This is a genomic window from Pseudomonas sp. 21LCFQ010 (genome assembly GCF_024129905.1).
In the GTDB taxonomy this organism is placed as follows: Bacteria; Pseudomonadota; Gammaproteobacteria; order Pseudomonadales; family Pseudomonadaceae; genus Aquipseudomonas.
The window spans coordinates 1-54,333 of the sequence record NZ_JAMYDZ010000023.1; the positions used below are offsets into that span (position 1 = coordinate 1).

62 protein-coding genes (1 of these 62 only partly in view) are annotated in these 54,333 nt (G+C 58.3%); 47 read left to right on the forward strand and 15 right to left on the reverse strand.

Annotated features, from left to right (window positions below):
• Nucleotides 1–319 precede the first annotated feature (319 nt).
• Both NJC38_RS21890 and NJC38_RS21895 read left to right on the forward strand, forming a co-directional pair.
• The gene (locus NJC38_RS21890; protein ID WP_253117066.1) at nt 320–823 is read left to right on the forward strand and encodes a KilA-N domain-containing protein; all 504 of its coding nucleotides are present in this window, start codon (nt 320–322) and stop codon (nt 821–823) included.
• Nucleotides 824–1,223: 400 nt separating this feature from the next.
• Nucleotides 1,224–1,373, forward strand: a complete 150-nt coding sequence (locus tag NJC38_RS21895; RefSeq protein WP_253117067.1) for a hypothetical protein — start codon at nt 1,224–1,226, stop codon at nt 1,371–1,373.
• 85 nt (nt 1,374–1,458) lie between these two features.
• On the opposite strand, the gene NJC38_RS21900 is transcribed toward NJC38_RS21895, so the two are convergent.
• From NJC38_RS21900 to NJC38_RS21910, 3 genes are all read right to left on the reverse strand, one after another.
• Nucleotides 1,459–1,728, reverse strand: a complete 270-nt coding sequence (locus NJC38_RS21900; RefSeq protein ID WP_253117068.1) for a hypothetical protein — start codon at nt 1,726–1,728, stop codon at nt 1,459–1,461.
• A 184-nt stretch (nt 1,729–1,912) separates the two neighbouring features.
• Nucleotides 1,913–2,128, reverse strand: a complete 216-nt coding sequence (locus NJC38_RS21905; protein ID WP_253117069.1) for a hypothetical protein — start codon at nt 2,126–2,128, stop codon at nt 1,913–1,915.
• 63 nt (nt 2,129–2,191) lie between these two features.
• On the reverse strand, nt 2,192–3,229 hold the full coding sequence (locus NJC38_RS21910) for a P63C domain-containing protein (protein WP_253117070.1): 1,038 nt from the start codon (nt 3,227–3,229) through the stop codon (nt 2,192–2,194).
• Nucleotides 3,230–3,579: 350 nt separating this feature from the next.
• Between NJC38_RS21910 and NJC38_RS21915 the strand changes: the two genes are divergently transcribed.
• Nucleotides 3,580–3,966, forward strand: a complete 387-nt coding sequence (locus tag NJC38_RS21915; protein WP_253117071.1) for a hypothetical protein — start codon at nt 3,580–3,582, stop codon at nt 3,964–3,966.
• 116 nt (nt 3,967–4,082) lie between these two features.
• Complete coding sequence (locus NJC38_RS29065; protein WP_290447353.1) at nt 4,083–4,208, forward strand: hypothetical protein; 126 nt, start codon at nt 4,083–4,085, stop codon at nt 4,206–4,208.
• Between the two features lie 153 nt (nt 4,209–4,361).
• Here the strand turns inward: NJC38_RS29065 and NJC38_RS21920 are convergent, their stop codons facing one another.
• The gene (locus NJC38_RS21920; protein ID WP_253117072.1) at nt 4,362–5,450 is read right to left on the reverse strand and encodes a type I restriction endonuclease; all 1,089 of its coding nucleotides are present in this window, start codon (nt 5,448–5,450) and stop codon (nt 4,362–4,364) included.
• Between the two features lie 182 nt (nt 5,451–5,632).
• Between NJC38_RS21920 and NJC38_RS21925 the strand changes: the two genes are divergently transcribed.
• The 11 genes from NJC38_RS21925 to NJC38_RS21975 all read left to right on the forward strand — a co-directional run bounded on the left by NJC38_RS21925 (nt 5,633) and on the right by NJC38_RS21975 (nt 18,417).
• The gene (locus NJC38_RS21925) at nt 5,633–6,259 is read left to right on the forward strand and encodes a hypothetical protein (RefSeq protein WP_253117073.1); all 627 of its coding nucleotides are present in this window, start codon (nt 5,633–5,635) and stop codon (nt 6,257–6,259) included.
• Between the two features lie 77 nt (nt 6,260–6,336).
• Nucleotides 6,337–12,756 carry a tape measure protein gene (locus NJC38_RS21930; RefSeq protein WP_253117074.1) on the forward strand — a complete coding sequence of 2,140 codons (6,420 nt, stop codon included), beginning with the start codon at nt 6,337–6,339 and terminating at the stop codon, nt 12,754–12,756.
• Nucleotides 12,753–13,673 (forward strand): carbohydrate-binding protein, encoded by a 921-nt coding sequence (locus NJC38_RS21935; RefSeq protein ID WP_253117075.1) that lies wholly within the window; start codon nt 12,753–12,755, stop codon nt 13,671–13,673. The genes NJC38_RS21930 and NJC38_RS21935 overlap by 4 nt, the downstream gene beginning before the upstream one ends.
• A complete protein-coding gene (locus NJC38_RS21940; protein WP_253117076.1) occupies nt 13,673–15,355 on the forward strand; it encodes a hypothetical protein in 1,683 nt (560 codons plus the stop codon). Before NJC38_RS21935 ends, NJC38_RS21940 begins: the two co-directional genes overlap by 1 nt.
• 170 nt (nt 15,356–15,525) lie before the next feature.
• Complete coding sequence (locus tag NJC38_RS21945) at nt 15,526–15,867, forward strand: DUF4376 domain-containing protein (RefSeq protein ID WP_253117077.1); 342 nt, start codon at nt 15,526–15,528, stop codon at nt 15,865–15,867.
• Between the two features lie 113 nt (nt 15,868–15,980).
• On the forward strand, nt 15,981–16,229 hold the full coding sequence (locus NJC38_RS21950) for a hypothetical protein (RefSeq protein ID WP_253117078.1): 249 nt from the start codon (nt 15,981–15,983) through the stop codon (nt 16,227–16,229).
• Nucleotides 16,230–16,354: 125 nt separating this feature from the next.
• Nucleotides 16,355–16,891: a glycoside hydrolase family protein gene (locus tag NJC38_RS21955; RefSeq protein ID WP_253117079.1), complete on the forward strand. Its 537-nt coding sequence runs from the start codon at nt 16,355–16,357 to the stop codon at nt 16,889–16,891.
• Nucleotides 16,888–17,073 (forward strand): hypothetical protein, encoded by a 186-nt coding sequence (locus tag NJC38_RS21960; protein WP_253117080.1) that lies wholly within the window; start codon nt 16,888–16,890, stop codon nt 17,071–17,073. Before NJC38_RS21955 ends, NJC38_RS21960 begins: the two co-directional genes overlap by 4 nt.
• Nucleotides 17,070–17,531 carry a DUF1353 domain-containing protein gene (locus tag NJC38_RS21965; protein WP_253117081.1) on the forward strand — a complete coding sequence of 154 codons (462 nt, stop codon included), beginning with the start codon at nt 17,070–17,072 and terminating at the stop codon, nt 17,529–17,531. Before NJC38_RS21960 ends, NJC38_RS21965 begins: the two co-directional genes overlap by 4 nt.
• Before the next feature lie 152 nt (nt 17,532–17,683).
• Entirely contained in the window at nt 17,684–17,932 is a 249-nt protein-coding gene (locus NJC38_RS21970) for a hypothetical protein (protein WP_253117082.1), read from the forward strand.
• An 83-nt stretch (nt 17,933–18,015) separates the two neighbouring features.
• On the forward strand, nt 18,016–18,417 hold the full coding sequence (locus NJC38_RS21975; protein WP_253117083.1) for a helix-turn-helix domain-containing protein: 402 nt from the start codon (nt 18,016–18,018) through the stop codon (nt 18,415–18,417).
• A 485-nt stretch (nt 18,418–18,902) separates the two neighbouring features.
• On the opposite strand, the gene NJC38_RS21980 is transcribed toward NJC38_RS21975, so the two are convergent.
• The 10 genes from NJC38_RS21980 to NJC38_RS22025 form a co-directional block, all read right to left on the reverse strand.
• Nucleotides 18,903–20,858: an AAA family ATPase gene (locus NJC38_RS21980; RefSeq protein WP_253117084.1), complete on the reverse strand. Its 1,956-nt coding sequence runs from the start codon at nt 20,856–20,858 to the stop codon at nt 18,903–18,905.
• Nucleotides 20,859–21,051: 193 nt separating this feature from the next.
• A complete protein-coding gene (locus NJC38_RS21985; RefSeq protein ID WP_253117085.1) occupies nt 21,052–22,101 on the reverse strand; it encodes a tyrosine-type recombinase/integrase in 1,050 nt (349 codons plus the stop codon).
• Nucleotide 22,102: 1 nt separating this feature from the next.
• Nucleotides 22,103–22,342: a DUF4224 domain-containing protein gene (locus tag NJC38_RS21990; protein ID WP_253117086.1), complete on the reverse strand. Its 240-nt coding sequence runs from the start codon at nt 22,340–22,342 to the stop codon at nt 22,103–22,105.
• A gap of 81 nt (nt 22,343–22,423) precedes the next feature.
• A complete protein-coding gene (locus NJC38_RS21995) occupies nt 22,424–22,999 on the reverse strand; it encodes a phosphohydrolase (protein WP_253117087.1) in 576 nt (191 codons plus the stop codon).
• The gene (locus NJC38_RS22000) at nt 22,996–23,286 is read right to left on the reverse strand and encodes a hypothetical protein (protein ID WP_253117088.1); all 291 of its coding nucleotides are present in this window, start codon (nt 23,284–23,286) and stop codon (nt 22,996–22,998) included. Before NJC38_RS22000 ends, NJC38_RS21995 begins: the two co-directional genes overlap by 4 nt.
• A gap of 50 nt (nt 23,287–23,336) precedes the next feature.
• Nucleotides 23,337–23,663 (reverse strand): pyocin activator PrtN family protein, encoded by a 327-nt coding sequence (locus NJC38_RS22005; RefSeq protein ID WP_253117089.1) that lies wholly within the window; start codon nt 23,661–23,663, stop codon nt 23,337–23,339.
• Entirely contained in the window at nt 23,660–23,797 is a 138-nt protein-coding gene (locus NJC38_RS22010; RefSeq protein WP_173426694.1) for a hypothetical protein, read from the reverse strand. Before NJC38_RS22010 ends, NJC38_RS22005 begins: the two co-directional genes overlap by 4 nt.
• Before the next feature lie 25 nt (nt 23,798–23,822).
• Nucleotides 23,823–24,107, reverse strand: a complete 285-nt coding sequence (locus NJC38_RS22015) for a phage antirepressor KilAC domain-containing protein (protein ID WP_253117090.1) — start codon at nt 24,105–24,107, stop codon at nt 23,823–23,825.
• A 9-nt stretch (nt 24,108–24,116) separates the two neighbouring features.
• The gene (locus NJC38_RS22020) at nt 24,117–24,710 is read right to left on the reverse strand and encodes a hypothetical protein (protein ID WP_253117091.1); all 594 of its coding nucleotides are present in this window, start codon (nt 24,708–24,710) and stop codon (nt 24,117–24,119) included.
• A complete protein-coding gene (locus NJC38_RS22025) occupies nt 24,707–24,883 on the reverse strand; it encodes a hypothetical protein (RefSeq protein WP_253117092.1) in 177 nt (58 codons plus the stop codon). Before NJC38_RS22025 ends, NJC38_RS22020 begins: the two co-directional genes overlap by 4 nt.
• A 217-nt stretch (nt 24,884–25,100) precedes the next feature.
• On the opposite strand from NJC38_RS22025, the gene NJC38_RS22030 reads away from it, so the two are divergent.
• Nucleotides 25,101–26,204 (forward strand): nucleoid-associated protein, encoded by a 1,104-nt coding sequence (locus NJC38_RS22030; protein ID WP_253117093.1) that lies wholly within the window; start codon nt 25,101–25,103, stop codon nt 26,202–26,204.
• A 1-nt stretch (nt 26,205) separates the two neighbouring features.
• Nucleotides 26,206–27,444 (forward strand): hypothetical protein, encoded by a 1,239-nt coding sequence (locus NJC38_RS22035; protein WP_253117094.1) that lies wholly within the window; start codon nt 26,206–26,208, stop codon nt 27,442–27,444.
• On the opposite strand, the gene NJC38_RS22040 is transcribed toward NJC38_RS22035, so the two are convergent.
• Nucleotides 27,427–28,068, reverse strand: coding sequence for a S24 family peptidase (locus NJC38_RS22040; RefSeq protein ID WP_253117095.1), 642 nt, complete (start codon nt 28,066–28,068; stop codon nt 27,427–27,429). The genes NJC38_RS22035 and NJC38_RS22040 overlap by 18 nt on opposite strands.
• A 654-nt stretch (nt 28,069–28,722) precedes the next feature.
• Between NJC38_RS22040 and NJC38_RS22045 the strand changes: the two genes are divergently transcribed.
• The 30 genes from NJC38_RS22045 to NJC38_RS22190 form a co-directional block, all read left to right on the forward strand.
• On the forward strand, nt 28,723–29,238 hold the full coding sequence (locus NJC38_RS22045) for a phage regulatory CII family protein (RefSeq protein WP_253117096.1): 516 nt from the start codon (nt 28,723–28,725) through the stop codon (nt 29,236–29,238).
• Between the two features lie 107 nt (nt 29,239–29,345).
• Nucleotides 29,346–29,570: a hypothetical protein gene (locus tag NJC38_RS22050; RefSeq protein WP_253117097.1), complete on the forward strand. Its 225-nt coding sequence runs from the start codon at nt 29,346–29,348 to the stop codon at nt 29,568–29,570.
• A gap of 54 nt (nt 29,571–29,624) precedes the next feature.
• Entirely contained in the window at nt 29,625–29,843 is a 219-nt protein-coding gene (locus NJC38_RS22055) for a TraR/DksA family transcriptional regulator (RefSeq protein ID WP_253117098.1), read from the forward strand.
• A complete protein-coding gene (locus NJC38_RS22060; protein WP_253117099.1) occupies nt 29,833–32,046 on the forward strand; it encodes a VapE domain-containing protein in 2,214 nt (737 codons plus the stop codon). The genes NJC38_RS22055 and NJC38_RS22060 overlap by 11 nt, the downstream gene beginning before the upstream one ends.
• Entirely contained in the window at nt 32,039–32,395 is a 357-nt protein-coding gene (locus NJC38_RS22065; protein WP_253117100.1) for a hypothetical protein, read from the forward strand. Before NJC38_RS22060 ends, NJC38_RS22065 begins: the two co-directional genes overlap by 8 nt.
• Before the next feature lie 491 nt (nt 32,396–32,886).
• A complete protein-coding gene (locus NJC38_RS22070; RefSeq protein ID WP_253117101.1) occupies nt 32,887–33,219 on the forward strand; it encodes a phage holin family protein in 333 nt (110 codons plus the stop codon).
• A complete protein-coding gene (locus NJC38_RS22075) occupies nt 33,219–33,533 on the forward strand; it encodes an HNH endonuclease signature motif containing protein (protein ID WP_045490558.1) in 315 nt (104 codons plus the stop codon). The genes NJC38_RS22070 and NJC38_RS22075 overlap by 1 nt, the downstream gene beginning before the upstream one ends.
• Before the next feature lie 162 nt (nt 33,534–33,695).
• Nucleotides 33,696–34,226 carry a P27 family phage terminase small subunit gene (locus NJC38_RS22080; RefSeq protein ID WP_253117102.1) on the forward strand — a complete coding sequence of 177 codons (531 nt, stop codon included), beginning with the start codon at nt 33,696–33,698 and terminating at the stop codon, nt 34,224–34,226.
• The gene (locus NJC38_RS22085) at nt 34,189–35,991 is read left to right on the forward strand and encodes a terminase TerL endonuclease subunit (RefSeq protein ID WP_253117103.1); all 1,803 of its coding nucleotides are present in this window, start codon (nt 34,189–34,191) and stop codon (nt 35,989–35,991) included. The genes NJC38_RS22080 and NJC38_RS22085 overlap by 38 nt, the downstream gene beginning before the upstream one ends.
• Nucleotides 35,988–36,176: a hypothetical protein gene (locus NJC38_RS22090; RefSeq protein ID WP_253117104.1), complete on the forward strand. Its 189-nt coding sequence runs from the start codon at nt 35,988–35,990 to the stop codon at nt 36,174–36,176. The genes NJC38_RS22085 and NJC38_RS22090 overlap by 4 nt, the downstream gene beginning before the upstream one ends.
• 2 nt (nt 36,177–36,178) lie before the next feature.
• Nucleotides 36,179–37,450 carry a phage portal protein gene (locus NJC38_RS22095; protein ID WP_253117105.1) on the forward strand — a complete coding sequence of 424 codons (1,272 nt, stop codon included), beginning with the start codon at nt 36,179–36,181 and terminating at the stop codon, nt 37,448–37,450.
• Nucleotides 37,447–38,400 carry a S49 family peptidase gene (locus NJC38_RS22100; protein ID WP_253117106.1) on the forward strand — a complete coding sequence of 318 codons (954 nt, stop codon included), beginning with the start codon at nt 37,447–37,449 and terminating at the stop codon, nt 38,398–38,400. Before NJC38_RS22095 ends, NJC38_RS22100 begins: the two co-directional genes overlap by 4 nt.
• A gap of 249 nt (nt 38,401–38,649) precedes the next feature.
• A complete protein-coding gene (locus tag NJC38_RS22105; protein ID WP_253117107.1) occupies nt 38,650–39,966 on the forward strand; it encodes a phage major capsid protein in 1,317 nt (438 codons plus the stop codon).
• A 49-nt stretch (nt 39,967–40,015) separates the two neighbouring features.
• Nucleotides 40,016–40,249: a hypothetical protein gene (locus tag NJC38_RS22110; protein ID WP_253117108.1), complete on the forward strand. Its 234-nt coding sequence runs from the start codon at nt 40,016–40,018 to the stop codon at nt 40,247–40,249.
• A 2-nt stretch (nt 40,250–40,251) separates the two neighbouring features.
• Complete coding sequence (locus NJC38_RS22115) at nt 40,252–40,803, forward strand: hypothetical protein (protein ID WP_253117109.1); 552 nt, start codon at nt 40,252–40,254, stop codon at nt 40,801–40,803.
• 1 nt (nt 40,804) lies between these two features.
• On the forward strand, nt 40,805–41,125 hold the full coding sequence (locus NJC38_RS22120; protein WP_253117110.1) for a phage head closure protein: 321 nt from the start codon (nt 40,805–40,807) through the stop codon (nt 41,123–41,125).
• 6 nt (nt 41,126–41,131) lie between these two features.
• A complete protein-coding gene (locus tag NJC38_RS22125; protein ID WP_253117111.1) occupies nt 41,132–41,602 on the forward strand; it encodes an HK97-gp10 family putative phage morphogenesis protein in 471 nt (156 codons plus the stop codon).
• 6 nt (nt 41,603–41,608) lie between these two features.
• On the forward strand, nt 41,609–41,956 hold the full coding sequence (locus NJC38_RS22130; RefSeq protein WP_253117112.1) for a DUF3168 domain-containing protein: 348 nt from the start codon (nt 41,609–41,611) through the stop codon (nt 41,954–41,956).
• An 8-nt stretch (nt 41,957–41,964) separates the two neighbouring features.
• On the forward strand, nt 41,965–42,450 hold the full coding sequence (locus NJC38_RS22135) for a phage tail tube protein (RefSeq protein ID WP_253117113.1): 486 nt from the start codon (nt 41,965–41,967) through the stop codon (nt 42,448–42,450).
• Nucleotides 42,437–42,901: a phage tail assembly chaperone gene (locus NJC38_RS22140; protein WP_253117114.1), complete on the forward strand. Its 465-nt coding sequence runs from the start codon at nt 42,437–42,439 to the stop codon at nt 42,899–42,901. Before NJC38_RS22135 ends, NJC38_RS22140 begins: the two co-directional genes overlap by 14 nt.
• A 50-nt stretch (nt 42,902–42,951) precedes the next feature.
• Nucleotides 42,952–43,224 carry a hypothetical protein gene (locus tag NJC38_RS22145; protein ID WP_253117115.1) on the forward strand — a complete coding sequence of 91 codons (273 nt, stop codon included), beginning with the start codon at nt 42,952–42,954 and terminating at the stop codon, nt 43,222–43,224.
• Nucleotides 43,225–43,295: 71 nt separating this feature from the next.
• Nucleotides 43,296–43,703: a J517_1871 family lipoprotein gene (locus NJC38_RS22150; RefSeq protein WP_253117116.1), complete on the forward strand. Its 408-nt coding sequence runs from the start codon at nt 43,296–43,298 to the stop codon at nt 43,701–43,703.
• Nucleotides 43,704–44,649: 946 nt separating this feature from the next.
• Nucleotides 44,650–47,922, forward strand: a complete 3,273-nt coding sequence (locus NJC38_RS22155; protein WP_253117117.1) for a tape measure protein — start codon at nt 44,650–44,652, stop codon at nt 47,920–47,922.
• A gap of 26 nt (nt 47,923–47,948) precedes the next feature.
• Nucleotides 47,949–48,299, forward strand: coding sequence for a phage tail protein (locus NJC38_RS22160; protein WP_253117118.1), 351 nt, complete (start codon nt 47,949–47,951; stop codon nt 48,297–48,299).
• Nucleotides 48,296–48,979: a phage minor tail protein L gene (locus NJC38_RS22165; RefSeq protein WP_253117119.1), complete on the forward strand. Its 684-nt coding sequence runs from the start codon at nt 48,296–48,298 to the stop codon at nt 48,977–48,979. Before NJC38_RS22160 ends, NJC38_RS22165 begins: the two co-directional genes overlap by 4 nt.
• 5 nt (nt 48,980–48,984) lie before the next feature.
• A complete protein-coding gene (locus NJC38_RS22170) occupies nt 48,985–49,740 on the forward strand; it encodes a C40 family peptidase (protein WP_253117166.1) in 756 nt (251 codons plus the stop codon).
• Nucleotides 49,737–50,324 (forward strand): tail assembly protein, encoded by a 588-nt coding sequence (locus NJC38_RS22175; protein ID WP_253117120.1) that lies wholly within the window; start codon nt 49,737–49,739, stop codon nt 50,322–50,324. Before NJC38_RS22170 ends, NJC38_RS22175 begins: the two co-directional genes overlap by 4 nt.
• 8 nt (nt 50,325–50,332) lie before the next feature.
• Nucleotides 50,333–53,710, forward strand: a complete 3,378-nt coding sequence (locus tag NJC38_RS22180; RefSeq protein WP_253117121.1) for a host specificity protein J — start codon at nt 50,333–50,335, stop codon at nt 53,708–53,710.
• Complete coding sequence (locus tag NJC38_RS22185; RefSeq protein WP_253117122.1) at nt 53,707–54,030, forward strand: hypothetical protein; 324 nt, start codon at nt 53,707–53,709, stop codon at nt 54,028–54,030. The genes NJC38_RS22180 and NJC38_RS22185 overlap by 4 nt, the downstream gene beginning before the upstream one ends.
• 1 nt (nt 54,031) lies before the next feature.
• Nucleotides 54,032–54,333, forward strand: partial view of a hypothetical protein gene (locus tag NJC38_RS22190; protein ID WP_253117123.1) — the beginning only. It continues 379 nt past the right edge of the window; 302 of the gene's 681 nt are visible here — the first part of the coding sequence; the start codon lies at nt 54,032–54,034; its stop codon lies beyond the right edge, outside the window.

The window sequence follows — 54,333 nt, forward strand, 5'->3', positions numbered from 1 at the left end:
TGCGCCCGTGAGGGCAGATAACCAAGGCGTTGCCTTGGTTATCTAATAATCAGCGGCTGAAAATCGGGCCTTTCGGCATCCTCAAGCCGTCCATTTCCGGCTGATGGGCAACTTGTTCGGAGTTTCCCTAGCGCACCAATTATCAGTATCGCCCACCTTTAGTTGTCAGCCCTGGACGCACCCGCGATCCGGGGCTTTTTGTTTCTGCCGCAAGGCAAACCCTACACGCAGCCTAGACCCGATCAGTTGAACGGTGGATGTTCGTTCATCCGTCCGCCCCGGCTGCGTACCTATTCGCCTGATGGACGAGGTGGCATCCATGAACGCAAGCAATGTGATTCCCTTTCATTACCAAGGCCAGCCAGTGCGCTTTAACAGCGACGGCTGGATTAACGCTACTGACGTCGCCAGCCGGTTTGGCAAACGACCGGTGGACTGGCTCAAGCAGGCGGAGACAAAGCAGTACCTTGCTGTCTTGGCCGAAGCTCTTAATTGTGACGCAGAGTCACTTTTAGAAACTCGCCGCGGACGGCACCAAGGCGGCACCTGGTTACACCCGAAACTGGCGGTGGCTTTTGCGCGCTGGCTGGACCTGAAATTCGCCGTATGGGCGGACTTGCACATCGATGCACTGCTGCGCGGCGAGCTAAACGAAAAGCAACAGTTCGACCTGGCCTGCAAGGCGTTGGACGACGGCAAGGACATTGCCAGCCTCAGCGGCCGCGAGCTGGCCAAGTGGAAGCAGAAGAAACCGGGGCTCGAGTACCAAGTCGCCTACTGGCGTGATCAGTTGCAGATGACCCTGGGGCTGGATGCGGCTTGAGGGCCGGGCCGGAAAGGGGGGTGATCAAACTGATGCAGCCTTGAGGAAGCCGCCAAGCAAGACCCGAGATTCGCAGGAGTTCAGTGAAATCAGCCGCTTGGGCTGGGCACTCGAACTGTTCGGCGGCCCCCAATCCTCAATCGAGCCAGATCTGGCCTGATTGAAACCCATGGCGAGTCGGGCATCTGCCGGGCTGCAAGGAAGGGGCGAAACTGCGACCCCCTTTATGTTTGACGATCAGATCTGCTCAGCTCGTGAGGCTCGCAGGCAGCAGGCCGGTAGCATGTGTTAAGGCTTGGCGAAAGCCACGTTTAGGTATCGGCCTGAGGATTGGTTTTGCTCCTGCCTGCGCCAGGTGGTACGCTTGCTGTGCTTCCTCGCCAAGATCAGGAGTTTGCATATGTCTTACCATGATGATGAAGATGATGAGCGGACCGCTGAGCAGATTGCTCAGGATGATCGGGACAAAGAGCGTCTGCGGGACGAGTTTCCCGGTGTTGATTTAAATGAATTCAATACTCTTCCTGTGGGCGGCACTAAAAAACAGTAAGGCGCCTCTTGATAGCACCGCGAAGGACTCAAAAGCCCAGCCACCCGCTGGGCTTTTTGCTTTTCGGACGCCTTCGCTCTGTAGTTTAAGCTATGGTCGTTTCCTCAAGGTCAGGGCTCGACGTCAGCTCAAGCAGCATCTGGTCATGCTGGTCTCGTGTAGCCAGATAGAACATTCCTTTGCCGAGCAGGAAGGTCTTCATCGTTCTCGCTGAGGTGATCTGTCTTGGAGTGACCGATACGCGCCGTGTGGTGTCGCTGCGGGTCTCTGTGGCCTCCAAGTGGAAGAGCTTGATGAGGCCATCTTCCCCCTTGGTGACGCCAAGGCGTTTGAATGTGACCGTTGGTTCTTGCATTGCAGGCTCCAGGAGGACAGAAAGTGTATACATTTTCCCCATTCTATCCCGTATAGAATGGGGAAATGGGTATGCGAGATCCTGCTATAGCGACTTCGTTACCCATGCAAACAAAGCCCACTGATGCGGGCTTTGCATAACGATCTAATGGTCTGAGTTCTGGTTCAGTAGCTGCACGGTTGCATTAAGAGCTCTTGAGCTTCTCGACCAAGTCATAGGCAACATCCCTGCTAAGTAGTCCGTGCTTTAGAAGCCCTTCTATATAGCCTAAAACAAAACTACGTTCCATATCATGACGCGCTTTGTCATTGGAATACTTCATGATATTGCGCCTTGCATTCTCAATTACCATATGAATGCAATCAATAACTTCTTTGTCATCTATGTCTATGCTGGGCATATGCGCTCCTTGAGATGTTAAAACTTGGTCATGCCTTTCAGGTAGCTCTCGCTACCCCTTGTGCTACCGATCTCCTTCCTCAAGATCAAGCATCTGATTATCTCCAAACCGAGGGTGTAGCCTGTTCATTTTGGTGATGAAATCTGGATAGTCGGCTGAGAGTTTCATCGCGGTAACTACAGACGCCAGGTGCTCTCTCAGTCGAGGGTGGCCGACCTCCTGAGTGAGGCGGCGGTGTAGGTGTTTTTTCTTCTCGTCTTTCGCTGCTTGTCTTTTTAGCTCTTCCAGCAGTCCAGGCGCCAAACGCTCATACACAATGTCGTTGGTGAGAAGCCCAAAGTACTGTGGACGGAATTTGGGGTTTTCTGGCGGGTACTTCAGCCCCCGAAGCCTGAATAGCTCTTCGTAGTACTCGGCGGGAAACGCTCTGACATATGGCTGTAATTCTTTGGCAACCCACGCCTCAAGGATTTTGGCCAAAGCATCTCTAGCGCGGTCGCGCTGATAGCCGGTTGCCTCGTCAATAAGTGCGATAATGCCGACTCGGGCGAAGCCGCGAACAAGAATTTCAGCATGATCTGCGATGTGTAACTGTTGTTTTTGCAGAAGCTTATTGGAGCGAGCGGCAAGAATTACATCGCAAAGATCTGCAAGAATTGTTGCCTCATAGCCAAATGCTACTGCGCCGATGCCTGGAAGCCTAAACCGAATTGGCTGCTTCAAGCGCTCCGCTAGGGCGGTGCTGCTCAACTGCAAGTCACTGATTTCGCTGGACTTGGCTGCTATTGAAAGGGCGAAATTCGTCAGGCGCTGCTCACCAGATGAGCTCCCGCCTGTCGACATGCCAACCCCAGCCTGCATGCCTCGTTGAGACAGTACTCGGGTGCCGTCTTCAAGTACGTAGCAGGTGAGCTCCACGTCTCCGATTTTGAGTGGGTGATCGCCTGACTCATGGGTTGCTAATGGGAGTTTGGCAATTTCGGCTTTTGCTAGCGCCGCTTTGCGAGCGTTCTCGCGGCGCTGCTCTGGGCTAAGGGCTGCTTGTCGTGCGGCACCGCCTTTAGCGCGGCCGACGGGTTTCTTCTGGGTTTCGTCTGACATGAATACATGCTCTATGTGACGTTGGTGTGCAAACATTATTCGTAATGCTAGCATCATGCAAGCATTTTGATATCTGCTAGCATAATCTTTGAATTGTTGATGATGGTACTCACCCCATTTAACCAGTCCCCCCCCGCCGGCGCACCCTGGATAGCGATCGCCGCAGTGAACTGCTCGCCATGGACTGATGCAGTGATTCCAATCGCCAACTGCGCAGACATTTTTCATGGCCTGCTCAGTCAAAGCGCCTTCAAAGTCATTGGCGGTGTGGTGGCAGATAAATAGCTTTGTGCTAGCATTCAGCGCTAGGCGCGATGTCTATCACCCACCGTTACTACAGGGATTCGTACATGACTCTTTTCGTTGATCAGGGCGGCCGGACAATCAATATCACCATTCAAAACAACTCGAACTCAGTACTGGTGCTCGGGCCCTATGAGATTGATGGTCAAGGTTCCTGGCAGGAGCCAGGCCCGCATCAAGGTGATGTGGTCGGCCTGCAGTCCTCTAACACTTATGTAGAAACCAACAAGGTTTTTCTGACCGACATGGGCGGCGAGATGAAGTTCGTCGCCATGAACGGTGGCGGTTTCACCCTGGCTTGGGACTGGTTTCCGCCAGCAGCACCGGTCACCTCCGCGACCAATCTGATGGAAAACAACGTGACTGCTACCGCCAGGCTGGTGAATATCGGCACCACCTCCATCACTGTGCTGTGCCAGGTAACTGACGCCTAGGGGCTGTTGCCGTTTCACATTGATAACCAGAGAAAGGCACAGGCCATGGCGATCACGCTAGTGTCATCGCGACCCTGTGCAAAATGGGGCATTCGGCAAAGTCAATCGGAGAGGCTATGTCCACTCTCAAACGATTCAGAAACGATTGTGACTACGAACTGGACAGGGTGATCACGCGCAAGAAGACCGAGCTGAGCGTGGCCCAGGCGCAAATTCTGATTGAAAAGCTCGGCCGGCTGTAACCGACCGACTCTCGCGAGCGGATATGCCAGCCCGGCCCCAGCGCCGGGCTTTTTATTGGGCGCTGGAAAGGCTGTGGCTGGCCAGGCTATGCGGGGTTTTGGCGCTCCCTGCGGATGGTGGTAGATTGCCGGGCATCATCCGCATTCGCCACGTTACAGATACTGGCTTGCGGTGGCCTTCAGTTGCTCCGCGAAGCCATAGATCTCATCCAGGTGCTCGATGGCGTGCCGCGTTTCAGCCTTGTCTGCACCGAAGATGCCTAGGTATTTCTGGCTTCGATTGAAGTGCAGCCTGGCGATCGGCTTTCGATTATTGTCATCCAGTAGGACGCCAAAGTAGCTCTGGGTGTCTCGCTGAGCTATGCGCCTGGAGTCCACGACGGTGCGCACGATTGATTTCACAATGTGGAAGCCTTCCAGCTCCTCTGCAGTTGTTACGATCTTGTCCCCCTCCGACTCTTCCTGGGCGGGAGCGGAAGCGGGCTCTAAAGCCTCAGCCTCTGCTTCAGCGATGGCAGCAGGAGCTGGGCCGCTCATCGCTGACTTCAATCGTCCATTAACTTGATCGTTGAGAAACTGGTCGGCAGCTTTTTTGGTGAGAATTGCAAATTGGTCCCTAACCTTCTGCGTGATCGCTCCTTCATAGACTCGTGAGGCAAAGAACCGCACAAAGTCCTCGCCTGGCTGCGATAGCTGGGCGGCGATCTCTCGTTTTATCTGGCCGACATATTTGAGTTCGCCGGCGGCGCTGATGATCGAGTCTACGTCGAATGCTGATTTTGTCAGCTTCTGCAACTCTGGAATGGCATGGTCGTCCATGTCGAGAAGATCAAATTCCAAGAATGGCTTTTCGTCCATTTTGTTGGGTGCGTCCAAGTCGGTGAAGAACTTGTACACTCGGCCATTCGTGAGGATGGAGATCCTGGCGGACGTCACATGGAAGTATCGGAATAGCTGGCTTGCATGATTTATGTGCAAAGGCTCGCCGATTTTCTTGGTCTCAATCAGGATCTGAACTTCGCCGCCTTTCATTATTGCGTAGTCGATCTTTTCGCCTTTTTTCGTCCCTACATCGCAGACAAATTCAGGCACGACCTCGGACGGATCAAAAACGTCGTACCCCAGAACCGTGTGGATGAAGGGCATTACCAGAGCAGTCTTGGTTGCTTCTTCGGTCTGGATTGAGGCGGCCTGCTGGCGGACCTTGGAGGAAAGGGTGTTCAACCGCTCAATAAATTCCATTTACTGCTTCCTTAGCTAATGCGCTGATGTGCGCGTGTCGCGGAACCTACTATGCCAAGATTGCCTTTGGCCACTAGTCTTTTGTACAGGTGGACGTCCATACAGCTCTGGAGGCGTGGGAGCTTTGGCCATCCAGAATATAGTGTTAGATTGCCCGAATTCTGGACGGGGAAATTGGTGATATGGATAGGTCTAGCGTAGATCTGGGCAGAGTGGCGCGAGCGCTCGCCGAAAGATACCGGGCGGATCTTCTGCTGGCCGTCGAGTCTGGCCTTGATTTGTCGGTGGTAGCTCATCGACAGGAGGTCGCAAAAGCAGAGGCATCCGCCAATCTTGACCCGGATCAGGCAGTTCGACTTGCTGAGCTCTACATTATGGAGCTGGAGCGGTCAGCCACCGATCTAGGCCAGTCGAATCCGCAGACACACTTTCAGGCTCTTTCTGCCTCTCCGAGACGTGAGGCTATCCGTGAGTTTGTTCGGAGCAGTGGAAGTGAGCTATCTAAGCGTGCGATAGCCGGCGAAGATCTCAGTCGACTGACTCGGGAGCATCAAGAGCAGCTGGCTGAGCATCTTGCAACCTTAGCTTCGGATGAGGTCGAAGACTTTAATCGAGTCCATCTTGAGGAACTGAAGATATTTGATGCTGAGTGCGAAGCGTTCGCAGCCGAGCAAGAGGCGCTTGCTGCGGCGGCTCAAAGCCAGCGCGAGCTCACTGCAGCCCAAGTAGCCGAAAGCTATTCAGGTCTGCTCATAGTTGGCGCTATTACCGCAGTTATTCTTCTGTTTGCCTGTCTTTGGTACGCATGATGCTTGCCGCAATGTAGTCAGCAATACACTTTCATTACAACCCGCTTCGGCGGGTTTTTTATTGCCTGGAGAAACGTATGACAGAAACGGCCAGACTAATAATCACCGTGGACAGTCGCCAGGTTAGTCAGGCCGAAAGGTCGCTAGACTCGCTTGGCCGCACTTCGTCTGTTGTGAGCAAGGCGGCTGGCGCCTTGACGGCGGCATTTGGCGCTAGAGAGCTTTACCAGGCATCAGAAAGCTACGCGACACTCACAAACCGCATGCGACTGGTAACAGAGAGCGCAGTGGAGTTGAGGGCGGCTCAGGATGCAGTTTTCAAAAGCGCTCAGAATGCAGGCCAGCCCCTTAATGCGACGGGTGAGCTGTATCAAAGAATCGCGGCCAACCAGAAAGCGCTGGCACTGACCGGCAAAGAGGTCGCCGGTGTAACGGATACCATCAGCAAAACCCTCGCGATCAGCGGTACTTCAGCCACTAGCGCGTCAGCGGCACTGACACAGCTGGGGCAGGCCTTCGCTTCAGGCACTCTACGAGGTGAAGAGCTCAATAGCGTGATGGAGCAGGCCCCCGCATTGTCCCAGGCAATAGCCGCCGGCATGGGGAAATCTGTTGGTGAGCTCCGGGCGCTTGGCGCGGAAGGCAAGCTCACCGCCGACGCTGTGGTCAAGGCATTACAGGATCAGGCTGACGAGGTAGACGAGAAGTTCGGGAAGATTGCCAATACCATTGGCACGGCTTTGCAGGTCGTTGGCAATACGTTTACCAGGATGGTTGGCGAAATAGATCAGGCAAGTGGCGCTACGTCTGCCTTCGCAAATAACGTCATCGCTGCATCGAAGTTTGTTGATACCTTCACCGCAAACTCTGAATCACTCTCGACAACAATAGCGACCGTAGGAACAGTCGCGACCATCGCAGCAGGACGCGTAGTCGGCGGATTCTCCCAGCAGGCCGCAGCAGCTTTATTTGCGGCCAATGCCAACAGAGTGGCACTTAATGCCTCGGCTGCATCGGCAGCTCAAGATGTAGTTGCTGCGCAGTCCAAGCAAATTGACGCCAAAGCCATGCTGGAGCGAGCAACCACCGAGCTTGCTACTGCCCAAAGCAAAGTAGCATCTGACAGGGTGCGCCAAGCTTCCGAGCTGGCAAACATCCAGATGGTCCGCAATGCTCTGACTGCTGAGCTGGCTCTTGAGCAGCAGCGCCTCAAGGCCCAAATTTCCGAAACCGGCAGAGCTCAAAGCGTCGCGCGCATGGCGGAAATCAGGCGCTCCGAGATAGCAATCATCAAGCAGGTAGAAATCGCCGAGCGCCAGCTTGCGGCTACTACGGTAGCGACATCCGCCCAAGTTCAGGCTGCCTATACCAAGATTACCGCCGCAAAAGCCGGAATGGCAGAAACAACGCTGGCAGCTAACGCGGCAATAGCGGCCTCAGATCGCGCTACCGCAGCGGCAAGTGCTTTTACTGGAACGGGCAGGGCTCTGCTGGGGCTTCTTGGGGGGCCGGCGGGGCTGGTGTTCACAATCGGAGCTGTAGCTGCCAGCTATCTCATGTTCCGCGACAACAGCAACGTCGCGACTGCGGCGCTGATTGATCAGAACCTCACCATCGATGATTCAATTGCCAAATTTACAGCGCTTGGCGCGGCCCAAAGAACGCTGCAGCTCTCGACCTGGGCGGAGAAGCAGGCCGAGGCGCTGAAGGATGCCGGGGCCGCTCTGGATGAATATAAAACCCGAGGCATTGATGCTTTCGGCCAGCTAGGCGTCAAAGGTGTTGAGAGTGCAGACCGTTTCAAATCTATGGTCGAAGAGGTTCGAAGCGGAACCCGCTCACTTGACAGCGTGACCCAGTGGGTCAAGCAGAACAACACCATCATGCCGACTTTCACGGCCAGTCTTGAAGAAACTGCTGCGGCCTACGAGATCAGCGGCGTGAATGCCGACAAGTATCGGAAGCTCCTTGCTCAGTCGAACGGGGTGGTTGCTTCTGCTGCGGTAGAAACCGACAAGTTATCCGCCGCTCAGAAGGAGCTGGTTAAGTCCAGCGGTGCCAAGGCTGATGAGTGGGCCAAGTACGTCGCCAAACTGAAAGAAACCAGAGACCTGATCGGGGCGAACGCGGAGGCCGAGGCTGAGTACAATGCAATCAAGATGGGGGCTAATGCCCAGCAGCTTGATGAAGCAAGACTGCTTGGCGAGCAAACGGTTGTCTTGAAGGCGTTGCAGGATGCGTACAAAGAGAGCAACAAGACCGAACAGGAGGCGCTGAAGGTCAAGCTTGCTGGGCTGTATGCGGCTGAGGATGCGGCCAAGAAGTCTGCCGAAGTCCAGGCGAAGGCGCATGCTGATACTGCCGCCGCAGCAGAAAGTAGCGCCAAGCGGCAAGCAGCAGCTTTCATGGCAGTTGCTGCCGCGTCCTATGCTCCAGTCATGGCCAACCCCAAACCTCAGAATCTCTCCGGGTACGGCTTGCTAACCAATGGCGGCACTCCGACCGTAGCCGTCGCCGAAGCCGCCGAAAGTGTTGCTGACCGGGTCGCTAAGGCATGGAAGCTCATTACAGAAGGAACGGAGGTTAACAAGCAAGTCGATAAGGCGGCCAATGAGGCCGCGAGGGCCCTCAAGGCGCAGCAGGAGGCTTTGGATGGATTCCTTGAAAAGACCGCCATTTCAATCTCCGCCACCAACGCTATGGCTGACGCCTATCTCGGCGGAGCCAACAACGTCCGCACCCTAACTATTGAGCAAAAAATCGAAGAGGAACTGCTCAAGACAGGGGCTGGCGCTCGCACCAAAGTCACCAAGGCAATCAATGACGAGGCCGATGCCCGAGACCGGCTTGCCATCGGAGAGATGGTCGCGCAGATGCGCACCGAAAACGACCAGACCCTGGACCTGGCCAAGGCCACGCTTCAGGGTGAGGCGGCGATTGATGCCTACAACGTCGCTAAGCAGGTGCAGACTGCACTGATCGGCAAGAACATCGCTGTCGGCTCGCAAGAGTACAAGCAACTGCTGGAGGTGACCAAGGCGCAGCTGGACAACAACAAGGCCCTGGACCAGGCCAGCAAGGCTCGCAACCTCGTCGACCGGCTGAATCCCGAAATCGCTGCGCTGAAAGAGTATCGGGAGGCCCAAAAGGCGCTGACCTGGGCGATGGAGAACGACCGGGACAACATCGATCTGTACCAGCAGACGCTTGTGAAACTGGGCACTGAGTACGAAGCCAATCAGCGCGCCGCCACGGCCTGGGGGCAGATCACAATTGCAGCCGTAGACCGTATCGACGACGCCTTTGCGGATATGTGGAAGTCGGTGCTTGATGGCTCCGGCAACTTCATGGACACCTTGAAGAACAGCTTCCGGCAGTTCCTTGCCGAGATGTTGCACATGGCGATTACCAAGCCCATCGTGGTGCAGATCGCCGGCGCATTGGGCGTCGGCGGCCTGGCCAGCCAAACCCAATCCGGCGGAATCGTTGGCAGCCTGTTCGGTGACGGTGGCGGCGGTGGATTCAGTGTCTCCTCGATGATCAGCGGTGCGAAAACCGTTATCGACGTTGCAGGCAGCAAGTTCGTCGACTCGGTCGTTAAGGGGTGGGCTGCCGGTGGCGACAGTTTTGTGAATAGCGTTTCAGGCGCTATCAAAGGCGGCGGCAGTTACGCTGCAAACGCCATTTCAAGCGCTTTTGCTACTGGCTCACAGACTGCCTCCACGATCATTGCTGACGGCGTTGCTGTGTCGGTTGGGAATACTGGCGCGGCAATGGTGGATCTGACCACAAACACCGTGACGAACGCGGCCGGCGAAGTTGTTGGCAGCGCCTCGTCCATGACTACAAACGCCGCCGGATCGACGCTTGGCACGTTGAGTGCTGTGCTGTCGTACATCCAGGGTGTGTACAGCATCTTCCAGAGCTTTGAGGCCTACGGCTTCAAAGGTGCCGCAGTCACTGGCGGCATGGCTGCTGCTGGCGCTGCGCTTGGCACCTACGTGTTTCCTGGTATCGGTACCGCTATTGGCTTCGCAGTCGGCGCAGCCTTGGGCGCAATCGGCGCTGACAAGTGGTTTGGCTCGGGCGAGAAATACGAAGAGTTGGCCTCGTCTGCATCGGGCACATATAAAGATGGTGTGTTCACTGATCGCGGTTGGGTCGAAGGCTGGAAAGAAGGCGAGACAAAGTTCGGCACCGCAGTCGATAAGCAACTGACGGGTTACGCCCAGCAGTTCAGCACAACGCTGGGCATGCTGTACGACACGCTTGGGAATGGCGCAGACGTTGCCACGGATCTAACAATGCGTCGGCGGCGCACATCGGGCAACTACTCGTCGACGTTCTCCACCACACTCGACAACGGCCAGGAGTTTTCCGTCCTGGCAGAGTATGAAGGTGAGATAGAGGGCCGCCTGAATGAGTACTACGACGACCTGATGGGCATCTTCCTTGCCCAGTCCATTGTTGGGTCGGGCACCCTGCCGGCTTACTTCCGCGCCCAGTTTGAGAAATTCGCACACGATTGGGATGCCACCGCAGAGGACGTGATCGGCACCATCGAAGGTATTTTCACGCGCTTCAACGGCGTGAACGGCGCCCTTGAGCAGGTCAACGTATCCGCGCTGGCGATGGGCGAAAATGGCCTGATCGCATCGGATGCGATTTTGAACATGGTCGCCAAGATCGCGGACCTGGACGTCGACACTGCCACTGCCAAAGAGAAGGTCAAGGTCCTGACCGACCTGACCACCGGCTACTACAACGCCTTCTTCTCGGCTGATGAGCAGTTCGCTGATTTGCAGAAGAACCTGGAGAACTCGTTCGCGTCGTTCGCACTTAAAGTGCCTGACACCCGCGAGTCCTACCGCGCCATGGTCGAAGACATTGATGTCAGTACGGCGGCCGGGCAGGCGATGTTCGCCACGTTCATGGGGCTTGCTACTGCTGCCGACGCTTACTACTCGAAGATCGCAGAGCGGCAGCAGGCGTACAACCAGGCGTTCTTGAGCGAGTCAGAGAACACCGCGCTCGCAATGAGCGCTGTGCGTGAGGAGTTCAAGAAGGCCGGCGTGGATCTGCCGACTACCAGGGATGCTTTCCGGTCCGTGGTTGAGGGAATCGACCGTAGCACTGAGGCCGGAAAGAAGCTCTACGACAGCATGATGGCTTTGGCCGGCTCGGCGGACATGCTGTACACGGCACAGGAAACGATCCTGAATAATGCCGTCACAGCGGCCATGGGCGGCGTGCAGCGCGCCGTGAACGCTGAGAAGTCGGCAATCACTGCGGCTTACAACGCCCGTGTCGCATCGTTGAATGACATGATGTCGAGCGCGCAGTCGAACATAAGTGGTCTGACTTCGATCACGAACGCCCTGGACAGTGCTCTCAAGGCGCTGCGCGGCACGTCTGACGATGCAGTGAAGATGATGCGGGAGCAGGCGAAAGCCACGGTCAACTCGGCCCTGGCCATTGCTCGGGCCGGCGGCTCGCTCAGCGGGTTCGAAGGTCTGGAGGATGCGCTGGGTGTCATCAGTGACAACGACACCAGTCTTTACAGCAGTCTTGAGGCGTTCAACCGCGAGCAGGGGCGCAATGCCAACCTGGTGGCGGAGCTGAATGGCATCACCGGCAAGCAGCTGACCGCAGACGAAAAGCTGCTACAGACCGTGCAAGACCAGATCAAGGCTGCGAAATCGCAGTACGAGGACGAGATTGCACGCCTGGACAAAGAGCTTGAGCTTGCTCAGTCTCAGGTCGACGCTTTAAACGGCATCGACAATTCTGTGATCTCTGTGCGTCAGGCCATGGATAACCTGGCCGCTGCGATTGCCGCTGCTACGGCGGCGAAGGCAGCAACCCCAACACCAGGAGCCAGCTACAACGGTACAGGGGCGGGTGGCGCGCCTTCCTACAGCGATATCAACGCTATCTACCAGAGCGTGCTTGGTCGTGACGCCGATGTCTCTGGCGCTGCGTACTGGGCTGGCCAACTGGGCAGCGGGTCGGTTGCCGATCTGGCCGCGGCTATCAAAGCCGATGCGATCAAGAACGGCGAACTGGCCGGTTATGCCACAGGCGGGCTGATCAGTGGTCCAGGCACCGGAACGTCGGACAGCATCATCGCTCGCCTGTCGAACGGCGAGTATGTGATGAGCGCTGATGCCGTTCGCATGTTCGGTACCGGTTTGCTGGATCAAATGAACGCAGGACGCATCCCGGCTTTCGCCGCTGGCGGCAACGTCGGTGAAACCGGTCCCGTGCTGCAGATCACCCGCCCAAGCCAAATTTATACAGCGCATCCGTCCCAAGGTCGCGCTGCTGGCCAAGCCGATGCTGCAACCGTGGCTGAGCTCAAGGCACTGCGTGACGAGATCCGTGCAGGGCTTGCGGCCATTGCGACCAACACGAAAGACACCAGCAAGAACACCGGGCAACTCGCGGAAGTGGGTACGCAGGTGATCGGTACCGCTCAAGTCAAGGTAATCGCATGAGCCAAATGATTGTTGTGCCGGGCCTGGAGATCACTCCGACACGGCTGATTTCCAGCACCTTACCCATCGCCGATTACGACGTCTGGTCCTCAACCAAGGCGTATGCCATCGGCGACAAGGTAACGGTGGGGCAGATCAACTATGAGGCCTTGGTGGCGCACACGAACCGTAACCCAGTGAGCGACACGACCACCCCGGCCGCCTGGCTGAATCTGGGTTGGATCAATCGCTACCGGATGTTCAACAAGCAGATCGGCAATACATGGGCAATCGGGTCGTTCTCGGGCGCCGCGAACGAGATCGATCTGACGATTCGGCCAGGCCAACGGATCAACTCGCTCGGTCTAGTCGGCGTCTTCGCATCAAGCGTGCGCGTGGTCATGACCCAGCCGGGCAACCCGGTGCCGATCTACGACCAGATGCTTGTAATGACCGCGCCGAGCGGAAGAGGGTGGTACCAGCACTTCTTCGCCCGATTCAAATCTCGCGAGAACCTCGCCGTACTCGATCTGCCGCCGGCGAGCAACGCGGATATCCGGGTGATCATCAGCGCGCCAGGCGGCACGGCCAGGGTAGGCATGATGATCCTTGGCTGGTCGAAGGCCATTGGCACTGCTGTCTACGACACCTCTCTTGGCCGCAAGAGCTACACCACGGTCAAGGAAGAGTTCGACGGCAGCGTGACGATGACCAAGCACGGCGCCCGGCGGCAGATCAATTACCAGGTGGTCATGGAGGGCGATCAGGTCACCGATGCACTGCAAACGCTTGACCCGCTCGACGCCACGGCATCGCTCTACGTCGGCGCGGAAGAGCTCGACTACACGATCATCGCCGGCACTTACGACGATCTCGATATCGGGCTGCCGACTTACAACTTCGCCACATACACCCTATCCGTACGGAGCCTCATGTAATGGCTATTGCACCTCTCACGCCGCTACCCTCGCCGCCGCTGTCCACCGATACGGAGGCGGTATTCAATTCAAAGGCTGACGCCACGCTGCTGGCCGAGAAAGCTTTCGTTGAGCAGATGAACAGCGGCACCATTCCTGGTATCAATCAGGCCGTAACTGATAGCCAGGCCGCCCGCGATGCCGCCGCCGCCAGTGCTGGCGCCGCAGCAGGATCAGTAACCGCAGCCGCCCAGCAGGTCACCCTGGCAACCGAACAGAAGGCGCTGGCCGTCACGGCGCGGCAAGGGTCTGAGGCTGCTCGCGATCAGGCGCAGGTTTACGCGCATGCGGCGGGCGCTGCGGTCGGCCCGCTTCCGGTGGCTAATCGGTTTCTGGGTACAGACTCGCTCAACAATGTGGGCTGGTATTCGGTAGTTATCCCTGCTCGGCACGCGATAGGAGATATCGTTGTCGGCGCGGCTAACCCCGGCTCGGACTACCTGCCTGCCAATGGTGGCGTGTATCTGCAGTCTGCGTATCCAGAGTGGATAGCAAAGTTCGGTAAAACTCCTATTGCCTTCCCTGACAGGCTGACGCCTTTTAGTATCGACGCTTATCCGGGATCATCTGGGTATACGCTTAGGTACATGAGACCTTCTGCTGATTTCTCTCACCTGGTTTTCGCTGGGTATCCGTCAGGTCTCAATGGGTGCGACACCAGGGTGTTTAAACGCTCCGGCACTACCCTGACTTATATTGGAAAACTTCCCACTGCCAACACCTCCGTTGGGGGCGTAGTTGCCTTGGCAGTCACTATAGGGGGAACTTTCGTCGGTCAGGCGGTGCAGCCAATTGGAGGCATCGCAAAAGGGCTTGAGATATTTAAAAGATCTGGTGATGTATTTTCATCTTTAACAATAACTCCGAGTCCATCAGATAGTACCCTTCCGTATGGTTCGCTGGCCTGTGATGGCTCAGGAGTCTGGTGGGTACAAGTTATATCAACTGGCGCAATACATCTTTACAAAAGAACTGGCGATAGTGTAGCCAGGGTAAGTATCCTTGCTGGTAATGCAAGATCTGTGGCGATGAGCGCGGATGGCAACTATATGGTTGCAACATCAACCGCTGGGGCACCATGGATCAATCTTTACAAGCGTAACGGTGACACTTTTGATTTGATGCCAAATACGCATGGTGGAACTATGCCGTCCTCGGCGCAGTATCGTATAGATATCAGTGCTGATGGCTCTAGGATTGTATCTTCGCCGGATAGCGCAGGAGTTGTTTACACATTCAGGCGTGTTGGAGATACCCTGACCGGGCAAGCATCGGTACCCAATACCGGAATTGGTACAACCTCGGTTTCAATATCTACAGATGGTGATAAAATAATTATAGGTAGTAGCTCTGGAATTAGAAAAGTAACTAGATCGGGCGAGGCGTGGACGGTAGCATCAGCATACTCTGGTGCCAGTGTACAAGAGGCTTATATTTGTGGGGATTTTGCTACATACTTAACTTCGTACATCGTATCAAAAACGGGAAACAACACCATAGAAACCTCTGAATATTTCCGTGACGCATACAGCTTTGATCCGAATACAGAATTTTCAGTACCTTCCATCGTAGCCCAAAACTCTGCCGTATCCGGGTCTAACACTGCGCCGCCTCAAGTCACTGCACACGTGAGAGTTAAGTAATGGCAATTGCATATGTTTACGATGGTGCCGGAGTCTACTTCGGCTCAGTGGAATTTGATCCTAGTGGGCAATTGCCGCCAAACAGCACTACGCTCGCACCTCCGGCGCCAGAGGATGGGCAAGTCGCTATTTGGGCTGGCGGCGTATGGGGCTTAATAGAGGCTGGGGCGGTGCCTGTCCCAAGGCTTGACTGGCTGTCTCTGATCGCGGCCAGGCGCTATGAAGCGGAAGTCTCCGGCATCGCGCTGGGTGCCATCCCGGTCGCCACTGACGACCGTTCGAAGCTGCTGATCAACGGCGCCGCGCTCCGGGCATCCCGCGAAGAGGGCTACACCCTGCGCTGGAAGACGGTCGAGGGCTTCATTGATCTGTCAGCCGGCCAGGTCCTGGCCATGGCCGATGCGGTGAGCGATCACGTTCAAGCGTGCTTTGATCGTGAGGCTGCGCTGCAACTGACCGTTGCTGATGGCTCGATCACGGCAGAGATGCTGGAGCAGGGCTGGCCCGCCTAATATCTCGTGCTCCCGACATGTGGCATATTGAAATCGTTCACTCGCGCAGCTGACAAAAGAGGTCAGAAAGCGCAGTGATCAATTCCCGACACTTAAAATTTTGAGGGCAGTACATGATCGAAAGCACGAGCAAGTTCAAGGTAGAGAAAATCATCTTTAACGATGGTGATTTTGCTATCGCTCTTGGTTACTGGGAAGGTAAGCCTGAACTGGCGACGGCCTGTCGTTGGCACGAAGCAGGTGGAATCGGTTACCCCCAAACCTTTGGTAAGCCGCAGTGGATGGTTCTGCCTGAAAGTCGGGTAGATATTCACGATGCAACCAACCCCGCTGGCGCAAAGGTGAGCATCACCTTCGGCTGAGAACGCTAAAAAGAAGCTCGGTCCCGCGCCGGGCTTTTTTGTGCGCGTTAAAACGTAACGACTACAAATCCCGGTAACCACAGCCCGCCATCGAGCGGGCTTTTTTTCGCCCAAAGGAAAGTGAAATGGCACGAATCGACGCAACACAGGCCGGCGGCAAGAACGTCCTGGCCTTCCTTGATATGTTGGCGTGGAGCGAAGGAACGAGCACCATCACCGCCTCTGACGACGGCTACAACGTGCTGGTAGGAGGCAAGCTGTTCAGCGATTACAGTCAGCACCCGCGCGTGCTGGTGGATCTGCCGCGCTACAAGATCAAGTCATCGGCTGCCGGCCGGTACCAGTTCCTGGCGCGTACTTGGGACGCCATCGTGCGCAACTATGGGTTCAAGGGCCGGTTCATTCCCGAGGCCCAAGACCTGGCCGCGATCAAGCTGCTGATCGAGTGCGGCGCGATGCCGTTCATCAAAGCCGGTGACATTCGCCAGGCTATCGCCAAGGCCGCACCGATCTGGGCCAGCCTGCCAGGCGCTGGCTACGGGCAGCGCGAACACAAGCTGGCCAGCCTGCTGGAAATCTACGCAGACGAGCGGGCGCAGGAGGAGGTGCCCGAGCCAGACCTGCTTGCCATGTACTCTGCTTGCGGCGGGGTGATCGCATGAAGCGCCTGGCCCTGCTTTTCGCCATCGCCGCGCTGCTACCTGGCTGCGCAGTCCAAGCCCTGAGCTACGCGGCCAATGCGTACTGTGCCGCACCGGAACCGGCGCGGCAGGCGAACCGCATCCTCGTCAACGCCTCAATCGCGCCGAACCGTATTGAAGTCACCTGCGGCGGTGCACCATGACCGGCCGCTTCCTCGACCCTCTTGTGCTCCAGGCCTACGCCAAGGGCGAGTGGGTGCTGATGCACGACTTCCGCTACCAGTCGGCTGACGGCGAGACCTACACAGCGCCGAAATACTTCATCACCGATCTGGCGTCCACACCCTGGATTGTCAGGCCATTGCTGACCGGAATTGAAGATCGTGCATGCGGTGTGATCCATGATCTTCTTTATTGCGTAAATCAGTTGTCCCGAGCTGTATGCGATGCACTGTTTTACGAAATGCTGCTCGTGGCCGGTGCCGATCAGCGTCGGGCGGGCCTGATGCACTGGGGATTGAGGGTCGGCGGCGGTCCGCGCTATAGCGCTTGCGCAGGCGGGATGAAAGTTGAGGATCTGGCGTTTGAGCTGATGAGCGAGGCTGAGAGGATGGCGTGGCGGGCGAGGCTCAAACCGAAAGACATGAGAGCTCAAGGTTGATACTGGCGAAATGGAGTAAAAAAATTATCGCGCTGTCAGGCTAATGCTATAGCGTGCGTTTGATAAGGGGCAGATAATTTTCGTTCCTGACAGCGCGTCGTATTATTCCGCCCCCTCGCAGCGTCGAAGCTCGGATAACATGGAGATTTTGTATGGATACTTCCCTTGTAGGCATGAATGCATACGGGACGAACGGCGTGCATCTTGGGCAAATGTGCAGTGATAGATGCATACGCAAGGATGGTGTTGTGATCTTCAGGATCATTGATTTTAAGGTCTATTCGATGCATTCCCAGTGCCTGGGACGTTACGCAAACGGAGTTGGAACGCATTGGGGAGGGGCTATGATTTTCTCGCTTTTGGAGGGTGACGATCTGAACAGCAATGCCGGTTGGTCATAAAATCGGCTCATTCTCCGAAAAAAGATGGCAACCAGCTATCTATCAGATAATTTGATGCCCAAATGTATCGCAAGGTGAGCGGCATGAACGGCATCGGCAGGCGATTGAAATATGAGCGCATCAGGCTTGGCTTTACTCAGGCCCAATTCGGGTCTGTCGGTGGTGTGGCAACTAACGCACAAGCGCACTACGAAAGCGGTGTGAGAGTACCTCGAGCAGACTATTTTGTGGGTGTCGCGGCAGCGGGCGCGGATGTCATGTATGTGTTATCAGGCGGCCGCTCCAGGCCCTGCGGGGTACCTCTGCCTGAGCATGAGCGCTTTTTCATCGAAAGCTATAGATCGCTGCCTGGTAGTGGGAAGCATCTGATTCACAAGCTGCTTGAGATGCTTCGTGATGAGCGTCTCGTTCGGTGCTTGATGTGTCATGTCCAGCACGTTGGCTCTTGTGGGTATGACACTCAGAATGCAATGTTGCCTGACTGATTTTTTTGAGGGGGTTTTGTGTCGGCAGAGCGCCGGAGAAAGGCCCGAAATCACTTCCGCAACCTTTGAGTGGGTGCCCGGTTTTCAAGGGCTGTAGTGAGGGTGATACGAGAAGATAGCGGAAACTATTTTAAGATAACTCATTGAAAATTAAGGATTTTATCAAGGGATTGCAAATCCGTTAACGCCGGTTCGATTCCGACCTCGGCCTCCACATTCGAAAGCCCCGTAGATCAAGGTCTACGGGGCTTTTTTGTGGTGGCTGGAAAAGGGCATGTGTTCCCTAAAAATGGGTGGGTGTTCCCTAACTTTACATCTAACGTCGAACGAGAAGCTCGTGTGCATCCCGTCAAGCCCTTGAGTAGAATCAAGTGATCTGGATGCCGCCCGAACGCTGAGCGAGCCGCCGCGCAAGCAACGTGACGGAGCTCTGAGTGGGTGGTATCACCCCAATTGAATTATAATTTCTCTACTTTATAACTGTATTAATGAATGGGGGCTTGCAGGCTCTTAAACGCATCAATTAGGCAGGCTGGAATTAATGATGGGTATTCATCTAGTACTCGACTTAAAATGGTGTTCTTGAGCTGATCCGATTTGTGGTACTGCTTTAGTTTCGGGAATTTTGATTTTATAATTTCTTCCAAAGTATGTCCTTGGATTGTTAAATAATACCTAGGTATGCCTACCTTTTGCCCGCCAAAATAGCTGCACTCAACTAGTTTTGGATCTGGGTTGTTAATGCTGGGCTCGACTGTTGAGCAAATAAAATCAACAATGTGCTGTAGCCGCTCTCTATCGAAGTCTTTAATATCTGATGCTGTTTCTGTTTCGGATAAGCCCAAATCCTTTCGTGTAAGATTCCTGTCCTGAAATAGTAGGATTGCAATTAGAAGCGGGTCCAGTAAGTAGTTTTCTATAGAGTGTCGGAGGCCGTAGCCGAGTACCACTAAGTTGCTTTCTGGTTCGTTGCTGGTGTCCCAGTCAATTAGTCCCCTGATGGTCGGATTACCATATGTAGTTAGTTGTTTTACAATGTCCTTAACATGTGCGCAGCCTCCGACCTTTGAGTTAGTGGAGGCTATGAAACTCAGTGAAATTTCTGGGTGTAAATGAGGTTTTAATTTTTCAAGGATTTTGTCATAATATTGAACGTCGAGATGGCTTTCTACAAAGACCTGCCGACGGTTTTCATGGCTTATACTTAAGCTGGGTACTCCAGACATCAGTAAGGAAAGTGCAGTGTCTTTGCTGGTTTTCTGAAGCCGATTGTCCTCTTCTTTGCTCATTACGTAAATCGCTGCTTCAGGTGACAAAGCCACCGTTGATGGGGAATGCGTAGTTAGAATTACTTTGATGCCTCGCTCTGTGACTAATACATTTTGTATGGTGTCAAGTAGGGACTTGGTCATTGACGGATGCAGTGGTGCATCAATTTCGTCAAATAATAAGACTGAAGGGTGTTTGGTATTTAGCTTTGAATCTTTGGTGTGGTATAGGCATAGCGCGAAAGACATTAGAATCCTTTCGCCTGATGATAAGTCGTTAAACCTTATCTGTGCGCCACTGATTGTGTCTGTGAGGATGGGGTCATAAGGTCGTTCGTCATATTCATTTGGACGATTGATTCTAAAATTGAGATTTGCGGTTTGTAATACGTCGTTTAAAAAGTCCCATGGCGGAGTTCCATGTTTATCTAGGAAGTCTTGCTCACTGAGCGCTGTGATATCGTGGCCAAGCGAAGTTTTCCTGAATAATTTTAATATATTTTCAAAATACTTGGTTTGATACTCTGAGAACAGCCTTGCGAAGGACTGCTGAAATAGGTCGACTGGTTGCCAAGAAATTGGATAAGTGTCGTAGAAAGTATCCATATCGAAAGCTATGAGTGGTACGGATGAGCTTGCTATCAGGCCCTCTACTAGTTTGGGATATGAGCTTGGGTTTTGAGCGGCAAAGTTTTCTGCGAGGCTATTGCTATAGATAGTAAGCTGGCTTTGAATTTCAGAGTGTATGGTTTCAGCCATGTTGGGCGAGACACCATATTGCAAAAGATCTTGGGGTGTTAAGGTGCTTACCTTTTTTAAACTGATCTGTGACAGTTTCGGGAATTTAGATAAGGTTATCTCCAAGGGTTGTTTGGCAGAATTGAGTATGTTCGAGAATTGCTGCCAAGTGCTTTCCCGTTCTTGCTTGCTTTGGAAGTTAGAAAATGATCCTGTGTCGTTTGGTATCAATGTTGAGCTATCAAACATTCTGATGGGTAATTCGGTTGGAAAGAGGTCGTTAAACTCTTCAATTGTTATAGCGCCCTCAGTTAGGGCGCTAAGAAATTGGCTTTTTCCTGCGCCATTGGTTCCTGTTATTACTGTAAAATTTGGAAGCTCAATTTGCTTGAAGGCACGAAAAGATTTGTAAGGTCTGACGAGGGTTAATTTCATATGAGCCTTGAATAGGTTTTGTCGTTGATTTTGTGTCTTGGTCTTTGTTGCTGTTCTAAAATGTTGGTGTAAATTTCTCGTATAACATGGAGTAGCATGGTTGACGAATTTGTACGTGGAGCTTCAGGTTCTAATATTTCACGGTTTCTAAGGTGGATGTCAATATGCCCCGTCTGTAATCGCTAGGCTTCGGTTACCTAGAGGGCTTGGCGATTGCTCCAATACGTCTATAGACTTTTTCGGTAATATCCTGCTTGGAGTGCCCTAGCAATCTGCTAGCGTCTCCAATGTCTTCAATTTCGGAAGCCGCTTTAGGTCTGATGTCTCTGAATTGGAATTCAGACAGTTTTGATGCCAAGGGTTTATTTCCCTCTTCTAAGGCCGCCGCTATTGCGGCATTCCGAGCATCTACCCATCGAGCATTCAAGGTTCTAGACGACATTTTCTGTCCCCGCTGGCTTACGAAAAAATAAGGTGAGTTTCGGCAGCGCTGAGCTGAGTTAAGTTCATCAATCAGTAACCCTAACCTATTACGCATCCCGTCCGTCTCCAACTCGATACGTAGCCGTTTGCTGGTTTTCTGTTGCGTGACGAGCAGAAAGCTGCCTTGGACATCGTCCCGACGCATCAAGCGCACATCAGCAGGCCGCTGCCCGGTCAGATATGCCATATCCATGGCATCCTTCAGGTCTTGGCTGGCCTTTGAATAGACAGCATCCCACACCAGGTCTGTCGCATAGTAATCGCGCGGCTTTTCCTTGTTCTTGCGTACCCCTTGGCAAGGATTGGCGCGCTCCGTTAGGCCCCATTCCCTTGCAGTGTTAAAAATGTGCGAGAACAGCGCGATTTCCCGATTGGCACGCACCTTTCCCTTCCGGGCATCTCGGTATCCGGCAATCATCGCTGGTGTAATCGCATCGATCGGCGCGCTGTCGAACACGGCCCTGAGAAACTTCAGCTCCTTCAAGTTATCACTCTGACTGCGTGGCGACTTGCGGGGGATGATGGTGTCTCGGTAACGATCAAAGATATGACACAGCAGTTTCATCTCGACCGGGACGGATTTGGCCTCCAGGTCAGCCCATTTGAGCCTGGCCAGGTTGATGTCCGTGCCCAGCGGTATGTCTTTTCCGTCCTGAGTACGGTAGTAGTACGCGGTCCAGACCTTGCCGCTTTTGCGGGTTCTGGTGCGTTTGAGCATTCTGGGCGGGAGATTTCGGTTTTCAGGGTTACGCGGTCGCATTTCAGTTCACTCTGGAAAAGTCCGGCGTCCATGCCGCTGCTGCAGGTGGGGTGAGGGCTTGATGCTGGGCGGGGATGATGCCCAGTTTCATTCGCACGTAGTGGCGGCCGACCAGTGGCCGCTTGCCGCGACTTTCGATGTAAACCCAGTGATGGCGGTCGAGCCATCGGCGTTGTCCGGACCGGGATTTGTAGCCGGTCAGCTCTGCCAGTTCGTCTTCCGATAGTATTTCAGTTTCCATCGGCTGCTGTCCTTCGACGGGTTCCCATGGCTGGCCTGAGGACATCAGGGGCGCCATGGGAGGTGTTGAATGGGGATGTGCTCAGGCGGCGTGGCCTTCAGACTGGCCGTTTTCGTCGGTGAGGTGATCTGCAGGTGGATCGGTCATCAGGCTGAACAGCCGATCAAGGTACTGCGAGCGGGCGTGTTTGGGTGTCCAGGGCGTGATGGTTTCGGCCATTGCGCCGGGGCCGGCCGGGAGGTGCCAGCGGTCCATGGGGACGTTTAGCAGGTCGCGCAGTTCGGCGGCCAGCACGATCAGTTCGGCTTCACGCACGCTGTCGGGCAGCATGGGGTAGAGGCCGAAGCGTTGGCAGATGGCTTGCCAAAGCTCCTCTTCGATTTCTCGGTACATGCCGATCATTTTTTTCAGTGGCCGGGGCGGGTTGCCGACGTAGGCAGCTGGGGCTTCCATCAGCAGGGCGGCGAGCTTGTGCTGCGGCTCGACCAGGTCGCTGATCAGGCAGCAGCGCTGCGCCAGGCTGTAAAACTCGCGGGAGTGGCCGTTGAAGCAGCAGATTTGCGACAGGGCGTGGGCGATGTCGCAAGAATCGATGGTCTCTGGCTGTGGGCTGAGCAGGTCGAGTGTGGTGCCGCTGTAGGTGATGAGCTGGCTCATGCGGCTTTCCCTGTGTGCAGGGTGGGCTGTGTGACTGGGGGCTGGCTGGGGGTGGTGATCAGCAGGCGGGCTTGCACCAGTTCGAAGTGTTCCATCAGCCGCCGGTTCAGGGTGCGGGCATCGTTGAGTTTGCGGGTCAGGTCTTCGTTGGCTTGGTCGGCCAGGTCCTGGCTGATGACTTCCGCTTTGACTTTGCCGTCTTTCTGGCCGAAGTAGTAGCCCAGCCAGAAGATCGCGCCGGCCCAGGCGAGCACGAACAGCAGGGCGAAGATTTGGGTGTTATCCATGGTAAGCATTCCTTGGGTGGCCGGTGATGGCCGGTGGTGGCGGCCGGGGTTCAGTCGGTGGTTTCGTCGGGCGCGGTAGTGAGCGCCGACAGGTTTTCATCTGCCCGGTAGGCGCAGATGTCGATCAGGGCTGCGACGTGGCGCAGGTGGACGTACTTGATGGCCTTGCGGCTGGTGTCCAGGGTGAGGATGGGCAGCTGGATGCGGCCGCTGTTCAATTCCGCCAAGAACGACTGTTCGTTGAGGTTGCGGAAATACTGGGTGCGGACCTTTTCCAGTGGCACCAGCACGTCATTGAAGGTGCGGTAGAGCATGTCCAGCGTGGCCGCGTCCGGCGCGGGTAGCAGGCGCAGTTGGGGGTGTTTGGTCTTGTTCATGGGCCTTGGTGTGGCTCCTTGCGGTTGAGGCGGGCCGGGTGGTGCCAGGCGTTCAGGCAGTGGCGTTTGACCAGTTCGCGCAGAGGCTCCGGCACCTCAAGCAGCGCGGCATTGCGCTGTTCGCGTGTGGGCATGGCGAGGATCTGGCGGGCATATTCCCTAGGCCACGTGCCGGTTGTCTGGCGGTACTGGCGCAAGCTCAATGCCCAGTTGCACGGCCAGCCAGCGAATGCCCGCCGGGGTGACGCGGGTTGATCGGCTGTACTGCATGCCCAGTTGCGGGTGCCACCAGTGGCCCTCTTTGACGTGCAGGTAGTCGCGGTCGCGGTTCGGATGGGCCGGCAGGTTGTCAGTGGTCAGCAGGCCCTTGTCGCGCATCTGCCTGATCAATTGCGGTCGGCTGAGGCCCAAGTGGGTGGCGGCTTTGGCGAGTGTGCTGTCCATGCATCCTCCTTACGCCAGGTTGGCCGCCGGTGACCTGGACGTCACCAGATGCTCGATGGATTCGGTCAGCAGCTCGAACGCTTCGTTGTCGCTGCCATACACGGTGAAGCACGACGTCTGCGGTCGGCTGAGGCCCAGATTCAGAATGGCGGTAATGGCATCGCGGCCGCCGGTGCGGTGCAGCGCAACTTGCAGCGGGCAGGGCAGGCCCAACTCCAGGCTGAGAAAGCCGCCTCTGCCGATCAGCGACAGCAGTTGCCGGGTTTGCCGGGGATCAAAACGGCTTTGCCCGGCATGGGGCGGGCTGTTGCTGCCTGAGCCCTGGGGGCTGATGGTCAGCAGTCGGCCATTGGCGATGGCTTCGACGAACTCTGCCAGTCGTAGGTGAATGCGGCGCTCGTCTCGGCGCAGCGTCAGCGTGTGGCGCTCATCACGCATCAGCACGGTGAAGGTGGTTTCTTGCGGGCCGCGATCCACCTGCAGGCTGAACGACCGCCGTTCGTTGGAACGGGCGGCGATACAGGTGTGCTGGAAAGTACCGTTCAGATTGGCCTGCGCGGAGAACAGCGCCAGGGTGCGCTCATCAACGATGAAGTAATTCATGCTGCACGCCCTCCGCTCGGATTGATGGGGGCAGGGCGCTGACGCTTGGGGATGAGTCGGGGTTTACCGCCCTGGATCAGGATCAGGCAGCCAGTGCTGGCTTGCAGCTGCTCGACCAGTTGGCGGTTGTGGGTGCAGGTCGGGTGGACGTGCAGGGTGGCTGTGGTGCGCATGGGATAACCTCGTTTCTATGGGGTTGGAAACGATTGTTAACCCTAAAGGTTATCTGGTCAATGGGTGGATACCAAAAAGGTAACCTATTTCTTGTGGGATATTTCTGAAATTTTTCAAAATCCTTTGAAAGTACAGATTTTTTTTGATGGCGTAGCAGCCTAGATGATATGGTTGTGATGGCTTGTAGCTATCAGATCGCATGAGAGAAAGGATTCCATGTTTAAACTTAGTATGGCAATCATTCATAGTTTCAAAAAGTTAGCGCACACAGACTATGTGTCAGAAGTTGTTAAGAAAACAAAGCTGTTGGATATTGAAAACCCCGCGCTAGAGTCACTGGCAAAGGGGATCAATGGTTTGATAGGGAAGGAAGGTAATAGCGTTGTATACGGTCAGTTTTCCAATGATGGACGACAAGGGCCGTTTCCACAAGAATTTGAAGCCTATACAAGTTTTGTTGATGATAATAAAAAATTTTTAGATCTGTCCCATTTGGCAATGGATCAGCTTGTAGATCAAGCAGGTAAACAGGTTTTATCTACTGGTGGGCATATTTTATTCGCTATATATGAGTCAGTTGGCGAGCATTTCTTTATTTGCGCCAGTATGAAGCAGAAGGGTGGTATTCAACTCGATGAGAATTACGTTCCGATAGAGATTCAAGAAGTTGATCTCAATAAGGTTCAACAAGCTGCTCGAATAAATCTCAAACGGTTCAATGAGATCAAGCAGCTGGCTCCAGAGAATGAAGATTCGGAAGCGGACAAGACATACCTTTGCTTTATTAGTAAGGGGCGTGACAGCCAAGCGTCGGATTATTTTATTTCCGCCCTTGGATGCGCAAAGGGAGTTGCTTCGGGGCGTGCGACAAAAAATGCTATCGACAATGTTGGTAGGTTTTTCAGGGATCGACCAGCGCTTAGAAGCTTGTCTTATAAAGCAAAGGAAGCTGTTACCAAGTACTTAGAGTCCGCGTTGGAGGCGGGGACGCCCGCACGGTTGGATTCAATATGTCATGCGGCTATTTCGCTTGTTTCTCCAGAGTTGGTCGAAGAAGTTGAGGGGTTGAAAGATTACCTAAATGGCGAACGGAATCGTGTCCCTAATGAGTTTACTGTCAATGCAAAGGCTTTAAAAGAAAAGACAAGGATCAAGGGTGAAGCTTCAAATTGGTCTTTGCAATTTGATAAGGGGGCTCTTGGTGAAGATCCGGTGTCAGATATCTTTTATGACTCAACGAGAAAGAAGATTACCTTATCGAATCTGTCGGCTGAGATGATTTTGTTGATTGAGAAAGAACTTAGCGCTAGGACTGCGTGATATGTTTGAGTCTGTGGTCAAGCTGTATAGATCTCTTGCTCATCCTACAGTCGAAGGTGGAGTGTTAAGTTTTACTGGGCCTTCAACCCAGGAGATTTGCGACTCTATAAAAGAATGCGAGGTGTTAGACGCTAGGTTCGGAAAGTTTGAACACGTGGACTTTACGGCTGGCGTTGTGGAGCTTGAGTTTAGGCTGCCATCAAGTGAATTTGGAAAGTTTTTTAAAGACCTTCCTGAGTTTATTGAGAGGTCTCCGTCTGTAGGTAAGGGTATATTCCCTAAAAATTTTTTTATTGTTGGGCTGAATTGGGCAAGCTTCGATGAGTCTTGTCCTCCAGAAATTCTCAAAGTTCGTAAAATGTGTCGTTTTATCGAACTGTTGGCTATGCTTGCTGTGGGTGTTGATAAAGATAGTAGCCCTGATCATTATAATTTGTTTTTTGCTCTCCCGCCGGAGGGTAATAAACCACCTAGGTCATTTCTTTTGCCGACGGCCTTCACTCCGCCCATGGTTTCCTTTGAATTGCAGCACGTTAATTTGCTGGAAGAAATTTTTAACCCAAAGAATCAGAACAAAGCGCATCTGTCTGAGCGTAAAATGATGCTATGCGTAGCTGTTGCGGATGTGCTTGAAAAACATCAGAGTGAGCCTAGTCAGTTTTTAGCCTTGGCGCGTGAGTGGAAAGCTGTTGTTAATCACTATCGGGCAAATTTGCAGTCATATGTTTACGGATTCTCTTTTGAAAAAGTGAGAAGAGAGGTCTCGCAGGCTGAGATTGAGTACGGAGCAAAGCTAAATGCTTCGTTAGCCGATATCAGCGGTAAGTTACTGGCGTTACCCCTTTCTCTCGCTGCGTTGGTAGCATTAAAAAAAGCCGAGGGTTTTCTGGAATCTGTTGTCGTGCTGGGAGGTATTCTGATAGTTTCAGTAATCCTTTGGTTCGTGATTCATAATCAGCGATTACAAGTGTCAAGGCTGCTTAATAGCTTTAATGTGGTTTTTGAAGAGTTTCAAAGCAAAATATCAACTTATCCGGAAAAGTTGAAAAAATTATTGGAGTTGACTGTTTCTCAGGTGGATAAGCAAGGAAAGCTTCTAGATAAAATCTTTTTTGTTCTACAGTTTCTGACGTTTCTTCCTGTTGTTGTTGCTGTAGGGATGCTGGTGTACTCAAATTTTGACGTGCTCAAGCAATGTGCGAAAGGTTTTTGGGTTTTCTTACTAGAGCTTCTGAATTAGCCATGTGGCTCGCCCATAGATAATCCATTCGTTAGTGAGTTTTGTTATTCTATCAGGCCAGTACGGATTCATGGCTTGAAGATATCTTTCGCCGCCTTCTTGAAGCAACAATCTGACCGTTGCATGATTCTTGCCTTTTCTGCGTACAGCTACTGTTTGACCTGAGCTGTATGCGAGGGCTGGCTCAACCACAATTTGGTCGCCAGCAGTAAAATTTGGCTCCATGCTGTCGCCATCGATTACCAGAACGAATGCTTTAGCTCCAACCTTCTTGGGTGTTGATACCCAGTCTACTGGCTCGACTTCCCCTACTTTTTCTGATTCGCACCAGATCACGGCACTTTTTGAGTCGAAGACTGGCGTTAAAGAACCGTGCGGCTCAGTGGCAGCTTCGAGCGTGACTTCCGGTGGTTGCGGGAGATCAAGATAGCCGTAGTCCAGATCTAGTGCTTGCTCTATCTCTCTAGCGATCTTGTTGCCAATTCCTTTCGTAGGATTTTTCCCACCAAAAGCGCTGACCTGCGCCGGAGCCTTACCGAGGAGGTCGGCAATGTCCACTAACCGCATATTTTTCTCGGTCAGCGCTCTGCGAAAATTTTGAAGCCGGGTGTTTGAGATTGTCATCGTAAAATTCTCGCTGAGCTAACCTCAAAGGTGAATGTCCAAAAAGGTGTTGTGATGATTAACCTTTTAGGTTATGTTTTGGGCTCAGAGGAGAAATCTATGCGTTTGCGTGAATACATACACCAGTTGGAGCCTACGGCTCTTCAGGACTATGCCCATCGTTGTTCTATAGCCCTGAGCTATCTACGACTGCACGTCAAATACGCCAGCAAGAATCCCAGCGTGTCGCTTATCAAAGCGCTAGCTCGTGAAAGCAAGGGGCGAGTCTCTCTTGCGGAGGTTCTTGAGCATTACGGAATCACTGACGACAGTGTGCCTTCTGAGGTCGCGTAGTTAGAAAAAAGGCGACCCAAGGCCGCCTGCTTTTCCCCCGACTCGCGCCACCACAGCGTTGTCGGGCCACGGTAAATGGTGGGGCTTACCAACCCACCGTATCTACCGCGTTGTTCAAGGCACGGATGCCTTGAGTTTCTGCCCGTCTCCACCACAGATAAAGGCAGCTGTTGCGCCAGGGATGAATCAAGGACGGTTCGCCCTGGCACGGTGCCGGTTTCGGTCTAGAGGACCTTGCCGGCGTGTGGACCCATAAGCCACGCGGCGAATGTACCACCATGTATCGCCGCGCGGCAGTGGCATTTTTAAAGGATCGCTGCCATGAGTCGTAATTACCCCTGTTCTGACCGGGCCTCGCGGGAAATTCTGCCGCTTGATCTGGCGCTGTACCACGCGGCACGGGAGTACCCCGGTGGCGCCGCTGCAATCGCCGCTACCACTGGCCGAAGCGCCAGTACCTTGCAACATAAGCTGTCACCCACGCACCCCAGCCACGTGATCAATATTCAGGAATTTTGCGAAATCCTGGAGCTGACCAAGGATCGTCGGATTCTTGATGCGGTTCACGCTTTGGTGGGGGACACCATCTGGCAGGAGCTGGCCGAGGCCTATACCGATGACATGCCGGAGACCATGACCAGTGGCATCGCGACATTCTTTTATAAGGTCGCAGATCTGTCTGAAACCTGGGCGCGATCGATTGGTGACGGCAAGGTCAGTGACCGCGAACTGGGCGAGCTTCGCTTGCAGGTGTTTCGCGGTATTCAGGCGTTGTTGGCCATGTACAACCGCGCTTGCTATGTGAACCAGACCACGCGGGGAGGTGAGCATGGCTGACTCAACTCCCCGGTGCCTGTCAGGCGGTTTCGGTGTGGACCTTCAGGGTCATGAGCAGACCGAGGCGTTTGAAGTCGTTACCCATCTTTCATTCAAGGTAGATTTTTATGCAGACGCTGATTATCACGGGACCACAAGGCTCGGGCAAAACCACGCTGGCCGTACAGTTGCTGGAATTCTTCGGAAAGACCCACGTCGTGGACGATTGGGACGGGCGCGAGCCTTTGCCGCTGGGGGTTTTGGCGCTGACAAATTGCGACACATTTTCAGCGGGCGATGCGCAGGTTCTCTCTCTGGAAGAGGCGCGCCAGCTACTGGCAGCGGCTGGCTGAATTGCCTGGCGGTTTATCCGTTGCTCGGCTTCCTGACCCGGTTGGGAGGTGCGCATGGCTGATAACGCTGATCGTGCCAACGACTTGCTGGAGTGGCGTCTGGACCAAGCGCTGAAAGCCCATCGGTCGCGTCCCGGCTGTGCTTCGCAGCAGTACTGCTGCACTTGCCGGAAGTGGATCCCCATGGCCCGGCAGATCGCGGCCAAGGGCTGCAAACGTTGCATGCATTGCCAGGGCGCGTTTGAACGTGCGGGGGTGCGCCATGCTGGCTGAAGTGTTGGTGCAGTTTCATGACTATGGGCTGCTGCCGGAGATGCCGTTGGTGTACGGCAAGCTGACCCGCTGCAAGACCACCCGCGATACCGGCCGGGAAAAGAAGGGCTGGTATGTGGCTTATGAACACCTCACCGCCAAGGGTGAGACGCTGATCTTTGGCAGCTATGGCGACTGGCGCCTGGGCGAGACGCAGAAGATCAAGGTCAAGCCGGGGCGGATGTCTGCCGAGGAACGCGAGGTGATGCGCGCCCGGCAGGAAGAGGCCAAGCGCCGGGCGGTGGAGGTAGCGGCTCATCGGGCGCGGCGTGCTGCTGCACGGGCTACGGCGATCTTCCAGCGCTTGCCGGAGAAAGGTAACAGCACGTATCTGCAGCGCAAGCAGGTGGTGGGCCTTCGGGTTCGTTACTCGCCGCGCAGTGGGGCGGTGTTGATTCCGCTGCAGAACGCCCGGGACCGGATTGTTGGCCTGCAGGTGATCTATCCCGACAAGCATCCGGTCACCGGCCTGTCGAAGATGTACTGGCCGAGCGGGATGACCAAGGAGGCCGCGTTTCATCTGATCGGCCCGGAGCCTGACCCCGGTGAACCGGTGTTGGTGTGTGAGGGCTACGCGACCGGCGCGAGCCTGCATATGGCGACCTCGATGGCGGTGGCCATCGCGTTTGATGCGGGCAACCTGTTGCCGGTGGCCAAGAGCATGCGCGAGCGGTTTCCGGGCCGGCCGCTGATTATCTGCCGTGACGATGACTGGAAGACCACCAAGCAGAACGGCGAGCCTTGGAACCCCGGTGAAGAGAAAGCCAGCAACGCGGCGGTGGTGGTCGGTGGCCAGGTGGTTGCGCCGATCTTTTCGGGTGAGCGGGAGGATAAGTGGACTGACTTCAACGATCTGCATTGTGCCGAAGGGCTGGATGCGGTGCGGCGGCAGGTGATGGCTGTCGTGAGGCCACCGGCTGCCGGGGGCTGGAAGAATCAGTTGGCTCGCTTGGAGAACGGCAACCTGATTCCGCATATGCAGAACGTTGAACTGGTGCTGGGCAACGATGAGCGCTGGGGTGGGGTGATCAACTACTGCGAGTTCAGCTCCAAGATCATCAAGCTGCGGGCCGCGACGTATGGCGGGGGCACGGGTGAGTGGGCTGACATCGATGATATGCGGGTGATGAAGTGGCTGGCCCAGCACTACAACTTGCGGGTCAAGGCGTCCAGTGTGATGGAGGCGGTCAGCGTGGTGGCCCATGACCATAGCTTTCACCCTGTCCGCCAATACCTGGATGGCCTGGAATGGGACCGCACGCCGCGTTTGAACAGTTGGCTGACCGATACCCTGGGTGTGCCTGCGACCGAGTACAGCGCCAAGGTCGGCAAGCGTTGGCTGATTTCAGCGGTTGCGCGAATCATGCAGCCGGGCTGCAAGGCTGATGCGGTGATGATTCTGGAAGGCGGGCAGGGCGCGGGCAAGTCCACGGCGATGAACATCATCGGCGGCAAGTGGTTCATGGATACGCCGTTTGTGCTGGGCGACAAGGATGCGTTTCAGGCGTTGCGCGGCAAGTGGGTCGTGGAGCTGGGCGAACTGGACAGTTTCAACAAGGCCGAGAGCACCAAGGCCAAGCAGTTTTTCTCGGCCACGGTCGACACCTACCGCGAAAGCTATGGCCGCAGAACGATCGACGTGCCACGCCAGTGTGTTTTCGTGGGGACCACCAATCAGGAAGAGTATCTGAAAGACCCGACCGGCAACCGGCGTTACTGGCCGGTGGCCTGTGGTGATACGGACCTGGACAAGCTGCGGGAGATTCGCGACCAGTTGCTGGCCGAGGCGGTGTATTGCTACCACGCTGGCGAACGCTGGTGGGTGACCCGCGAAGAGGAACCGATGTTCACGGCGGCGCAGGAAGATCGGTTTGTGGTCGATGAGTGGGAAGGGCCGATTTTGCAATGGCTGGAAGAGTCGCAGATCGGTGAAACCACTACCGGCAGCGATCTGCTGAGTGCCGCGTTGAAGCTGGATTTCGGGCACTGGGGCAAGCCGGAGCAGATGCGGGTCGGGGCGATCATGCATCGGCTGGGCTGGCAGCGTGTGCGTTTGCCAGCGTTGCGCAAGAGCGGCAAGCGGCCCTGGGCTTACAAGAAGCCGCCCGGCTGGGGGCGCCCGACAGCGGCATCGGCTCCGGTGCAGGAGGTCTGTTTTGGTTAAGTACATCGACGAAATGCTCAAGCTTTGGGCGCAGGAGCTGCACAGCGATCACGAAGGGACAGGCGGTGGCGGCAACATGATTGCCATGTTGATGGAGCGCAAAGGCGAGTTGATCCGGGGCACACGCGGGAGCCGGGTGCTGCTGGATGAGTCTGCCGATATCGAGCTGATCGTTAACAAGCACCTGGCGCCAGAACTGGCGGTGGCGGTGCGGGAGCATTACTGCAACCACGACAGCCTGTTGTCGCAGAAGGTGATGTATTGCGGCTGTAGCCTCAAGACTTACTACCAGCGGCTTCATGATGCGCATGTGTGCATTGCCAGCCTGCTCGGGCGGCGCGCTGCATGATGGCGCGCCGGTTGCTGTCTGGCCTGACCCACTGGCTGTTTTGCAGTGGGTCGGCTGCGGGCCATGTATTACGTGGCCTGTCCCAGTGTCCCGGCAAAAGTGCCCCGCGCACATGTGCGCCGTCATGCACGCGCGCGTCGCGCAGCGTGTGATTAATATCCTTCTACACACGGAAAAGGAGTTAATAAGTAGGACAGTAGGGTGGAGCCTTGATTTATGTGGCCTTGAGATGTCCGGCCTGTCTCTGGATCAGTGGGGCATGGAGGGACGCGGCAAAGCCGCGAAAGCGATGGTTGAAAATATCCCGACATTCACCCGACATTCACTGGGTGTTACCCGGATATTCATGGGTGGCGCCGGATTGAGCTTGATGCCAGGAAAATCAGGGGGTAAAAAGTAGTCATCTTCGACAGGTGCGGGCGCAGCAAGCGGCCCGTACCGCATACCAGACCCGGCCTTCGTGCCGGGTCTTTGCATTTCTGGGGGACGTGATGACGGACGGGCAACAAACACTGAACGAGCTGCCGCTGTGGCTGCTGATCACGCTGGCCCTGGCCGGCGGTGTGACCGGCGAGCTGTGGCGCGCCGACAAGGACGGCTTGTGCGGTTCGAAGATTGTGCGCCGTCTGGTGCTGCGCTCGGGGTCCAGCGTGATGTGCGGCGTCTCGACCATGATGCTGCTGTATGCGGCAGAGGTGCCGATGATGGCTGCTGCAGCAGTGGGCAGTTTGACGGCGATGGCGGGGGCGGATCTGGCGATCAGTTTTTATGAGCGATGGGCTGCGCGGCGGCTGGGGCTGATGCGCAGGGATGCTGACGGTTGATGCAGTCGATCAAGCAGCCCAGCCCCTACACCTACCGCTGGCAACAAGCCCGCGCCGGTTTCCTGCGCAAGCATCCGCTGTGTGTGAACTGCCAGCGTCAGGGCTTGATCGCCGCGGCTTCGGTGGTTGACCACATCAAGCCGCACCGCGGCGATATGGGGCTGTTCTGGGATCGCAACAACTGGCAGCCCTTGTGCGAGACCTGCCACAACTCCTGGAAGCAACGGCTGGAGAAATCCGGTCGGCAGGTCGGCTGCGATGCAGCGGGCCGGCCGCTGGATCCCGGCCACCATTGGAACCGGCCACGGGCCTGATTGGCCGGCCATTTTCCGGCGTGCCGAGGGTAGGGGGGTCATAAAGTTTTTGGCCTTTTTCACATAGACCGAGTCCTCCACTCTCCTTGCAAAATGCGGGAAAAATGGGGGGTGGCCCCTTGAGGCCTGGGGGCTTATTCCGTACAGACAGTGAGGTTTTAAATGGCCGGTAATGGCAATTCAGGCCGTCCGGCTAAACCGGCGGTGGTGCACCTGCTGACAGGCAATGCCAGCAAAAAGAACGTCAAATCCCTGCTGGATGAGGTCCAGCATCCGCCAGTGCCCGTAGAGGCGCCTCCAAGGCCTGACTGGCTGAGCGAAGAGGTGCTGCGTGAATGGGATCAGCTGATCCCCGATCTGCTCGCCCTGGGCCTTGTATCGCGTGTAGACGGCCAGGCCATCGCCGAGTACTGCCAGGCCAAGGTCGAGTGGCGCAAGTTCAACACCCTGATCGAGCAGATGAACGACAAGATCGCCTCGGACCACCTGGGCGATGTGCAGGTGTACAAGTCCGGTGCTGCCGACATGTCGATCTGGCGCAAGCTGCGCAACGATGCCCACCAGAAAGCCGACCACATCGGTCGCCAGTTCGGTTTCACGCCCTTGGCTCGCAGGGCGCTGAAGCTGGTTTCCCCGCAAATGGACCTGATCCCCAATGAGCCAAGAGACGCCGCCGCCAAGTACTTCAGCTGAAGTCGACCGGGCGACGGACTTCGCCCTGGCGGTGGTGAAAAAGCAACGGGTGGCCGGCCCCGATGTACGCCGCGCCGCTCGGCGTCATCTGCGCGACCTGCGTCACGGCCACAAGCGCGGTTTGCACTGGGATCTGAGCGCGGCGCAGTTCGCCATCGGTTTTTTTGAAGATGTTCTGGTGCTCAACGGCGGCGAGTTCGAAGGCAAACCCTTCCTGCTCGCGCCTTGGCAAGCATTCATCGTCGGCAGCCTGTTTGGCTGGAAGCGCGCCGATGGCTACCGGCGCTTCCGTACCGCCTTTATCGAAACCGCCAAAGGCTCGGGCAAAAGTCCGCTGGCCGCCGGTATCGGCCTGCTGGGCCTGGTGGCCGACAACGAAGCGCGTGCCGAAGTCTACGCCGCCGCCACCAAGCGCGATCAGGCGATGATCCTGTTTCGCGATGCCGTGGCGATGGTCAAACAGTCGCCATCGCTGTCAGCCCGGATCGAGATGTCCGGGCGCAACGAAAAGATCTGGAACCTGTACTACGGCAACACCGAGTCATTTTTCAAACCGATCAGCGCCGACGAAGGCCAGTCCGGTCCGCGTCCGCATATGGCATTGCTCGATGAGATTCACGAGCACCGTAACGGCAACGTGGTGAACATGGTTCGCGCCGGGACCAAGAGCCGCCGTCAGGCGCTGATCGTGATGATCACCAACAGCGGGTCGGACAAGAACAGCGTGTGTTGGCAGCACCATGAATTGGGCGTGCGGATTTGCAAGGGAGAGGAAGACAACGAAGCCTTTTTCGCCTTTATCTGCAGCCTGGACAAGGGCGATGACCCGTTTACCGATGAAAGTTGCTGGTCAAAGGTCAACCCCAGCCTGGATTTCATTCAGGAAGGCCAGACCGACGGCATTCCCGGTCGCCAGTACCTGCGCGAGCAGGTCAGTGATGCCCGTGGCATGCCCAGTAAAGAAGCCATTACTCGCCGGCTGAATTTCTGCGAATGGACCCAGGCCACTTCGCCCTGGATTTCCTGGGAAGTATGGGACCAGGCACGTGACCCCGTACCGATGTCGGTGCTGCGCAACCGGCCCTGCGTCGGCGGCCTGGACCTGGCCAGCACCACCGACCTGACCGCCTTCGTGCTGCTGTTCTACCCGACCTATGAAGACCCGCACTGGCGGTTGCTGCCGTATTTCTGGATTCCCGATCACCAGCTTGAAGAGCGGGAGCGGCGTGACAAAGTGCCGTACTTGGCGTGGATCAAGACTCGCGATATGGAAACCACGCCGGGCCGGGCGATCAGCAAGTTGTACATTCTGCGGCGTCTGCAAACCATCTGCGCTTACTTCGATGTGCGCAAGATCGGCTACGACCGTTGGCGCATCGAGGATTTCATTCAACTGGGCGACGATCACGACTTTCAGTTGCCGCCCATGATCGATTTCGGTCAGGGCTATATGTCGATGGCACCGGCCGTCGACGAATTCGAGCGGCGCCTGCTGGGTGTTGATATGCCTGTCATGCAGAGCAGCAGCGATGCGCAACGTGTCAGCGTCGAAAGCCTGCGCCACGACGGCAACCCGGTGATGACCTGGTGCGCGGGCAACACCGTAATCAAGGCCGACGAAGCCAACAACCGCAAGCCCGACAAAGCCAAGGCCACCGGCCGCATCGACGGCATCGTCGCCGCGCTAATGGCTACCGGTATCAGCGGCTCAATACCCGTAGCCTCCAGCAGCACCTCCATTTACGACCAAGGAATCGGCATATGAACCTCATCGCACTGCTGGCCTGGCTGGCCGGCGGGCTGGGCTTTGGCCTGCTGATCGGCGGCATCGCCCTGATCCACATCCCGGCCGCCTGCATCACCGCCGGGCTCTGCCTGCTGGGCTGGGCGTACCTGGCCGACCGGGCAGCGGCCGGTTTACCGCGCAACGCTGGCAACGGGAGTGGTTGAGCATGTTCTTCAGCAAGCAACTCAGCCCGGATGACGGGCTGGTGTCGGACGGCAAAAGCAGCTTCTGGCAAAGCCTGATCGGCTCGTCGCGATCCTCGGCCGGGGTCAAAGTCACCGCCGACAGCGCGCTGGCCCTGACCGTGGTGCAGAACTGCGTGACCCTGCTGGCCGAAAGCGTCGCCCAGTTACCGCTGGAACTCTACCGGCGGCTGGGCGACGGCAAGCGCGAGGCGGCGATTCATCACCCGCTGTACGACGTGCTGCGCTACCAGCCCAACCCGTGGCAAACGCCCTATGAGTACCGCGAGTACAGCCAGTTGGCGGCGGGCATGCGTGGCAATGCATTCAGCTTCATCGAGCGGGCCGACAACGGCGCGGTGAAAGCGCTGTACCCGCTGCACAACGACCAGATTCAAGTGCTCAAGGGCACCGACCTGCTGCCGTGCTACCGCATCGGCGGTCATGCGCCGCTGCCCATGCGCCTGATTCACCATGTGCGCTGGCACACCCGCAACCACTACACCGGCCTGTCACCTATTGAGCTGCATGCCGACGCGGTGGGGCTGGCCCAGGCGGTGCGTCACTACGCGGGCAAGTCGTTTGCCAACGGCACGGCGGTCAGCGGCGTGATCGAGCGGCCCAAAGAGTCGCCGGCCATCCGTGACATGGAGAGCATCGACCGGATCCTGGACCGCTGGGGCGAGAAATTCGCCGGTATCGATAACGCCAAAAAGGTCGCCTTGCTGCAAGAGGGCATGACCTTCAAACCGGTGTCGATGAACAACGTCGACTCCGAACTGCTGGGCATCATGAAAGCCACCGGCCTGGACGTGGCGCGGATCTACAAGATCCCGCCGCACATGGTCAACGACCTCGAAAAAGCCAGCTACAACAGCCTGGAACAGTTGCTGATCCAGTACGTGATCTTCGCCCTGATGCCGTGGGTCAAGCGCCACGAGCAGGCGATGATGCGCGACTTCCTGCTGGGCAGCGAACGCAAGGACTACTTCATTGAATTCAACCTGTCCGGGCTGCTGCGCGGCGACCAGAAAAGCCGTTACGACGCCTATGCGGTCGGCCGCCAGTGGGGCTGGCTGTCGATCAACGACATCCGCCGCCTGGAAAACATGCCGCCGGTGGCCAACGGCGACAGCTACCTGCAACCGCTGAACATGGTCGACGTGGCCCACAACCCGGCCAACCCCGATAACCCCGACGTCCGCGCCCGGCTGGAACAGCAGCGCGACGACATCCTGAGGATGCTTGGCGCATGAAACACCACCTCCGGGTGGCCAGCCTGCTGTTCAACCAGCCGCTGCTGACCACCCCTGACTTGCTCGACCTCGCAGTGCGCTGGGCCAACCAGACCCTGAGCCTGAACATCATCAACCTGCACACCGCAGGCATCGGCCAGGGCGCGCAGATGATGTTCGATGACGACGACCGCGAACAGCAGGACCTGCGCCGCGAAGAGCAGCGGCTGAAGGTCATCGCCGAGACCGGCATCGAAGTGATCCCGGTCAGCGGCGTGCTGGTCAGTCGCGGCAGCCATCTGGCGGCCTGCGAAACCATGACCAGCTACGAAGACCTGCGGCGTTTGCTCAGCCGCGCCGTGGCCGATCCGCTGGTCGAACGCATCGTGCTCGACATCGACAGCCCCGGCGGCAGCGCGGTCGGGGCCTTCGAACTGGCGGCGGACATTCGCGCCGCCACGGCGATCAAACCGATCACCGCGCTGGTCAACTTCATGGCCTATTCCGGGGCTTACCTGCTGGCCGCTGCATGCAGCGAAATCGTCGTCAGCCAGACCTCCGGGGTCGGTTCCATCGGGGTGATTGCCAGCCACATGGACCGCTCGAAAATGGAAGAGGGCATGGGCGTCAAAGTCACCACGGTCTACGCCGGGGCGCACAAAAACGACCTAAGTCCGCACGAGCCGCTTACCGCCCAGTCGCTGCAGGTGCTCAACGAACTGGTGCAAGACAGCTACCAGATGTTCACCCAACAGGTGGCCGACTACCGCCACCTCGACGTGGCCAAGGTCATCGCCACCGAAGCGGCCTGCTACCGGGGCGCCAAGGCCATCGCCATGGGCCTGGCCGACCGTATGCAGGCACCGCAACAGGCGCTCGACCAACTGAGCCAAGGCATCGCCTTGCACCGGCAGCAACGCCAACGCATCAGCCTGCAAGCCCGCGCCTGCGCCATCGCTGCCCGACTCTGACCGCGTTCGCGGCCGCACCACCCACCGCCCTCAGGGTAAGGCTGATCAGTTAATCAGGCGTGCTCCTTGTGGGAGCGACCTTGGTCGCGAAGGCGGCGTCGATACCCACCGCAAATGGGCTGATTTTACCGGCCCTTTCGCGAGCAAGCTCGCTCCCACTGGGCCGCAACAAGGCAGTGAAACATACCCCAACCGCCTGAACTGATCGGCATTAGCCCTCAGGGCGGTTTTTTTATTCTGGAGAGACCCATGTCCTTGGTTACCCAATTGCGCAGCGAACGCGCCAAACTCAACGAGCAGATCCAGGCGCTGGCGCGCATCGAAGCCGACGGCGGCGTGCTGGATGCCGAACAACTGACATCCTTCGATTCACTCAACAGCGCCTTTAACACGCTGACCGACAAACTCAGCCGCGCCGAGGCGGCCGAACGCACTGCGCTGGCCAGTGCCGTGCCGCTCAGCGAGGGCGCGCAAGGCATCACCAGTCCACCGGCCGGTGGCATCAGCGGCCCTTTCACCGCCAAGCCGATTCCCGGAGCCAACATGGCGCAAATGGTGCGCTTGCTGGCCGCGACCCGTGGCGATCAGCAGGCTGCGGCGAAAATGGCCAGTGACGGCGGCATGAACCCGGAAATCGCCATGGCGCTGAGCACTGTGACCCCCGGCGCGGGCGGGGTGCTGGTGCCACACAGTTTTTCCAGCGAAGTGATCGAGCTGCTGCGGCCCAAGTCGGTAGTGCGCAAACTCGGCGCCGTGTCGTTGCCACTCAACAGCGGCAACCTGACCATTCCACGCATCAAGGGCGGGGCGATTGTCGGCTACATCGGCAGCGAAGAAGACGTGCCGGTCACCGACCTGAATTTCGACGACCTGAAACTGTCGGCCAAAAAACTGGCCGGCCTGGTGCCGATCAGCAACGACCTGCTGAGCTATTCCGGCACCAACCCCAACGTTGACCGGCTGGTGGTCAACGACCTGACGGCTGCGGTCGGCCTGGCCGAAGACCTGGGCTTCATTCGCGGCGCCGGGACCGGCAACCTGCCCAAAGGCCTGCGCTTCTGGGCACCGGCGTTCAACATCATCACCTGCCCGTCGGACAAAGAGCTGCACATCGTCGAAATGGCCCTGTCGGCGCTGATCCTGCGCCTGGAACAGGCCGACGCGAACATGCTGATGCCGGGCTTCATCATGGCCCCGCGCAGCAAACGCTGGCTGGCCGCGCTGCGTGACGGCAACGGCAACAAGGCCTACCCGGAGCTGGACCAGAACCTGCTCAAAGGCTTCCCGGTGGCGACCACCACCCAGGTGCCGATCAACCTCGGTGAAAACGGTGATGCCTCGGAAATCTACTTTGCCGATTTCGCCGATTGCTTCATCGGCGAAGACGACGACATGGTCATCGACTTCAGCAAAGAGGCCACCTACAAGGACAACGCCGGGAACATCGTCAGCGCTTTCCAGCGCGACCAGACCCTGGTGCGGGTGATCGCCAAGCACGACTTTGGCCCCCGGCACATCGAGTCGGTCGCGATGCTCACCGACGTGGTCTGGGGCGCCGGGCTGTGACGTCATCCACGGCCCGCACTGGCGGGCCGATTCCATTGCGAGGTAACCCATGTCCAAAGTAATCATCACCTTCGCCAAACACTGGCGCGGCTACGCGGCGGGCGAAACCGCCGGTTTCGACGAAGCGGTCGCCCAGACCCTGATCGATGCCGGTGTCGCCACCGAACATGAAGGCGGCAAGAAGCAACGCCGCCCGACCAAAGCACCGAGCAAACCGGCGGCGGAACCCCGACCTGAACCCGCGACCCCGGCCGCACCTGCCGACAACGACGAGAAACCCTGAGCATGGCCCGGCGCATCGCCTACACCGGCGAACCGGTGCTGAGCCTGGATGAAGTCGCCCAGCAATGCCGCCTCGATGCTGAAGACCTGCAGGCGGCGCTGATCGAGCAGGTGATCATTCCCGGCGTGACCCAGCAGGCTGAGGCGCTGTCCGGGGCAGCGGTGCGCGAGGCCGAATATCAGGAACACTGGCCTGCGTCATACGCCAGTGGCCGGGTGCTGGAAATCGGTCAGGTCAAAGCCATCGTCAGCGTCTGCCAGGTGCAGGCCGATGGCAGCGAACAGCCGCTGAACGTCGCCACCCGACTGGTACACAGCGCCAAGGAAACCCGGCTGCTGTTTCCGGCCGGGCGTCCTGCAGGTGAACTGTCGATTCGTTATCTGGCCGGTACCGACCTGGATCGTCACCCCGGCGTGCGTTCGTGGTTGCTGATGCACGCGGCCACCGCGTACGAACACCGCGAGACCGTGGTCACCGGCCAGACCCTGGCCAAGCTGCCCGGCACCTTTCTCGACTCGCTGCTCAGCGAAATCACCATACCGGCGAGGTTCTGACATGGGCGCAGGCCACTACCGGCACCGCTGCCAGTTGTACCGCAACGAGCCGATCCGCGACCCGCTAGGCGGTGACACCGACCGCTGGGTGCTGGTGCGGGCATTCTGGGGCGACGTGCGCGCCGTCAGCGGCCGTAATTGGCTGGCCGCTGCCCAGCACCAGGCCGAGGTCACCGTGGAAATCCACTGCCGACCGTTGGCGGCGCTGGCCGGCATGCGCGTCGCACACGACACACTGACCTACCAGATCGAACAACCACTGCTCGACCGGGGCCGCCACCGGCTGCGGCTCATGTGCAAAACGGTGACATCCATATGGTGAAGCCGGATGGCTGAAATCTCCATGAACATCCTCGGTCTGGGCGACCTGCAGGCCGACTTCGAACGGCTGGCCAAGGCCACTGGCGAGCGGGTCTTGCGTGACGCAGTGATGGCCGGTGCGCGGGTGGTGCGCGACAAAGCCCGCACCTCGGCACCGGTGCGCACCCGCAAGCTGAAGAAAAACATCATCGCCAGCCGCGCCAATCAGGCGCACAGCCAAGGCGCTGCCACCGCCGGTATCCGGGTCAGACGGCCCACCGGCAAAACCACCCGGCCGGCCAAGCGTGGCAGCAAGCCGGGCAGGCGGCTGAAAACCGAATACGCCTCACCGTTCTACTGGAAATTTCTGGAGCTGGGCACCTCGAAACTGCGCGCCCGGCCCTTCATCCGCCCGGCCTGGGACGGCAGCCTGCCGCAGATCGAAGGCGCCGTGCGCAACCGACTGGCCGACGCCATCGACAAGGTCCTTATCAGGTAACCACCCATGATCGAAACCCACATCGCGGCGCGCCTTGGCGCACTGGCGGGCGGTCACGTCTACCCGGAAATCGCCCCGCCCGACGCACCGGTGCCGCGCATCACCTGGCTGGGCGTCGGTGTCGCCACCGGCTGGGTGCTGTCCGGCTGGGACGGCTCGCAAGACGCCACCCTGCAAATCGATGCCTGGGCCGGCAACAAACTGCTGGCCCTTGAGCTGGCCAACGCCGTGTTCGAGGTCATGACCCGACCCGGCCCCGGCTTCACCGTCGGCCAGGCCCAGCGCTTGCCCGACGATTACGAATCAGACACCCGGCTGTTCCGGGTGAGCTGGGAATTCATGCTGCAACCGTAGGAGGCCCCATGGCCAATCAGGCGACCAAAGCCAAATTCGTCAAAACCCAGGGCACGGGGCTCGGCGTCTCCACCGACACCACCCTGGACCCGAACGACCCACTCATCGAGTGGGCAGACCTGTCCGTCACCGTCAAACAGCCGCAGTACCAGGGCGGCCAGTCCGATGAAATCGAAGTCACCACCCTGGCCAGCGAAGCCAAGGAATTCACCGTCGGCCTGGCCGACAACGGCACCTTCACCATGAGCGGCAACTGGAAAATCGAAGACAAGGCCCAGACCGTCCTGCGCACCGCCCGCGACGATGGCGAGCCACGCGCCTTCAAGGTCGACTTTGCCGACGGCAGCAAATCACGCTTCCTTGGCCTGGTCACCCAGTTCACCTGGGACGCCGCACCCAACGGCACCGTCAGCGGCTCCTTCAACGTGCGCATCACCGGCAAGGTCAGCTTCACGTCGCCCGCCGCCGCAGGAGCCAACCATGCCGCGCAATAACCCCACCGACGCCAACCTGCGCCGCCTGGCCCTCGACCCGCTGCGCAACTTCAAACACCAAACCCTGACCATCGAACAATGGGACAACGCCCACGTCATCGTCCGCGCCCTGAGCGCGGGCGACTGGCTCGACTACCGCAAACGCACCACCGAACTGATCACCCAGGCGCGCATCGACGCTGGGCTGCCGCCGCTGGCCGGCGACGCTGAAGACGATCCGCAACTGCCCGCCGGGTTCTCGGCCACCGCGCTGTACGCCTTCGTCCTGATCCGCACCCTGTTCGACGCCACCCACAACCGGGTGTTCGAAGACCAGGACCTCGACGACGTCACCGCCGCCTTCAGCCCGGTCCACGACCGGCTGGTGAGCAAAGCCTTCGAACTCAGCGGCGTAGAAGCGGGCGGCGACAGCCAACCGGCCGACCCGGTGGACCTCGCGGGAAACGCCTGACCCAGGAACCGGGGCTGGCCTTCCTGCTGACCCTGGCACTGCGCCTGGGCATGACCCTGCACGACCTGCGCGAGCGGCTGAGTGCTGAAGAGTTGTTTTTGTGGAAAGCCTACGACCGCGAATCACCGATCAGCGACCGGCGGGGGGATGTTCAGGCGGCGATAGTGGCGGCAGCGGCGTTTCAGGCGCAGGGGGCCAAGGTTGTGGCTGCGGACTTGGTGCCGGAGTGGCATGCAACCATCGATGTGCCAGGCGACCCCGAAAATGAGCAAGGGGAGTCGGCGTTTAAGACGTTTCTGAAGAGCGCGTCAGAAACGTCCTGATTTATCAGGTCACGCCTTTGCTGGGGTTGGGCGGTGCTAGCTTTCCCGATTCTTTTGATCAGGGAAATCCTATGCGTACCCTCTTACTTGCTTTCATCCTTTCGACCCTCACGGGTTGTGCGATGCACTCGGACATGACCAATAACGATTTTCCAGCGATCAGCCCGGTCCCGCCACCACAGGCCATGATTGGCTTTTGGACAGGGAGTATCGGTTATTACCTGGTGACGATGAAATTCAACCCGGATGGCTCGGGCTTCATTTGCTCGTCGGGTAACGGGCGCGACATGCTCCAGCTTCTGAAATACGACGGCAAGCAGGTCCGCATCAGCGACAGTACTCGCACTGATATCACCCGGCTTACCCGCCAGATGCTGGTGCTGAAGGTGAACTACTTTTTCGGGGCTACCTACACCATGCACCGAGACGATCGCTTATCGAACGCAGCGCCTTATTGTGTCCAACAGCTGACACTCTAAAGAGAAGGCGCGGGGTAGCCCCCCGCGCCTTGCCTTACGCGCTGATGAGGATCAGTAATTCTCTCGCGAGCTGCACCAACTCAATTGCCAGCTGCAGCACCAATTGAACAGTTGTCATGGGCTTTCTTCCGTACGTTGGCCCAGGCTTTGCCGCCTTCGGTCGCGCTCAGCACGCGACCTTGGATCACCAATTCTCGTTTATGCTACCGTGGTCGTGCGAGAACCCTGTGAGCAATCATCGAGTTTCGATGGGGATCGTGCTGGACAGTGACGATCTGTTTACGGGTAGGCTGAGGGGGTGCAACCCCTCAGCGTTCTTTTGATCTAAATATCAAGGCGAAATTGTTCGCAACCAAAACTTTAAGGTTTGGGTCTAGATGTTATGTGGTCGAAGTTCAGTGAATTTAATGTAGGTCCTGCATTTCGTCAACAATTTATATCCGAAAATTACTGGCGAGATGCTGTTTTCGCTGCTGTGATTTGAATTTTGTAAACACAAGTAAACACATCTATTTGTGCTTGTTCGTGTTCGTTTTTGGTCTTTTTGTCGTCTACTGTTCTGTTGTCGAGATTGATCATGAATTTCGTAGAGCCGGCTTTCTCTTTTCTTGGGGCGGTTTCGAAATAGACTTAGATATATAAACGACACACGCTACGCAGGCTACGCAGGCTACGCAGGCGGTATATAGTACAAAAGTACAAAAGTACAAAAGTGCAAAAGTACAAAGATGTTAATTCTTTAAAGAGTTAAGTTTTCTTGGGGTTAGGGGGGCATAACTTGTCTCTTGTTAGTAAGTCTGGGGTTCCCTACGCCTCCAGCGAGCAGGCTCTTGGGCTATTAGTCAGAATCAATGCATAGAAAACGCAAGCCAAGTCCGATGTCTGGCACGCCGCTACACACCTCATAAGCCTATCCCCGTCGATTCCCTCAAAAGAGAGCATTGCCATGTCCAGCAACACCCTGCGCTCGCTGATCGTCAGCGTCTCTGCCGAGACCGGCGCCTATCAGCGGGAGATGTCGCGGGCGTCGCGGATGGGGCAGAACTACCTGCGCACCATTGCCGACGGCAATCGCCAGGCCGCTGCCGGTTGGCGTTCGCAGCAGTCGGCGATCAATGCCCAGAACACTGCCATGGTGTCGTTGACCGGCAGCGTCGGTGCCTATGTCAGCACCATGGCCGGTGCGTTGGCGTTGGGCAACCTGGCCACTCAGGCCGATGCCTGGAATGCGGTGAATGCGCGGCTCAAGCAGGCGTCGAGCAGTACCGAGGACTTTGCCAATAACCAAAAGGTGTTGTTCGGCATCAGCCAATTGACCGGCACCGCGTTCCGTGACAACGCCACGTTGTTCAGCCGCTCGGCGGCATCGATGCGTGAATACGGCTATGCGTCGACCGATATTCTCAAACTGTCGGAGTCACTGGCGCTGGGCCTGCAACTGTCGGGCAGTACGGCGGGTGAGGCGTCGTCGGTCATTACCCAGTTTTCCCAAGCGCTGGCCCAGGGCGTGCTGCGCGGCAACGACTTTGTCTCGGTGAATGCCAACGGTGACCGGATCATGCGCGCCCTGGCCACCGGCATGGGCGTGGCCCGCCGTGAGCTGAAGGGCATGGCCGATGACGGCCTGCTGACCATCGACAAGATCGTGCCCGCGCTGGTCAGCCAACTGGACGTGCTGCGCAAGGAATACGCCGCCATGCCCAACTCGGTGAGCGGCGCGACCACCGCCATGGGCAACGCCTTCCAGCGCTGGGTCGGCGATGTGGATGGCGCGACCGGCACCACCCAGGGGCTGGTCAAGGTGATCAACTTCGCTTCTGAAAACATCGATACCCTGGTGCGGCTGCTGGCCGGTGCGGCGATCAGTGCGTTCGGGCGCAAGATCGCCGGGCTGGCCCAAGGCATGCTGGAGCAGGCCGCTGCATCGCGGGCGGCGCAGTCGGCAGAAGTCGGGCGTAGCCGGGCGCAGGTCGATGCCACCGCGACCCTGGCCCGTAAGGCCACTGCCGAAGTCGCCGCCGCACGCACCCAGGTGGCCATGACCCGTGGCACCGATCAGCACGCCGCTGCGCTGAGTCGTTTGCGCCTGGCGCGGCTGGCCGACCTGCAGGCGACTCAAGCGCACACGGCAGCGCAGATCGCCAATGCCCGCGCCACGTCGGTGCTCGGCAACGCCACCCGTGGCCTGATGGGTTTTGTCGGCGGGCCGGTGGGCCTGGGCGTGATGGTCGCAGCCACGGCGGCCAGCTTTATGCTGTTTCGCAACACGGCCAGCCAGGCGGCCAGCGCGGTGGTCGACCTGCAGAAGCCGATAGCCGATCTGCGCAAGGAATGGGAAGGGCTGGGCGCCGCGCAACAGCGGCCGATCCTCAGTTCGCTGGAACAGCAGCAAAAACAGGCCAAACAGAAGGCTGCCGAGATCCTGCGCGAGATGCAGGCGGTTGCCCAAGGGGCATCCGGCAACTATCGCGGCGGGCAAAACTTCGAAGCGTCGATGTACGAGCGTGCCGCAGCGGCGCGCAACTTCGGGCGCGGGATCAAGGGCGGCATCGATGTCGACACCGCCACCCAGTGGATGGTCGACTCGATCAAGCCCACCGAGGCGCTGAAAGAGCGCTTGCAAGGCCTGGCCGGCCAGTACCAGACCACCATCGAGCGGGTGCATGCGGCGCGGGCGCAGATGACCGAACTCAACGGCATCATGGCCCGCGCCCAAGACAATGCTGCGGGCCTCGGCGCCGGGCTCAACAAGATTCAGCCGCCCAGTGCATCGACAGTCGGTGCCTGGAAAAAACGCATCGAGGCGCTGCAAGACCAGACCGACAAACTCAACGACCCCACCGAGCTGGGCGCGGTCACTCGCCAGGGCGAGCGCGACAAGCTGGGCCAGACCCCGGAAGGTCGTGCACTGCTGACCCAGACCCAGGACGCGGCGCGGCTGCTCGACCTGACCATCGCCCAGCAAAAGGTCCGGGAAGAGGGCGCCCGCAAGGCCCGCGAAGCGGCAGCGACCGCCCAGCGCGAAGCCAAACAACTGGACGAGCACTACCGCCGCACCTTGCGCACCCTGCAAGAACAGGCCGAGGTGCATGGCCGCAAAACCGAGCTGGCCAAGGTCGAATACGAAACCCGCCAGGGCGCGCTGACCCAGCTCGATCGGGCCAAGAAAACCGAGCTGGAACGGGCCGCCATCGCCCTGGACCAGCTCAACACCCAGAAAGCCTACAAAGACCTGATGGCCAGCGTGCACAAGCAGGAAGAAGGGCTGTTGCTCACCACCCGCAAGCGCTTCGAAGAGCTGCAGAACCTGCGTCGCCAAGGCGGCTTGTCTGCCGATCAGTACCAGCAGGGCGCCGAGGCCATCTCCAAGGGGTCGATCAGCGAGGCACCGCGCTACGCCGGGCTGGATGCCTCGGTGGGCGGCCCGATTGGCGAAATGATCAAGGCCGCTGAAGCCGAAACCGCGCTGAAAGCCTGGCATGAAAAACAACTGGCCCTGCAGGCCGAGTTGCATGCCCAGAAGCTCAGCAGCGAACAGCAATACCTGGACCGGGTGTTCGAGATCAACCAGATGAACCAGCAACGCCTTGAAGACATTCAGGGCGCGTACAAGGTGGCGATGTTCAGCACCTTCAGCGAACTGTCCGGGCAGGCGGCCGACATGGTTGGCAAGATCGCCGGTGAACAGTCCGGGGCGTACAAAGTGTTGTTCCTGGCGCAGAAGGCCTTCGCCGTGGCGTCGATCATCATGAACGCGCAGATCGCAGCGGCCAAGGCACCGGCCGAACTGACCGTGCTGGGTGGGATTCCGATTGGCAAGGTTCTATTGGCCGCCGGTTACGCCAATGCCGGCATGGTCGCGGGCATGACCCTGGCCGGCATGGCCCACGACGGCATCGACAACATTCCCAAGGACGGCACCTGGCTGCTGCAGAAGGGTGAACGAGTGGTCGATGGTCGCACCAACCGCGACCTGAAACAGTTCCTCGACAAGACGCCGCAGGCCACCAACCAGAGCCAGACGGCGCCGCAAATCCACATCAACATCCGCTCCGATGGTGGCGGTGGCGAGGTGGACTCGACCCAAGGCTACGAAGCGCTGGGCCAGGCGCTGCTGGCCACGGTGCGCAGCGAAATGCCCAAGATCGCCCGTGGCGTGATCATTCAGGAAAAGGGCCAGAACGGCCTGCTGGACCCGCATAACCGACGCAACGGCTGACCGGCCAGCGCTCAGGAGAACCAAACTTGACCGAACTCTTCACCTGGTCGCCGCGGATCAGTTCCAGCGGCGATACCCAGGCCAATCTGCTGTCTTCGCAATTCGGTGACGGCTACAGCCAGCGGCTGTCGGTGGGCATCAACAACCTGGCCGCTGTCTGGTCGGTGTCGTTCACCGGGACCGAGGCGTACCTCAAACCGATTCAGGCGTTCTTCATCCGCCACAAGGGCGCCCGGCATTTCCTGTGGACGCCGCCACTGGCCGAGCAGGGCCGCTTTATCACCAGCGGTGGCTGGCAGTTGCAGCCGCACGGTAAGCAGCGCTTCACCCTGAGCACCACCTTTCAGCAGGTGTTCGTGCCGGAGGACGCGCCATGATTACCGCTGACGACCAGAAGCTGGAGCCGGGCGCGCTGATCCAGTTGATCGAGCTGGACGGCGAATCGCGGGGCATGGGCGTGTTGCGTTACCACGCCCATCAGCAGGCCGAGCCGATCCACTGGCAGGGTCAGCAGTACCTGCCGCGCCCGTTCGAGGTGGCCGGGTTTGGCCGGGGTGTCGAGGGCAATACCACTTCGCCGACGCTGAAGATCGGCAACCTCGATGGTCTGGTGACCGCGCTGTGTGTGCAGTTCCAGCACCTGTGCGGCATTCGGGTGATCGTCCACCAGACTTACGCCAAGTACCTGGACGCCGCGAACTTTTCCGGCGGCAACCCGGACGCCAGTACCCATGAGCGGCTGGACATCGCTTACATCAACCAGCCGACCCGCATATCCCGCGAAGAGGTGGTGTTTGCCCTGGTACCGCCGACCTCGGTCAAGGGCCAGAAACTGCCCGGCGGGCAAATCTCCAACCGCTGCGAATGGTGCCTGTGGGGCGAATATCGCGGCCCGGACTGCAACTACACCGGCTTGCGGATGTTCGACCTGGACGGCAATCCGGTCGACGACCCGGCCAAGGATCGCTGTGGCGGCCGGGTCAGCGACTGCGAACTGCGCCACGGCAAAGGCAACCCGCTGCCGTTCGGCGGCACACCCGGAGCGTCGATGGTATGAACCCGATGAACAAAACCGTGATGCAGCAGATTCACCGTCACGCCGCTGCCTGCTACCCGCAGGAATGCTGCGGCGTGGTGATCCGCGAGCGTGGCCGGGCGGTGTACGTGGCGTGCCGCAACGACGCGCAAACCCCCAGCGAGCATTTCATCCTCAACGCCCAGGACCAGGCCGATGCCGAAGATCGCGGCGCGGTGCTGCTGATCGTGCACAGCCATCCCGACACCCCGGCGCAACCGAGCATGGCCGACCGGGTGAGCTGCGAGCTGCACGACGTGCCGTGGCTGATCGTCAGTTGGCCGTCGGGCGAGGTCGAGCAGTTTCAGCCCTCGGGATATCAGGCGCCGCTACTGGGCCGCGCCTTTGCCCACGGCCTGCTGGACTGTTACGCGCTGTGCCGGGATTTCTACCAGCGCGAATGGGGCCTGACGCTGCCCAACTACCCGCGCCGCGACGGCTGGTGGAACAACGGCGAGAGCCTGTATGAGCGCTACTACCGCGAGGCCGGTTTCTACCCGGTCAACGAGCTGCGCAAGGGCGACATGCTGGTCATGCAGATCAACGCCCCGGCACCCAACCATGCCGGTATCTACCTGGGCGATGGCCTGCTCAGCAGCCAACCCGAGTTGCACCCGGCGCCGGGCACCTTTCTGCACCATCGCTACAACAAGGCTTCCAGCCGCGACGTGTACGGCGGCATGTGGGCCGACTGCACGCGGCTGATCCTGCGCCACGAACGGGCGCCGCAGGTGCTGCCATGAACCGCTACAGCGACGACCCGCCGGTGATCGAGGTGCTGCTGTACGGCGTGCTCGGCACGCGCTTCGGCCGGGTCCACCGGCTGGCGGTGCGTTCCGGCGCCGAGGCGATCCATGCGCTGTGCGTGATGGTGCCGGGCTTCAAACGCTTCCTGCGCCTCTCGGAAGAACGCGGCCTGACCTTCGCCGTGTTTCGCGGTCGGCACAACCTGCAGCAAGACGAACTGCCCATGCACTGCCGCAGCCTGGCGCCGATCCGCATCGCTCCGGTGGTGGTCGGCAGCAAATGGGGCAGCATCCTCTCGGCGGTGGCCGGTGTGGTGCTGATCGCCGTGGGTTTGTACACCGGGCAATACCAGTTGGCTGCCATCGGCGCCGGGCTGCTGCTGGGCGGTGTTGCGACCATGATGGCGCCGTCACCGGCCGGCCTGCTCAATCAGGAAGAGGACGGCAACAAACCGTCCTATGCGTTCGGCGGCGCAGTCACCACCACCGCCCAGGGCCGCTGCAAGCCGTTGCTGTATGGCGAGCGCGACATTGGCGGGGCGGTGGTCTCCGCCGGAATTTACGCGGAAGATCAGCAATAGGATCAGTGATGCATAACCACAATACTGCGCCGATCAGCGGCGCCAAAAGCGGGGCCAGCAAGCCCTACCAGCCCTACAAAGCCCCCGACACCGCGCTGTCCATCGCCACCGCCAAGTTGCTGTACATCCTCAGCGAAGGGCCGATTGTCGGGCCGGTCCACAGTCACCGCTCGGTCAAGCTCGACGGCACGCCGCTGGTGGCCCCTGATGGCAGCGAGAATTTTCCCGGCAGCCGCTGGGACTTTCGGCCCGGCACCGTGGATCAGGACCACATGCCGGGCTTTCCGGCGATCGAGAACGAAATCACCCAGGGCCTGCCGGTCGAACTGACCTCGGCCACCGCCTGGACCCGGGCGATCAACGACGCCCAGTTGTCAGCGGTGCGCATTCGCTTGTCCTGGCCGCAACTCTGGGAACTGCGCAGCAATGGCGACCAGATCGGTTACCGCATTGAGTACGCCATCGATCTGTCGGTGGATGGCGGCAGCTTCATGCCGTACCTGACCGCTGCGGTGCACGACAAAGGCACCAGCGAATACGAACGCAGCCACCGTATCGAACTGCCGGACGGCTTCAACAGCGCACTGGTCCGCGTGCGGCGCCTGACCCCCAACCGCAACGACAGCAGCTTTGCCGATGTGATGCGCATCAAGGGCCTGACCGAGGTGATCGACGCCAAGCTGCGCTATCCGAACCTGGCCGTCGGTGCCTTGCAGTTCGATGCCTCGCAGTTCCAGAACATCCCGAAATTCAGCGTGCGCGCCCGTGGCCGGATCATCCGCGTGCCGGGCAACTACGACCCGGACAGCCGCGTCTACGTCGGCCCGTGGGACGGCAGTTTCAAACTGGCCTATTCAAACAACCCGGCCTGGGTCTGGTACGACTTGCTGTTGCACCGCCGCTATGGTCTGGGCCGACGCATCACCCCCGACATGGTCGACCGCTGGACCCTGTACGAAATCGGCCGCTACTGCGACGTGATGGTGCCCGATGGCAAAGGCGGGCAGGAGCCGCGCATGACCACCAACGTCTACCTGCAGGAGCAGGCCGAGGGTTACGCGCTGCTGTCGGACCTGGCCAGCGTGTTCCATGGCAGCAGTTGCTGGAACGGCTCGATGGTCACCCTGGTGGCCGACATTCCCGGCAGCGAAGACGGCTACGTGTTCAGCCGCTCCAACATCATCGGCGAGTTCGAATACGGCGCCGCTGCCTGGCCCGACCGGCACACTCGGGCGCGGGTGTCCTGGGACAACCCGGACAACGACTACAAGACCGAACAGACCCCGGTGACCAACGACGAACTGATCGGCGTGCTCGGCCATCGCCAGCTCGACGTCGCCGCGTTTGGCTGCACCTCGGAAGGCCAGGCCATGCGCCATGGCTTGTGGGCGTTGAAGTCCGAACAGTTCGAAAGCTGGTCGGTGACCTTCACCACCGGCATGGAAGGGCGCAACGTCGAGCCGGGGCAGATCATCTGCGTGGCCGATGAGCTGTTCTCCGGGCGGCCCAACGGCGGCCGGATCAGCGCGGCGAGCAACCGGGTGATCACTCTGGACCGCGACGTGCAGATCCAGGCCGAAGACCGGCTGATCGTCAACCTGCCCAGCGGCAAGCCCGAGGGCCGGATCGTGCGCTCGGTGAGCGGCCGCAAGGTCACGGTCATGGCCGCCTATTCCGAGGTGCCCGAGCCGCAAAGCAACTGGTCAGTGGAAAGCGCCGATCTTGCCGTGATGCGCTACCGGGTGCAGACCATCGAGCCGCAAGGCCTGCATCAGTACCAGATCAGCGCGGTGCAGCACGAGCCGAAAAAATACGACGCCATCGACAACGGCGCCCGCATCGAGCCGCAGCCGATCACCATCATCCCGCCCGGCGTGATGCCGGTGCCCAAGGGCATCGAGGTCACCGCGCGGGAGGTGATTTCCCAGGGCATCGCCGTCAGCACCCTGCGCATCAGTTGGCAGGCGGTGGAGGGCGCCGTGGCCTACCACGTCGAATGGCGCAAGGACGGCGGCCACTGGATTCGTATGCCGCGCACCGGCAGCCTGGGTGTTGAGGTCGAGAACATCTATGCCGGGCGCTACGTGGCGCGGGTCAGCGCGATCAACGCGCTGGAGGTCGCCTCGCTGTGGGGCACCAGCCTGGAGGTGATGCTGGGCGGCAAGACCACACCGCCGCCAGTGGTCGCGTTCCTGCGCGCCACCAGCAAGGTCTACGGCATCGGCCTGGAGTGGGGCTTTCCCGCCGGTGCCGAAGACACCCAACGGACCGAGGTCTGGCACAGCAGCACCCCGAGCCGCGACGATGCCCGCAAGCTGGCCGACTTCGCCTACCCGCAGGCGCGCCATGACCTGGACGGGCTGGCGGCCGGGGCGCGCTTCTACTACTGGGCGCGGCTGGTCGACCGCACCGGCAACCTCGGTGGCTGGTATCCGCAGGGCGTCGGCGTGTCCGGGCAATCGAGCACCGACAGCGACGAATACGACGATTACTTTGCGGGCAAGATCGGTGAGTCGGCGTTGGGCGACCACCTCAATGAGCGCATCGACCTGATCGACGGCCCGCCAGACCTGCCCGGTTCGGTGAACGGCCGCCTGCAGGTGGTCACCGGCGACGTCGAGGCCATCTCCGAACGGGTCGATGGCGTGTTCGCCAAACTCAACCCGCCACTGGCCGGTGATGAAGGCAGCCACGCGGGATCCAGTGCCTTCGTCGGCGTGTGGTCCGAACAGTCGGCACGCATCGAAGACGGCATTGCCACCGGCAAGCGGGTCGACACCGTGCAGGCCAAGGTCGACGACAACGCCGCCGTGGTGCAGCAGGTCAGCCAGGCGGTGGTGGCGCTGGGAGTCGCCACCGCTCAAAAGATCGACAGCGTACAGGCGACGATCAACGACACCAGCGCCGTGGTACAGCAGGTCAGCAAGGCGGTCGCCGACCTTGAGGGCAACGCTTCGGCCATGTGGTCGGTCAAGCTGCAGGTCAACCCGCATGGCCAATACGTCGCCGCCGGTATCGGCCTGAGCATCGAGAACACCCCGGCCGGCTTGCAGAGTCAGTTCCTGGTCAGCGCCGACCGCTTTGCGGTGGTCAGTTCGATGGGCGGCGGCCCGGCCATGGCACCGTTTGTGGTGCAAAACGGCCAGACCTTTATCAGCCAGGCGCTGATCGGCACCGGCTGGATCAACAACGCGATGATCGGCCAGTACATCCAGTCCAATGACTACGTGCCTGGCGTACAAGGTTGGCGCCTGGATAAAGCCGGGGTGCTTGAGTTCAACGGCACAGTGCCCGGTGGCGGCCGGCTGTCGATCAATAACCGCGCCGTCAAAGTCTTCGATGCCAACGGCGTATTGCGCGTCCAGCTGGGGGATTTGCACGCATGAGTTTTGGTATGCGGATCTGGGGCGAGGGCGGCCAGCTGCAGATCGATGAAAACGCTTTCACGGTCAGGGTGGTGCGCTCAGAAGTGGTCTCGTTTGGAACCCAGCGGGAAATTCGCGCCTTTTCAGTCCCCGGTTGCAACCCCGGCAATGCCGTGGCGATTGTCATACCGCTGGGCAACTTCGATCAGGCCCTTGCCCGGCAGTTTGAAACCCAGATGAATCATGACCAGGTGGAGGTTGCCAATTACATGCGCTACTGGGGGCATGGGCGTGACACGGCCAGCGGTTCAATGCGCCTGATCGTCATGAGGTTCAACTGACATGAGTTTCGGACTGAGCGTCAAGAACAACAGCGATACGGTGGTGCTGGACTCCGAGTACGCCCGTTTGTGTGTCATCGCCTCAGGGCGCTACTACCCCACCGAGGAACATGGCTTGGGGTCAACCACCTGGTTTGCGCGGGCGGTGACCACCGTCGAGCCACCCCTGGTGTTTGTCCGGCCTGACACGGTCGGGGCCATTGCCAGCCTGTGCTACATGCGCCTGCTGGGCGAGCCTGGGCATTGGTCAGGGTTCTACGTGCGAGCGATGTCGATTCATACCGCCCAGCCCAATGGCCGTTA

What these genes read in the sequence shown, in the direction of transcription:
- NJC38_RS22130 (WP_253117112.1), top strand. Translation starts at nt 41,609, where the DNA reads ATGATCGAAACCCACATCGCGGCGCGCCTTGGCGCACTGGCGGGCGGT.
- NJC38_RS22170 (WP_253117166.1), top strand. Translation starts at nt 48,985, where the DNA reads ATGAACAAAACCGTGATGCAGCAGATTCACCGTCACGCCGCTGCCTGC.
- NJC38_RS22080 (WP_253117102.1), top strand. Translation starts at nt 33,696, where the DNA reads ATGGCCGGTAATGGCAATTCAGGCCGTCCGGCTAAACCGGCGGTGGTG.
- NJC38_RS21965 (WP_253117081.1), top strand. Translation starts at nt 17,070, where the DNA reads ATGACCGGCCGCTTCCTCGACCCTCTTGTGCTCCAGGCCTACGCCAAG.
- NJC38_RS22155 (WP_253117117.1), top strand. Translation starts at nt 44,650, where the DNA reads ATGTCCAGCAACACCCTGCGCTCGCTGATCGTCAGCGTCTCTGCCGAG.
- NJC38_RS21900 (WP_253117068.1), bottom strand. Translation starts at nt 1,728, where the DNA reads ATGCAAGAACCAACGGTCACATTCAAACGCCTTGGCGTCACCAAGGGG.
- NJC38_RS21975 (WP_253117083.1), top strand. Translation starts at nt 18,016, where the DNA reads ATGAACGGCATCGGCAGGCGATTGAAATATGAGCGCATCAGGCTTGGC.
- NJC38_RS22000 (WP_253117088.1), bottom strand. Translation starts at nt 23,286, where the DNA reads ATGGATAACACCCAAATCTTCGCCCTGCTGTTCGTGCTCGCCTGGGCC.
- NJC38_RS21955 (WP_253117079.1), top strand. Translation starts at nt 16,355, where the DNA reads ATGGCACGAATCGACGCAACACAGGCCGGCGGCAAGAACGTCCTGGCC.
- NJC38_RS22100 (WP_253117106.1), top strand. Translation starts at nt 37,447, where the DNA reads ATGAAACACCACCTCCGGGTGGCCAGCCTGCTGTTCAACCAGCCGCTG.
- NJC38_RS22040 (WP_253117095.1), bottom strand. Translation starts at nt 28,068, where the DNA reads ATGACAATCTCAAACACCCGGCTTCAAAATTTTCGCAGAGCGCTGACC.
- NJC38_RS21950 (WP_253117078.1), top strand. Translation starts at nt 15,981, where the DNA reads ATGATCGAAAGCACGAGCAAGTTCAAGGTAGAGAAAATCATCTTTAAC.
- NJC38_RS22105 (WP_253117107.1), top strand. Translation starts at nt 38,650, where the DNA reads ATGTCCTTGGTTACCCAATTGCGCAGCGAACGCGCCAAACTCAACGAG.
- NJC38_RS21905 (WP_253117069.1), bottom strand. Translation starts at nt 2,128, where the DNA reads ATGCCCAGCATAGACATAGATGACAAAGAAGTTATTGATTGCATTCAT.
- NJC38_RS22075 (WP_045490558.1), top strand. Translation starts at nt 33,219, where the DNA reads ATGCAGTCGATCAAGCAGCCCAGCCCCTACACCTACCGCTGGCAACAA.
- NJC38_RS22180 (WP_253117121.1), top strand. Translation starts at nt 50,333, where the DNA reads ATGCATAACCACAATACTGCGCCGATCAGCGGCGCCAAAAGCGGGGCC.
- NJC38_RS22050 (WP_253117097.1), top strand. Translation starts at nt 29,346, where the DNA reads ATGCAGACGCTGATTATCACGGGACCACAAGGCTCGGGCAAAACCACG.
- NJC38_RS22095 (WP_253117105.1), top strand. Translation starts at nt 36,179, where the DNA reads ATGTTCTTCAGCAAGCAACTCAGCCCGGATGACGGGCTGGTGTCGGAC.
- NJC38_RS21920 (WP_253117072.1), bottom strand. Translation starts at nt 5,450, where the DNA reads ATGGAATTTATTGAGCGGTTGAACACCCTTTCCTCCAAGGTCCGCCAG.
- NJC38_RS22140 (WP_253117114.1), top strand. Translation starts at nt 42,437, where the DNA reads ATGCCGCGCAATAACCCCACCGACGCCAACCTGCGCCGCCTGGCCCTC.
- NJC38_RS22090 (WP_253117104.1), top strand. Translation starts at nt 35,988, where the DNA reads ATGAACCTCATCGCACTGCTGGCCTGGCTGGCCGGCGGGCTGGGCTTT.
- NJC38_RS21995 (WP_253117087.1), bottom strand. Translation starts at nt 22,999, where the DNA reads ATGAGCCAGCTCATCACCTACAGCGGCACCACACTCGACCTGCTCAGC.
- NJC38_RS21890 (WP_253117066.1), top strand. Translation starts at nt 320, where the DNA reads ATGAACGCAAGCAATGTGATTCCCTTTCATTACCAAGGCCAGCCAGTG.
- NJC38_RS21895 (WP_253117067.1), top strand. Translation starts at nt 1,224, where the DNA reads ATGTCTTACCATGATGATGAAGATGATGAGCGGACCGCTGAGCAGATT.
- NJC38_RS22175 (WP_253117120.1), top strand. Translation starts at nt 49,737, where the DNA reads ATGAACCGCTACAGCGACGACCCGCCGGTGATCGAGGTGCTGCTGTAC.
- NJC38_RS22010 (WP_173426694.1), bottom strand. Translation starts at nt 23,797, where the DNA reads ATGCCCACACGCGAACAGCGCAATGCCGCGCTGCTTGAGGTGCCGGAG.
- NJC38_RS21915 (WP_253117071.1), top strand. Translation starts at nt 3,580, where the DNA reads ATGACTCTTTTCGTTGATCAGGGCGGCCGGACAATCAATATCACCATT.
- NJC38_RS22110 (WP_253117108.1), top strand. Translation starts at nt 40,016, where the DNA reads ATGTCCAAAGTAATCATCACCTTCGCCAAACACTGGCGCGGCTACGCG.
- NJC38_RS22185 (WP_253117122.1), top strand. Translation starts at nt 53,707, where the DNA reads ATGAGTTTTGGTATGCGGATCTGGGGCGAGGGCGGCCAGCTGCAGATC.
- NJC38_RS22020 (WP_253117091.1), bottom strand. Translation starts at nt 24,710, where the DNA reads ATGAATTACTTCATCGTTGATGAGCGCACCCTGGCGCTGTTCTCCGCG.
- NJC38_RS22165 (WP_253117119.1), top strand. Translation starts at nt 48,296, where the DNA reads ATGATTACCGCTGACGACCAGAAGCTGGAGCCGGGCGCGCTGATCCAG.
- NJC38_RS22015 (WP_253117090.1), bottom strand. Translation starts at nt 24,107, where the DNA reads ATGGACAGCACACTCGCCAAAGCCGCCACCCACTTGGGCCTCAGCCGA.
- NJC38_RS22125 (WP_253117111.1), top strand. Translation starts at nt 41,132, where the DNA reads ATGGCTGAAATCTCCATGAACATCCTCGGTCTGGGCGACCTGCAGGCC.
- NJC38_RS21980 (WP_253117084.1), bottom strand. Translation starts at nt 20,858, where the DNA reads ATGAAATTAACCCTCGTCAGACCTTACAAATCTTTTCGTGCCTTCAAG.
- NJC38_RS22005 (WP_253117089.1), bottom strand. Translation starts at nt 23,663, where the DNA reads ATGAACAAGACCAAACACCCCCAACTGCGCCTGCTACCCGCGCCGGAC.
- NJC38_RS21930 (WP_253117074.1), top strand. Translation starts at nt 6,337, where the DNA reads ATGACAGAAACGGCCAGACTAATAATCACCGTGGACAGTCGCCAGGTT.
- NJC38_RS21990 (WP_253117086.1), bottom strand. Translation starts at nt 22,342, where the DNA reads ATGGAAACTGAAATACTATCGGAAGACGAACTGGCAGAGCTGACCGGC.
- NJC38_RS22145 (WP_253117115.1), top strand. Translation starts at nt 42,952, where the DNA reads ATGACCCTGCACGACCTGCGCGAGCGGCTGAGTGCTGAAGAGTTGTTT.
- NJC38_RS22120 (WP_253117110.1), top strand. Translation starts at nt 40,805, where the DNA reads ATGGGCGCAGGCCACTACCGGCACCGCTGCCAGTTGTACCGCAACGAG.
- NJC38_RS22030 (WP_253117093.1), top strand. Translation starts at nt 25,101, where the DNA reads ATGTTTAAACTTAGTATGGCAATCATTCATAGTTTCAAAAAGTTAGCG.
- NJC38_RS21940 (WP_253117076.1), top strand. Translation starts at nt 13,673, where the DNA reads ATGGCTATTGCACCTCTCACGCCGCTACCCTCGCCGCCGCTGTCCACC.
- NJC38_RS21925 (WP_253117073.1), top strand. Translation starts at nt 5,633, where the DNA reads ATGGATAGGTCTAGCGTAGATCTGGGCAGAGTGGCGCGAGCGCTCGCC.
- NJC38_RS21970 (WP_253117082.1), top strand. Translation starts at nt 17,684, where the DNA reads ATGGATACTTCCCTTGTAGGCATGAATGCATACGGGACGAACGGCGTG.
- NJC38_RS22070 (WP_253117101.1), top strand. Translation starts at nt 32,887, where the DNA reads ATGACGGACGGGCAACAAACACTGAACGAGCTGCCGCTGTGGCTGCTG.
- NJC38_RS22135 (WP_253117113.1), top strand. Translation starts at nt 41,965, where the DNA reads ATGGCCAATCAGGCGACCAAAGCCAAATTCGTCAAAACCCAGGGCACG.
- NJC38_RS22045 (WP_253117096.1), top strand. Translation starts at nt 28,723, where the DNA reads ATGAGTCGTAATTACCCCTGTTCTGACCGGGCCTCGCGGGAAATTCTG.
- NJC38_RS21960 (WP_253117080.1), top strand. Translation starts at nt 16,888, where the DNA reads ATGAAGCGCCTGGCCCTGCTTTTCGCCATCGCCGCGCTGCTACCTGGC.
- NJC38_RS29065 (WP_290447353.1), top strand. Translation starts at nt 4,083, where the DNA reads ATGTCCACTCTCAAACGATTCAGAAACGATTGTGACTACGAACTGGAC.
- NJC38_RS22055 (WP_253117098.1), top strand. Translation starts at nt 29,625, where the DNA reads ATGGCTGATAACGCTGATCGTGCCAACGACTTGCTGGAGTGGCGTCTG.
- NJC38_RS22025 (WP_253117092.1), bottom strand. Translation starts at nt 24,883, where the DNA reads ATGCGCACCACAGCCACCCTGCACGTCCACCCGACCTGCACCCACAAC.
- NJC38_RS21910 (WP_253117070.1), bottom strand. Translation starts at nt 3,229, where the DNA reads ATGTCAGACGAAACCCAGAAGAAACCCGTCGGCCGCGCTAAAGGCGGT.
- NJC38_RS21935 (WP_253117075.1), top strand. Translation starts at nt 12,753, where the DNA reads ATGAGCCAAATGATTGTTGTGCCGGGCCTGGAGATCACTCCGACACGG.
- NJC38_RS21985 (WP_253117085.1), bottom strand. Translation starts at nt 22,101, where the DNA reads ATGCGACCGCGTAACCCTGAAAACCGAAATCTCCCGCCCAGAATGCTC.
- NJC38_RS22085 (WP_253117103.1), top strand. Translation starts at nt 34,189, where the DNA reads ATGAGCCAAGAGACGCCGCCGCCAAGTACTTCAGCTGAAGTCGACCGG.
- NJC38_RS22060 (WP_253117099.1), top strand. Translation starts at nt 29,833, where the DNA reads ATGCTGGCTGAAGTGTTGGTGCAGTTTCATGACTATGGGCTGCTGCCG.
- NJC38_RS22115 (WP_253117109.1), top strand. Translation starts at nt 40,252, where the DNA reads ATGGCCCGGCGCATCGCCTACACCGGCGAACCGGTGCTGAGCCTGGAT.
- NJC38_RS22150 (WP_253117116.1), top strand. Translation starts at nt 43,296, where the DNA reads ATGCGTACCCTCTTACTTGCTTTCATCCTTTCGACCCTCACGGGTTGT.
- NJC38_RS22035 (WP_253117094.1), top strand. Translation starts at nt 26,206, where the DNA reads ATGTTTGAGTCTGTGGTCAAGCTGTATAGATCTCTTGCTCATCCTACA.